General features: G+C 38.5%; 57 protein-coding genes, 5 tRNA genes, 1 other RNA gene and 1 riboswitch (2 of these 64 cut by a window edge). Of the genes, 26 read left to right on the plus strand and 37 right to left on the minus strand.

Annotated elements, in window-relative coordinates:
- The 8 genes from FHR28_RS18625 to sdsA all read right to left on the minus strand — a co-directional run.
- On the minus strand, positions 1-30 hold the beginning of the coding sequence (locus FHR28_RS18625; protein WP_166783260.1) for a YbjQ family protein. The gene continues 399 nt to the left of window position 1, outside the view; 30 of the gene's 429 nt are visible here — the first part of the coding sequence; it begins with the start codon at positions 28-30; its stop codon lies beyond the left edge, outside the window.
- Between the two features lie 9 nt (positions 31-39).
- Positions 40-390, minus strand: a complete 351-nt coding sequence (locus tag FHR28_RS18630; protein WP_004722575.1) for a YbjQ family protein — start codon at positions 388-390, stop codon at positions 40-42.
- 103 nt (positions 391-493) lie between these two features.
- Complete coding sequence (adeK, locus tag FHR28_RS18635) at positions 494-1,954, minus strand: multidrug efflux RND transporter AdeIJK outer membrane channel subunit AdeK (RefSeq protein ID WP_004722574.1); 1,461 nt, start codon at positions 1,952-1,954, stop codon at positions 494-496.
- Positions 1,954-5,133, minus strand: a complete 3,180-nt coding sequence (locus FHR28_RS18640; protein ID WP_004722571.1) for an efflux RND transporter permease subunit — start codon at positions 5,131-5,133, stop codon at positions 1,954-1,956. The genes adeK and FHR28_RS18640 overlap by 1 nt, the downstream gene beginning before the upstream one ends.
- A 13-nt stretch (positions 5,134-5,146) precedes the next feature.
- On the minus strand, positions 5,147-6,403 hold the full coding sequence (locus tag FHR28_RS18645; RefSeq protein WP_035371662.1) for an efflux RND transporter periplasmic adaptor subunit: 1,257 nt from the start codon (positions 6,401-6,403) through the stop codon (positions 5,147-5,149).
- Entirely contained in the window at positions 6,403-7,041 is a 639-nt protein-coding gene (locus tag FHR28_RS18650) for a phosphatase PAP2 family protein (RefSeq protein WP_004722566.1), read from the minus strand. The genes FHR28_RS18645 and FHR28_RS18650 overlap by 1 nt, the downstream gene beginning before the upstream one ends.
- 159 nt (positions 7,042-7,200) lie before the next feature.
- The gene (locus FHR28_RS18655) at positions 7,201-9,255 is read right to left on the minus strand and encodes a site-specific recombinase (RefSeq protein ID WP_216076342.1); all 2,055 of its coding nucleotides are present in this window, start codon (positions 9,253-9,255) and stop codon (positions 7,201-7,203) included.
- Between the two features lie 15 nt (positions 9,256-9,270).
- A complete protein-coding gene (sdsA, locus tag FHR28_RS18660; protein WP_166783261.1) occupies positions 9,271-10,254 on the minus strand; it encodes an All-trans-nonaprenyl-diphosphate synthase in 984 nt (327 codons plus the stop codon).
- A 430-nt stretch (positions 10,255-10,684) separates the two neighbouring features.
- Here sdsA and rplU point away from each other — a divergent pair, with 430 nt between their 5' ends.
- The 8 genes from rplU (at position 10,685) to FHR28_RS18700 (ending at position 17,258) form a co-directional block, all read left to right on the plus strand.
- Positions 10,685-10,996 carry a 50S ribosomal protein L21 gene (rplU, locus tag FHR28_RS18665; protein WP_004722561.1) on the plus strand — a complete coding sequence of 104 codons (312 nt, stop codon included), beginning with the start codon at positions 10,685-10,687 and terminating at the stop codon, positions 10,994-10,996.
- A gap of 19 nt (positions 10,997-11,015) precedes the next feature.
- On the plus strand, positions 11,016-11,270 hold the full coding sequence (gene rpmA / locus FHR28_RS18670) for a 50S ribosomal protein L27 (protein WP_004722560.1): 255 nt from the start codon (positions 11,016-11,018) through the stop codon (positions 11,268-11,270).
- A gap of 252 nt (positions 11,271-11,522) precedes the next feature.
- Entirely contained in the window at positions 11,523-12,218 is a 696-nt protein-coding gene (lolA, locus tag FHR28_RS18675; protein ID WP_004722558.1) for an outer membrane lipoprotein chaperone LolA, read from the plus strand.
- A 280-nt stretch (positions 12,219-12,498) separates the two neighbouring features.
- Positions 12,499-12,870 carry a carotenoid oxygenase family protein gene (locus tag FHR28_RS18680; protein ID WP_228722105.1) on the plus strand — a complete coding sequence of 124 codons (372 nt, stop codon included), beginning with the start codon at positions 12,499-12,501 and terminating at the stop codon, positions 12,868-12,870.
- A gap of 184 nt (positions 12,871-13,054) precedes the next feature.
- The gene (locus tag FHR28_RS18685) at positions 13,055-13,861 is read left to right on the plus strand and encodes an RsiV family protein (protein WP_166783262.1); all 807 of its coding nucleotides are present in this window, start codon (positions 13,055-13,057) and stop codon (positions 13,859-13,861) included.
- A 108-nt stretch (positions 13,862-13,969) separates the two neighbouring features.
- A complete protein-coding gene (gene serS / locus FHR28_RS18690) occupies positions 13,970-15,241 on the plus strand; it encodes a serine--tRNA ligase (protein ID WP_004722550.1) in 1,272 nt (423 codons plus the stop codon).
- 81 nt (positions 15,242-15,322) lie between these two features.
- Positions 15,323-16,696 (plus strand): siroheme synthase CysG, encoded by a 1,374-nt coding sequence (cysG, locus tag FHR28_RS18695; RefSeq protein ID WP_166783263.1) that lies wholly within the window; start codon positions 15,323-15,325, stop codon positions 16,694-16,696.
- Positions 16,697-16,778: 82 nt separating this feature from the next.
- Complete coding sequence (locus FHR28_RS18700) at positions 16,779-17,258, plus strand: tRNA (cytidine(34)-2'-O)-methyltransferase (protein WP_166783264.1); 480 nt, start codon at positions 16,779-16,781, stop codon at positions 17,256-17,258.
- 43 nt (positions 17,259-17,301) lie between these two features.
- Here the strand turns inward: FHR28_RS18700 and FHR28_RS18705 are convergent, their stop codons facing one another.
- The 3 genes from FHR28_RS18705 to FHR28_RS18715 form a co-directional block, all read right to left on the minus strand.
- On the minus strand, positions 17,302-17,706 hold the full coding sequence (locus FHR28_RS18705; protein ID WP_166783265.1) for a hypothetical protein: 405 nt from the start codon (positions 17,704-17,706) through the stop codon (positions 17,302-17,304).
- Between the two features lie 209 nt (positions 17,707-17,915).
- Positions 17,916-18,293, minus strand: coding sequence for a hypothetical protein (locus FHR28_RS18710; protein WP_166783266.1), 378 nt, complete (start codon positions 18,291-18,293; stop codon positions 17,916-17,918).
- Between the two features lie 101 nt (positions 18,294-18,394).
- Positions 18,395-18,796 (minus strand): winged helix-turn-helix transcriptional regulator, encoded by a 402-nt coding sequence (locus FHR28_RS18715; RefSeq protein ID WP_154129498.1) that lies wholly within the window; start codon positions 18,794-18,796, stop codon positions 18,395-18,397.
- 167 nt (positions 18,797-18,963) lie between these two features.
- Between FHR28_RS18715 and FHR28_RS18720 the strand changes: the two genes are divergently transcribed.
- Together FHR28_RS18720 and FHR28_RS18725 are read left to right on the plus strand one after the other, a co-directional pair.
- Positions 18,964-19,665: an SDR family NAD(P)-dependent oxidoreductase gene (locus FHR28_RS18720; protein ID WP_171527379.1), complete on the plus strand. Its 702-nt coding sequence runs from the start codon at positions 18,964-18,966 to the stop codon at positions 19,663-19,665.
- Positions 19,666-19,696: 31 nt separating this feature from the next.
- Positions 19,697-20,254, plus strand: a complete 558-nt coding sequence (locus FHR28_RS18725) for a flavodoxin family protein (RefSeq protein WP_034615631.1) — start codon at positions 19,697-19,699, stop codon at positions 20,252-20,254.
- A 74-nt stretch (positions 20,255-20,328) separates the two neighbouring features.
- On the opposite strand, the gene FHR28_RS18730 is transcribed toward FHR28_RS18725, so the two are convergent.
- From FHR28_RS18730 to rpoD, 6 genes are all read right to left on the minus strand, one after another.
- Complete coding sequence (locus FHR28_RS18730) at positions 20,329-21,741, minus strand: APC family permease (RefSeq protein ID WP_004722537.1); 1,413 nt, start codon at positions 21,739-21,741, stop codon at positions 20,329-20,331.
- Between the two features lie 333 nt (positions 21,742-22,074).
- Positions 22,075-23,259 (minus strand): iron-containing alcohol dehydrogenase, encoded by a 1,185-nt coding sequence (locus FHR28_RS18735; RefSeq protein ID WP_004722536.1) that lies wholly within the window; start codon positions 23,257-23,259, stop codon positions 22,075-22,077.
- A 3-nt stretch (positions 23,260-23,262) separates the two neighbouring features.
- Positions 23,263-23,796 (minus strand): hypothetical protein, encoded by a 534-nt coding sequence (locus FHR28_RS18740; RefSeq protein WP_004722534.1) that lies wholly within the window; start codon positions 23,794-23,796, stop codon positions 23,263-23,265.
- A 79-nt stretch (positions 23,797-23,875) separates the two neighbouring features.
- Complete coding sequence (gene lipB / locus FHR28_RS18745) at positions 23,876-24,565, minus strand: lipoyl(octanoyl) transferase LipB (RefSeq protein ID WP_166783268.1); 690 nt, start codon at positions 24,563-24,565, stop codon at positions 23,876-23,878.
- A gap of 171 nt (positions 24,566-24,736) precedes the next feature.
- Positions 24,737-25,024, minus strand: a complete 288-nt coding sequence (locus FHR28_RS18750) for a YbeD family protein (protein ID WP_004722529.1) — start codon at positions 25,022-25,024, stop codon at positions 24,737-24,739.
- Between the two features lie 127 nt (positions 25,025-25,151).
- Entirely contained in the window at positions 25,152-27,095 is a 1,944-nt protein-coding gene (rpoD, locus tag FHR28_RS18755; protein WP_259191535.1) for an RNA polymerase sigma factor RpoD, read from the minus strand.
- A 331-nt stretch (positions 27,096-27,426) separates the two neighbouring features.
- Between rpoD and FHR28_RS18760 the strand changes: the two genes are divergently transcribed.
- Together FHR28_RS18760 and FHR28_RS18765 are read left to right on the plus strand one after the other, a co-directional pair.
- On the plus strand, positions 27,427-27,633 hold the full coding sequence (locus FHR28_RS18760; protein ID WP_004722524.1) for a PA3496 family putative envelope integrity protein: 207 nt from the start codon (positions 27,427-27,429) through the stop codon (positions 27,631-27,633).
- Positions 27,634-27,699: 66 nt separating this feature from the next.
- On the plus strand, positions 27,700-28,224 hold the full coding sequence (locus FHR28_RS18765) for a YecA family protein (protein WP_004722523.1): 525 nt from the start codon (positions 27,700-27,702) through the stop codon (positions 28,222-28,224).
- Positions 28,225-28,296: 72 nt separating this feature from the next.
- Here FHR28_RS18765 and FHR28_RS18770 read toward each other — a convergent pair whose 3' ends face one another.
- From FHR28_RS18770 to FHR28_RS18780, 3 genes are all read right to left on the minus strand, one after another.
- The gene (locus tag FHR28_RS18770) at positions 28,297-28,905 is read right to left on the minus strand and encodes a LysE family translocator (RefSeq protein ID WP_259191534.1); all 609 of its coding nucleotides are present in this window, start codon (positions 28,903-28,905) and stop codon (positions 28,297-28,299) included.
- Positions 28,906-29,510: 605 nt separating this feature from the next.
- Positions 29,511-30,086 (minus strand): DedA family protein, encoded by a 576-nt coding sequence (locus tag FHR28_RS18775; RefSeq protein WP_004722518.1) that lies wholly within the window; start codon positions 30,084-30,086, stop codon positions 29,511-29,513.
- A gap of 494 nt (positions 30,087-30,580) precedes the next feature.
- Complete coding sequence (locus FHR28_RS18780; RefSeq protein WP_034618212.1) at positions 30,581-31,513, minus strand: rhodanese-related sulfurtransferase; 933 nt, start codon at positions 31,511-31,513, stop codon at positions 30,581-30,583.
- A 235-nt stretch (positions 31,514-31,748) separates the two neighbouring features.
- Between FHR28_RS18780 and FHR28_RS18785 the strand changes: the two genes are divergently transcribed.
- The gene (locus FHR28_RS18785) at positions 31,749-32,231 is read left to right on the plus strand and encodes a DUF1289 domain-containing protein (RefSeq protein ID WP_004722515.1); all 483 of its coding nucleotides are present in this window, start codon (positions 31,749-31,751) and stop codon (positions 32,229-32,231) included.
- Between the two features lie 210 nt (positions 32,232-32,441).
- Here the strand turns inward: FHR28_RS18785 and ribB are convergent, their stop codons facing one another.
- A complete protein-coding gene (gene ribB, locus FHR28_RS18790; RefSeq protein ID WP_056514369.1) occupies positions 32,442-33,101 on the minus strand; it encodes a 3,4-dihydroxy-2-butanone-4-phosphate synthase in 660 nt (219 codons plus the stop codon).
- A gap of 108 nt (positions 33,102-33,209) precedes the next feature.
- A riboswitch (FMN riboswitch) is annotated at positions 33,210-33,367 on the minus strand.
- 170 nt (positions 33,368-33,537) lie between these two features.
- On the opposite strand from ribB, the gene FHR28_RS18795 reads away from it, so the two are divergent.
- Together FHR28_RS18795 and FHR28_RS18800 are read left to right on the plus strand one after the other, a co-directional pair.
- Positions 33,538-35,367, plus strand: a complete 1,830-nt coding sequence (locus tag FHR28_RS18795; protein WP_166783269.1) for a DUF2157 domain-containing protein — start codon at positions 33,538-33,540, stop codon at positions 35,365-35,367.
- Positions 35,364-35,975, plus strand: a complete 612-nt coding sequence (locus FHR28_RS18800) for a GDYXXLXY domain-containing protein (RefSeq protein WP_004722508.1) — start codon at positions 35,364-35,366, stop codon at positions 35,973-35,975. Before FHR28_RS18795 ends, FHR28_RS18800 begins: the two co-directional genes overlap by 4 nt.
- A 685-nt stretch (positions 35,976-36,660) precedes the next feature.
- Here FHR28_RS18800 and panD read toward each other — a convergent pair.
- From panD to FHR28_RS18855, 11 genes are all read right to left on the minus strand, one after another.
- The gene (gene panD / locus FHR28_RS18805) at positions 36,661-37,041 is read right to left on the minus strand and encodes an aspartate 1-decarboxylase (protein ID WP_004722504.1); all 381 of its coding nucleotides are present in this window, start codon (positions 37,039-37,041) and stop codon (positions 36,661-36,663) included.
- 153 nt (positions 37,042-37,194) lie between these two features.
- Positions 37,195-37,773: an aminoacyl-tRNA hydrolase gene (gene pth, locus FHR28_RS18810; protein WP_004722502.1), complete on the minus strand. Its 579-nt coding sequence runs from the start codon at positions 37,771-37,773 to the stop codon at positions 37,195-37,197.
- A gap of 20 nt (positions 37,774-37,793) precedes the next feature.
- Positions 37,794-38,090: a 50S ribosomal protein L25 gene (gene rplY, locus FHR28_RS18815; protein ID WP_004722499.1), complete on the minus strand. Its 297-nt coding sequence runs from the start codon at positions 38,088-38,090 to the stop codon at positions 37,794-37,796.
- A 97-nt stretch (positions 38,091-38,187) separates the two neighbouring features.
- Positions 38,188-39,141: a ribose-phosphate pyrophosphokinase gene (locus FHR28_RS18820; protein ID WP_004722497.1), complete on the minus strand. Its 954-nt coding sequence runs from the start codon at positions 39,139-39,141 to the stop codon at positions 38,188-38,190.
- 35 nt (positions 39,142-39,176) lie between these two features.
- Positions 39,177-39,251: transfer RNA gene (locus FHR28_RS18825), tRNA-Gln, on the minus strand.
- A 91-nt stretch (positions 39,252-39,342) separates the two neighbouring features.
- Positions 39,343-39,417: transfer RNA gene (locus FHR28_RS18830), tRNA-Gln, on the minus strand.
- Positions 39,418-39,436: 19 nt separating this feature from the next.
- Positions 39,437-39,511 (minus strand) — tRNA-Gln (locus tag FHR28_RS18835).
- A 30-nt stretch (positions 39,512-39,541) separates the two neighbouring features.
- Positions 39,542-39,616: transfer RNA gene (locus tag FHR28_RS18840), tRNA-Gln, on the minus strand.
- Positions 39,617-39,620: 4 nt separating this feature from the next.
- A complete protein-coding gene (gene ispE / locus FHR28_RS18845; RefSeq protein ID WP_016539189.1) occupies positions 39,621-40,454 on the minus strand; it encodes a 4-(cytidine 5'-diphospho)-2-C-methyl-D-erythritol kinase in 834 nt (277 codons plus the stop codon).
- Between the two features lie 25 nt (positions 40,455-40,479).
- Entirely contained in the window at positions 40,480-41,088 is a 609-nt protein-coding gene (lolB, locus tag FHR28_RS18850; RefSeq protein WP_004722492.1) for a lipoprotein insertase outer membrane protein LolB, read from the minus strand.
- 8 nt (positions 41,089-41,096) lie between these two features.
- On the minus strand, positions 41,097-42,779 hold the full coding sequence (locus FHR28_RS18855; protein ID WP_004819617.1) for a tetratricopeptide repeat protein: 1,683 nt from the start codon (positions 42,777-42,779) through the stop codon (positions 41,097-41,099).
- A 107-nt stretch (positions 42,780-42,886) separates the two neighbouring features.
- On the opposite strand from FHR28_RS18855, the gene hemA reads away from it, so the two are divergent.
- Both hemA and FHR28_RS18865 read left to right on the plus strand, forming a co-directional pair.
- Positions 42,887-44,173 carry a glutamyl-tRNA reductase gene (gene hemA / locus FHR28_RS18860; RefSeq protein ID WP_056514355.1) on the plus strand — a complete coding sequence of 429 codons (1,287 nt, stop codon included), beginning with the start codon at positions 42,887-42,889 and terminating at the stop codon, positions 44,171-44,173.
- 104 nt (positions 44,174-44,277) lie between these two features.
- Positions 44,278-44,712 carry a hypothetical protein gene (locus FHR28_RS18865; RefSeq protein WP_166783270.1) on the plus strand — a complete coding sequence of 145 codons (435 nt, stop codon included), beginning with the start codon at positions 44,278-44,280 and terminating at the stop codon, positions 44,710-44,712.
- Here FHR28_RS18865 and FHR28_RS18870 read toward each other — a convergent pair.
- Together FHR28_RS18870 and FHR28_RS18875 are read right to left on the minus strand one after the other, a co-directional pair.
- Positions 44,709-46,616, minus strand: a complete 1,908-nt coding sequence (locus FHR28_RS18870) for a DNA primase (protein ID WP_166783271.1) — start codon at positions 46,614-46,616, stop codon at positions 44,709-44,711. The genes FHR28_RS18865 and FHR28_RS18870 overlap by 4 nt on opposite strands.
- Positions 46,617-46,734: 118 nt before the next feature.
- Positions 46,735-47,757, minus strand: coding sequence for an outer membrane protein assembly factor BamD (locus tag FHR28_RS18875; protein WP_166783272.1), 1,023 nt, complete (start codon positions 47,755-47,757; stop codon positions 46,735-46,737).
- A 71-nt stretch (positions 47,758-47,828) separates the two neighbouring features.
- On the opposite strand from FHR28_RS18875, the gene rluD reads away from it, so the two are divergent.
- Positions 47,829-48,881, plus strand: coding sequence for a 23S rRNA pseudouridine(1911/1915/1917) synthase RluD (rluD, locus tag FHR28_RS18880; RefSeq protein ID WP_004722483.1), 1,053 nt, complete (start codon positions 47,829-47,831; stop codon positions 48,879-48,881).
- Between the two features lie 49 nt (positions 48,882-48,930).
- On the opposite strand, the gene FHR28_RS18885 is transcribed toward rluD, so the two are convergent.
- Positions 48,931-49,710 carry a DUF4882 family protein gene (locus tag FHR28_RS18885; protein WP_105713100.1) on the minus strand — a complete coding sequence of 260 codons (780 nt, stop codon included), beginning with the start codon at positions 49,708-49,710 and terminating at the stop codon, positions 48,931-48,933.
- A 183-nt stretch (positions 49,711-49,893) separates the two neighbouring features.
- Between FHR28_RS18885 and pgeF the strand changes: the two genes are divergently transcribed.
- The 4 genes from pgeF (at position 49,894) to FHR28_RS18905 (ending at position 54,748) form a co-directional block, all read left to right on the plus strand.
- Positions 49,894-50,637 carry a peptidoglycan editing factor PgeF gene (gene pgeF / locus FHR28_RS18890; protein ID WP_166783273.1) on the plus strand — a complete coding sequence of 248 codons (744 nt, stop codon included), beginning with the start codon at positions 49,894-49,896 and terminating at the stop codon, positions 50,635-50,637.
- 126 nt (positions 50,638-50,763) lie between these two features.
- Complete coding sequence (locus tag FHR28_RS18895; protein WP_004722480.1) at positions 50,764-51,318, plus strand: flavodoxin family protein; 555 nt, start codon at positions 50,764-50,766, stop codon at positions 51,316-51,318.
- A 438-nt stretch (positions 51,319-51,756) separates the two neighbouring features.
- Positions 51,757-53,079 carry a hypothetical protein gene (locus FHR28_RS18900; RefSeq protein WP_166783274.1) on the plus strand — a complete coding sequence of 441 codons (1,323 nt, stop codon included), beginning with the start codon at positions 51,757-51,759 and terminating at the stop codon, positions 53,077-53,079.
- A gap of 337 nt (positions 53,080-53,416) precedes the next feature.
- Entirely contained in the window at positions 53,417-54,748 is a 1,332-nt protein-coding gene (locus tag FHR28_RS18905) for a hypothetical protein (protein WP_166783275.1), read from the plus strand.
- A 56-nt stretch (positions 54,749-54,804) separates the two neighbouring features.
- Here FHR28_RS18905 and smpB read toward each other — a convergent pair whose 3' ends face one another.
- Positions 54,805-55,281 carry an SsrA-binding protein SmpB gene (gene smpB / locus FHR28_RS18910; RefSeq protein WP_004722477.1) on the minus strand — a complete coding sequence of 159 codons (477 nt, stop codon included), beginning with the start codon at positions 55,279-55,281 and terminating at the stop codon, positions 54,805-54,807.
- Positions 55,282-55,440: 159 nt separating this feature from the next.
- On the opposite strand from smpB, the gene coaD reads away from it, so the two are divergent.
- From coaD to FHR28_RS18930, 4 genes are all read left to right on the plus strand, one after another.
- The gene (gene coaD, locus FHR28_RS18915) at positions 55,441-55,932 is read left to right on the plus strand and encodes a pantetheine-phosphate adenylyltransferase (protein ID WP_004722475.1); all 492 of its coding nucleotides are present in this window, start codon (positions 55,441-55,443) and stop codon (positions 55,930-55,932) included.
- Between the two features lies 1 nt (position 55,933).
- Positions 55,934-56,197, plus strand: coding sequence for a YfhL family 4Fe-4S dicluster ferredoxin (locus tag FHR28_RS18920; RefSeq protein ID WP_004722473.1), 264 nt, complete (start codon positions 55,934-55,936; stop codon positions 56,195-56,197).
- A 26-nt stretch (positions 56,198-56,223) separates the two neighbouring features.
- Positions 56,224-56,601, plus strand: an RNA gene (gene rnpB, locus FHR28_RS18925) — RNase P RNA component class A.
- 64 nt (positions 56,602-56,665) lie between these two features.
- Positions 56,666-56,742, plus strand: a tRNA-Met gene (locus FHR28_RS18930).
- 80 nt (positions 56,743-56,822) lie between these two features.
- On the opposite strand, the gene FHR28_RS18935 is transcribed toward FHR28_RS18930, so the two are convergent.
- Positions 56,823-57,671: the 3' portion of an RDD family protein gene (locus FHR28_RS18935; protein WP_166783276.1), read on the minus strand. 108 nt of this gene lie beyond the right edge of the window; the window shows 849 of its 957 coding nt (coding positions 109-957); the start codon falls outside the window, past its right edge; it ends in the stop codon at positions 56,823-56,825.

Genomic DNA, 57,671 nt, shown 5'->3' on the forward strand with positions numbered 1-57,671 from the left:
GAGCCCAATTTTAAAAATTAAACCATCCATCTGTTTCGCCTATTTTGAAAATGGGTCAGGAAGTTGTGTTGTGGTCGGTTCAACAATGACCGCAGTACCATAGACAAAAAGTTCTGAAGCACCTTGCGCAATATTAGACGTAGAAAAACGGATACCGACAATTGCATTGGCACCTAAAACACGTGCTTTTTCAATCATACGATTCATGGCTTCTTGACGTGATTCTTCTAATAATTCGGTATAGCCTTTGAGTTCACCACCGACAATATTTTTTAGACCAGCCATAAAGTCACGTCCGACATGTTTACTGCGGACCGTGCTTCCATAAACGACATCAAGCTGTTGCTTTATGACATGTGCTGGAACAGTTTCTAAATTACTGAGTTTCATTTTAAATATTCATTGATGATGTCTTGCTTTAAACATAGGAAATTATCCATCAAAAAGCAATAAAAAAAGCCCACCGAAGTGAGCTTTGATTATCAAACTGAGATTAACTGACTTTTTTATCTTTTGAATGATATTTCAATTCAGATGAAGAGGCCGGTTGTGCAATTTGATCCGCAGTGTTGGCTTTTAGACCACCACCAAGGGTTTTATAAACTTCTACCTGATTGTTTAAGTTTGCTTGCTCTAATAGCAATAAACCTTGTTCAGCAGAGTAAGAAGTACGTTGAGCATCTAAAACAGTTAAGTAACTATCAATACCAGCACGGAAGCGGGCATTTGAAAGTTTATAGGTTGTATTGGTTGCATCAACTAAACGTTTTTGAGCAGAAAGACGATCACCAATATTTTGGCGAGTCGCTAATGCATCATTGACTTCACGGAAAGCAGATTGAATTGATTTTTCATAGTCAGATAACGCAATTTGTTGATCTGTTTCTGAAATCTTAATGTTCGCTTTACGTGTACCCCAATCCCATAACGGAATATCAAGACTAGGACCTAAAGACCAAACGAAAGCACCTGATTTAAATAAATCACTTAAATCAGTAGATGCATAACCTGCAGTACCCGTCAAACTGATGGTTGGGAATAAGCGTGCTTTCGCAGCACCGATATTCGCACCAGCAGCAGAAAGTTGGTATTCAGCCGCTTTGACGTCTGGACGGTTGTTCAGCAAGTCACTTGGTAAACCAGAAGCGAACGCAGCATTTGAGGTAATACGCGTTACACGTTGTGTTGGCAATAAGTTGTCTGGAACTGATTGTCCAACAAGCAGATTTAGCAAGTTCTGAGCTTGTGCAATTTGAGTCTTATAATTGGCAACATCATTACGTGCGGTTTCAACAGAAATCTGAGCCTGACGAACAGGCACTTCACTGTCGATACCGACATCAAAACGTTTTTTGTTGAGGTTATAAGAGTCAAGCTGCGCTTTTAATGTTTGGTCAGCGAGCTTAAGTTGTGCGCTGGCAAAAGAGTAATTTAACCAAGCTTGTGCAACTTGACTAATTAAGCTGATTTGCGTTGCATCACGCGCACTTGCAGTCGATAAATAAGTATCAAGCGCATTGTCTTTTAAACTTTTTACCCGACCCCAGAAGTCTAACTCATAAGCAGTTACACCAAGACCCACATTATAACGTGTTTGAGCACCTACACCTTGATCCTGACGTAACAGACCACCACTTGCACCAATCGTTGGTAACTGATTGTTTTCAGTGATTTGATAGGCTTGTTGAGCACGTTGAATGTTCAATGTTGCTGTACGTAAATCACGGTTATTGGCTAAAGCAAGATCAAGCACTTGAAGTAAGCGTTGATCTGCAAAAAACTCTTTATAACCTTGTTCAGCAATAGATGTACCACCGTTATTTTGAATATAACCTGTTGGTATGTTCGCTTGAGCTACGGGTTCTGGGCCACGCATGCTTTGACAAGCTGTCAAAGCAAGCGCAAGTGCAGATACCGCAATGCTACGACCTGAAATAGACCATACTTTTTGCATCACGATTTATGCTCCTGAATATTTTGATTTTTAGGTTTGTACTTAAAGATACTACGAATCCATACGAAGAACACAGGAATAAAGAAGATACCTAAAAGTGTTGAGCTAATTACACCACCTAATACACCATAACCGACTGAGTGTTGGCTACCGGCACCAGCACCGCTTGATAAAGCAAGTGGTAATACACCGAAACCGAACGCTAAGGTTGTCATGATAATTGGACGTAAACGCATTTTTGCAGCATGCAATGTCGCTTCAAACAATTCTTCACCTTGTTCTTGCAACTCTTTTGCAAACTCTACAATCAAAATCGCATTTTTTGCAGACAAACCGATGACTGCAACGATCGCGACTTGGAAGTAGATGTTAAATGATAAGTTAGGATCACCTTTGATGACCATGCCCAACCAGGTTAAAGTAAATGCACCAATAACACCTAAAGGTACGACTAGCAATACTGAAACAGGGATAGACCAACTTTCATATAAAGCTGAAAGGCAAAGGAATACAATAAGTAAAGAAAGAATCAAAAGCGGAACAGTTTGACTACCAGATTCACGTTCTTCTAAAGACAGACCCGTCCATTCATAGTCGAAACCTGTTAAGCCCATAGACGGTAACTTACCAATAATTTCTTCCATGGCAAGCATCGCATCTCCCGAACTTACACCCGGTGCTGGAGTACCTTGAATGTTCGCAGAAGCTACACCGTTATAACGCTCAAGACGAGGTGAACCATAGGTCCATTGACCTGTTGCAAATGCAGAGAATGGAACCATGGTGCCGCTATTGTTACGTACATACCATTTGTTTAAGTCTTCAGGCATCATACGAGCGTTTGATTCGCCTTGAACATAAACTTTTTTCACACGACCACGGTCAACGAAGTCATTGATATAAGAACCACCCCACGCCATGCTCATGGTCGAATTAATATCCGCAATACTGACTCCCATTGCACCAGCTTGCGCTTGATCAATGTTGATTTGATATTGAGGGGTATCTTCTTGACCATTTGGACGAACACCTGCAAGACGTTTGTCTTGAGAAGCCATACCTAAAATAGCATTACGTGCAGCAATAAGTTTATCGTGACCTTGACCACTTGCATCTTTTAATTGGATGTCAAAACCTGATGAAACACCTAATTCAGGCATTGCAGGTAATTGCAATGGCATGATGTATGATGCATCTTTTACAATCATATTCAGTGCCATACCGCGTTGAATAATGGCGCCAATTTGTGATTCAGGTGTGGTACGTTCACTCCAGTCTTTCAATTTAATAAAAGCTAAACCAGCATTTTGCCCGACACCTGTAAATGAGAAACCAGAAACTGTAAAAATAGTATCTACATGTGCTTTTTCCTTATTTAAGAAGTAATCGGTCATGGTTGTGATGACTTTATCTGTTCGTTCAAGGCTGGCACTTGGTGGTAGCTGAACCAACGTCATAACTACGCCTTGGTCTTCTTCTGGTAAGAAAGAAGAGGGGAGCATTTTGTACAGTCCAACTAAGGCAACAATCACAGCAATATAGATCGCACCAGAGAATATCTTATGATGGGTCATACGATTGACACCACCTTGGTATTTCTCTGCTACTTTTTCAAAACTGCGGTTAAACCAACGGAAGAAACGCGCAAAAATGTTATTGCTTGGTTCTTGATTTGGATCATGCTGTTTTAACAATGTTGCACAAAGAGCTGGGGTAAAAGTTAAAGCAACGATTAAAGACAAAACCATTGCTGTAACGAGCGTGATCGAGAACTGACGGTAAATTACCCCCGTAGTACCACCAAAGAATGCCATTGGCACAAATACAGCAGTCAATACGCTGGTAATACCGACCAAAGCACCTGAAATTTGTTTCATCGATTTTTCAGTGGCTTCAACTGGACCGGCATGTTCTTCTTGCATTACCCGTTCGACGTTCTCAACCACAACGATGGCATCATCGACCAATAGACCAATCGCCAGTACCATGGCGAACATGGTTAAGGTATTGATCGAGAAGCCAAAAATATTAATAACTGCAAATGTCCCAAGTACAACCACAGGAACTGCCATTGTTGGAATAATCGTTGCACGCCAGTTTTGTAAGAACAAGAACATCACGAAGAATACAAGAACGATTGCTTCAATTAACGTATGTACCACACTTTCAATTGAAAGCTTAATAAACGGTGTGGTGTCATAAGCAATTTTATCTTTTAAGCCTTCAGGGTAGTTTTTACGCAATTCAGTTAAGCGTTTTTCTACAGCAGCGGCTGTATCAAGTGCATTTGCACCTGTTGCCAATTTAATTGCTACACCGCCCGCAGGGTTACCATTAAATTTAGAATCGAATTGATAACTGTCTGAACCTAATTCTACGCGTGCAACATCACCCAAACGAACTTGAGCACCAGAAGACGTGTTTTTTAGGAAGATGTTTTTAAATTGTTCAGGTGTTTGCAACATACTTTGCGCATTGACAGTCGCATTCAGGATTTGACCTTGTACAGCTGGAGCACCACCCAATTGACCTACAGCCACTTGTGAGTTTTGTGCACGAATGGCAGCAGCAATATCACTTGGTGTAACTTGCAAACTGGTCATTTTAGCTGGGTCTAGCCAGATACGCATTGCATATTGACCGCCAAAGACTTGAATTTCACCTACGCCTGCAACACGACTCAGTGGTTCAGAAATGTTTGAGTTTACATAGTCTTTAATGTCAGCGCCAGAAAGGCTGCCATCTGGCGAATAAAATGCAAGTACTTGCATAAAGCTCGCGCCAGATTTGGTCACTTTTACGCCTTGACGTTGTACATCTTCAGGTAAAAGTGCTGTCGCTGACTGTAATTTGTTCTGTACTTGAACCTGTGCAATGTCCGGATCAATACCTTGTTCAAAATTCAGGTTGATTGATGCCTGACCATTACCCGCACTGTTCGATGAGATATAACGTAAACCATCTAGACCATTCATTTGTTGTTCAATGATCTGAGTTACGGTGTTCTCAACAGTTTGTGCAGAAGCACCAGGATAAGTTGCAGCAATTGTCACTACAGGAGGAGCAATTGTTGGATACTGAGCAACAGGCATTTTTGTTAGCGTCAGAATACCCGCCAACATAATTACCAGTGCAATCACCCACGCAAAAATGGGGCGATGAATAAAAAATTGAGCCATATTCGTCTACCCCTTATGCATTTGAAGTAGCTTTTTGTTCACTGGATTTATTTTGTTGAACAGGTTGTGCTGCTGTACCTGGTTTAGCACCTGCTTGTGGTGCAGCCGCTTGAGGCTGATAAGGTTTAGCAACCACAGCTTGTTCTGGTTTTACTTTGGCAATACCATCAACAATCACTTTATCGCCAGTATTTAGGCCTTGAGTGACGATCCAATCTTTACCTTGAACACCTACAGTTGTTACAGGACGGCTTTCAACTACACCTTTTGCATTTACAAGCATTGCGATTGCTTGGCCAGTTGGTGTGCGTGTAATTGCTGCTTGTGGAACTAAGTAAGCATTTGGAATTACGCCTTGTACGATCTGCGCATTGGCAAACATACCCGGCAATAATAAATGATTAGGATTTGAGAAGACTGCACGTAAAGTCACAGAACCTGTGCTTGGATCTACACTAGCATCAGAAAATGCAAGGTTTCCTTCCACACCGTAGTAGCTACCATCTTCAAGTTTTAAACGAACTTTGGTGTTGTTGCTACGATCAATACTACCTTGGCTTAACTGTTGACGTAGACGTAATAACTCAGCACTTGATTGGCTGATGTCTACATAAATTGGGTCAAGTTGCTGAATCGTAACCAAAGCATTGGCTTGGTTTGCAGTCACCAAAGCACCAGCAGTGACTGAAGAACGACCAGATTGACCTGAAATAGGTGAACGAACAGTTGAATAACCTAGGTCAATTTGCGCATTTTTAACAGCAGCATTTGACGCTGCAATATCTGCTTCAGCAAGTTTGATTTGTGCAAGCAAATCATCAAACTCTTGCTTAGAAACAGCATTGATGCCGACAAGTTGACGATAACGATTTGCTTTAACCTGCAAGGCATTTAAGTTTGCTTGCTGACGTACTAAAGCTGCTTTTGCACTGTCTAAGTTTGCACGATTGATACTCGAGTCAATCTCATAAAGAGGTTGGCCTTCACGAACAAAACTACCTTCAGTAAACAAACGTTTTAAAATCACGCCATTTGTTTGTGGGCGAACATCAGAGATTTGATACGCTGAAGTACGACCAGAAAGTTCAACACTTTGTTCTACGCTTTGTGGCTGAGCAACAATGACACCAACTTCAGTCGGCGGCATTTTTTGGGCAGCACCACCAGCTTGTTGTGCTGATTTAGGATCTTTGCTGCAGCCTACAAGTGCAATACTTGTTGCGAGAGCACAAGCAGTAAGGGCAGGAGCCCAAAGCTTTGCCGACATCATTATTCCACCTCGTTTAGATTCTTATCTAAAAATAATTTGTTCTGTCTTAACGTTTCTCGTGACAGTATGAGCCATAAAATTGCAGCCCATATGACACCTATACCCCATCCAGTGAGTACATCAGTTGGGAAATGTGCCCCTAGATAAATTCTAGAGCCCCCCATGCTTAGAAACCATAAAAAGCCCCCCAAGCTAATCCATTTAACTTGGCGATGCTTTTGAAATATAAACATAATCGAACAGCATACAATCGCTGCATAAATACTGTGAGCACTAGGAAATGAAGCACCATAGGTTTGCACCATTTGGTAGATTTCATCGGGTCTAGGACGATTGACCAGATATTTGAGTATCCAACCAATTGCCGCAGCACCGAGCAGCCCAATACTGATCATCAGCACATTTGCATATTGTTTTAGACGTATGAAATATAAATTACATAGCCCTGCAATCACGATCATTGACGGTAAGCCGCCCAGATAGGATAGGGTGAGTGCTAGACCATTTAAGACCTCTAAACGGTGTGAACTCATCCATACAACGCTTGAAAAATCAAACTGTTGTATCTGGTTAATGTTTAAACCAACACTCCCAATAAGTAAACCTATACAGCCAATAAGGAGCAATACGTAAGGCATAAGTTAACCTAGAGTATATAAATTGCGTACGTTAAGTTTATTTAATCAACCGAAGTGTACTAGCCAGTACACTTTTTTTCAAGTGAGTAAATTTAGGTAATTTATACTAATTTCTTTTTGTGAAATATTTAACAATTTGCACAAAAAATAACAAAAATCCTAGTGATTTAGTTTGCTTTGTGAGTTTGCCTCATCTTCAAGTTGTAAGGGTTGTTTTGGCGGCCAGAAGAAATCTAGCGGACGGGTAGAAAAATGGGTAAATATAAGTTTTGCCAATGGTTTCCATTGTGAAAAACGAACTTGTCTTGCTCTGAGTGCCACAATAATGGTGAGCGTGAAGCTGACAAATAAATTGGTCAAACCAATACACAACACCCCAAGGAAAGACACTATGATGAGGCCAATATCAGGTGAACCATTGATGGTCATTAAGCCTTGAATAAAGTTAGCAGCAGCAAATGCAATATGGCGGATATCTAAAGGTAAACCTAAGATAAAACCAATGGTTCCCATACTTCCAAGCATGATCCCAAAGATAAAATTACCCGCTAAAGCGCCTAAGTTTCGCTCTATATAATCTGCAAATTTGTCCAGTCTGGCTTGTCCCATCATTTTTTTCAATTTTATGTGGGCTTTTAAGCGGGGACCGACTTTTCGATAGACTGACATATTGTCAAAATATCCAGCGATTAATCCTGATAAAAATAAACAAACACCGGCAATTGCTGCATGAGGAATTGCCAATGAAGTAAATGGATTTAGACTGGCGAGTAAGGTTGTGGCTTTAGCATGCGTCAAAAGTGGTTCATGCATTGACAGCTGCCATAGATAGGTAATTAATGCGGCAGTAGGAATCGCAATCGAAATATTTCCCAGAATTGCAATAAACTGGGTCCGAATAATATTAATAATCAGTCCGGCAAGTTCAGCAATTTGCGCTGTTTTTGAACCTTTTTGGTGCTGAACTGTTGATGCAAGTGCGGCCGCCGTCATCGCAGGCTGTTTGGTTGCTACAGTAAAGTGTAAAACATGGATCAGGATAAAACCCAATGAATAATTCATACTGTAGAGAAAGGCATGCAAAAATGGCGCAAGGACTAAACGTGCAGTCAGTATTTTCAGGGTTGCCATGGTTGCAATAATCGCACCTGCACCTGCAGCTGCTTTATACATGCCAAAGAAACCTTTCTTATCGGTACTTACATAATGTTCGCCTGTCTTACTGGCATTTTCAGTGACTTGTAGTGCGATTAACTCACTGTTGGTTTTAAGTAAATCACGCACACTGGTTTCACTATAGTGTGCATTGACTAAGTCCGTGAGCAATTCACCGCAGAGCTGATAACGAATCTGATCATCTTCGACCAGAAGATTGAGTAAGAGTTCAATTCGATCAATACATTGTTCTAGTAGCGAGAGTAAATAAGTCAGGCTTAAGCTCACCCCAATCCGTTTAATTGCTCGACGGATTTTCTGTACCACATCACGACATTGTTCAATCATGACCAACGCTTGGTCTGCATCGGGAGGAATACCCACAGCAAATTCATCTTCATCGCGATGTTGCTTTTTATACGCTTCTATAAACTCAACAATTTCACGGTTTTGAACTAAAAAAGGTGATTCATATTCTTGAAGTTCGGGGTAGGCATTGATAAATTCAGGATATAAGCCAATACCACTGATTCGATAGGAAAGCACAGTGATGGCTTTGACAATATCGCGTTTAATTCCCAATTTATCGTTTTTATAACGATGACCTTGATTGAGTAATCGGAACAATTGTTCCCATTTCTTTTCACTGATATTTTCCAGCCAATATTTATCACTACGCTGGTGAAACACTTTGCCAACCAAATCTTTGAGATCTGATTCGTCTGTTAATAAAGGTAGAAAATGTGCACCAATCCGTTGCCCAAGCTGATTCCAAAAGCCGTCTAAAGATAAAATCCCACTATCCGCATACAAGCCTGCTTGTTTATAGTGGTTTACCAGCTTGAGTAAGTAGCCTTGAAATGCAGAAGATGCATTGGGTGTAGTGAGCAGTGCTTGAATTAAAGCATCAAATTTATTTTGACTTTCTTCTAAATTGTGGCTGTCGCTGGGTCTGATACGATTGATTAACTCAATTAATATATCAGGATTGGGAACAACTTTTATGCTATCAAGTTGTTCCTGCATAAGGAGGAAAAGATCATTAAATTGTATATGCATAAGCCTTGTTAAATTTTATTGAATTCGATGTAAGGCAAGTTGCGCTAAATTATACAATGCCTGGCGATACTCAGATTCAGGCAAATGATTCAAAGCCTGAATCGCAGCTTGAGTTTCTTCTGTGGCACGGCGACTACAATAATCTAAAGCACCTGAGCTCTGAACAATTTCAATCACACGATCTAAATCGCCTGTTCCACCAGTTGCGATACTTTTACGGATAATTTCGTGCTCTTCACCCTGGGTATTTGCTAAGGCAGAGATTAAAGGTAAAGTGGGTTTACCTTCCATCAAATCATCACCAATATTTTTACCTAATGTTTCAGCATCAGAGGTATAGTCTAAAATATCATCAATAATTTGAAAGGCATTGCCAAAATGACCTGCAAATAAACGTAATGGTTCACGATACTCAGGTTTCCCTGCAATGATGGCAGCACCTTCAGTTGCAAGTTCAAATAAACGAGAAGTTTTACCGTGAATAATATCTAAATAAGTTTGTTCAGTCGTTTCGGGTTGATGCTGTGCTTGAAGCTGTAACACTTCACCTTCGGCAATTTCACAAGTGCCAGTCGAAAAGTCTTTGAGCAAGATCATATTGTCGAGATCAACCAGAAGATCAAAAGCTCGAGAAATCAGAAAATCACCCACCAACACAGCAGTTTGGTTGTTCCAAGTTGCGTTTGCAGTTGGACGGCCACGACGTAAACCAGATTCATCTACAACATCATCATGTACCAATGTTGCGGTATGCAGCATTTCAATGATTGCTGCCAGTTTGCGATAAGGGTCCATCTGTAGATCTGTTGCACCACATGCTTTTGCTGCAAGTAGGCACATGATTGGACGCATGCGTTTACCGCCAGCTTCAACAACATGTTTACTGACGGCCATCACTAAAGCAACTTTTGAGGTAATCCCTTCATTAATAAACTTGTCCATTGCAGCAAAGTCGGTTGCAACTGGAGCGAGAATATCTTGCTTAAAGTCGATGGTCATCGGGTGGGAGCCTCATGCAAATGCGTTATAAGTTGCTAGTGTAACAATTAACATGTCTGAATGTTGCTTTTGCAAGCAGACATCGTGCCTGAATCTTAATGATTTGTTCTTTCTTTGTCCAAAGATGAATAAAGCATTGAACATTCAATCGATCATTCTTTTGAGCTACATAGTAGCGGATTTGTTTTAAAAATCTATTTCAATTTTAGCTGTATCTTAAAAAAAAATTCATATTATCAAAGGGGAAATCTTAAAAAAACCGTTTTATGTAGATTATTTTCTATACAATGATAATATTTGCTGGAAATGACTTGTTGTTTAATTCATTATCACTTAAAATCTTTGCCCTTGAATAACCCCCAGTGGCGTTCGTCTTAAGATCGATATATTCCTTTATCGGCACGACGACACGGGTAAGTTGGAGTACATTATGTACGCAGTAATCCAAAGCGGTGGTAAACAGCACCGTGTTGTTGAGGGTGAAACCCTTAAAGTAGAATTGTTGAAAGCTGAAACTGGCGCGACTATTACATTTGATGATGTATTAATGGTTGTGAATGGCGAAAGCATTCAAATCGGTGCTCCAGTTGTAGCTGGCGCAAAAGTAACTGCAGAAGTGGTTGGTCACGGTCGTCATGACAAAATTCGTATTGTTAAAATGCGTCGTCGTAAGCACTACCGTAAACAACAAGGTCACCGTCAATGGTTTACCGAGTTGAAAATTACTACGATCGCAGGTTAATCACTAGGAGTATATAGACATGGCAACTAAAAAAGCCGGTGGTTCGACCAAAAACGGTCGTGATTCGAATCCTAAAATGTTAGGTGTTAAAATGTACGGTGGTCAAGCTGTGACTGCTGGTAACATTATCGTTCGTCAACGTGGTACGGAATTCCACGCTGGTACAAATGTTGGTATGGGTCGTGACCATACTTTATTTGCTACTGCTGACGGCGTAATCAAATTTGAAGTGAAAGGTCAATTTGGCCGTCGCTATGTATCTGTTGAAGCGTAAGCTTTAATAGTGCAAAAAAGCCCGCTTTATTGCGGGTTTTTTTATCACTTTTTTTTATTATTAAAGAAAAACCCATCTTCATCATGATGAATAATTTTCAACATATTGCACCAATAACAATACAAAACTTCTTATTTTCTCAATTATTACTGACTCAATTTGGTTTAAGATAAGCAATCTAATAAATTACATTCTGTGCCAAATATTATTTGAATATTTTAATTGAGGTACAGACATAGAAAAGGTGAACATATGAATATGCTTCGTAAAACGATGGGTGCAGTGGCTATAAGTGCAGCGCTGTTTGCACCTGTAATGAGCACAACAGTTTTTGCAGCAACTGCTGCTTCGGAGCAACAAGCAACTGCCAATCTGGTTAAACAACTCAGTGGTGTAAAAAGCTTTACTGCAAATTTCGAGCAAACCACAAAAGCGACTCAAACAGGTAAAGTTGCACAGAAAAAGGGTTTAACCGCTCAGCATATGAATCAAACCTTTAAAGGTACAATGAAGGTTGAACGTCCTGGTAAATTCTATTGGGAAACCACCACGCCCGCAAAACAGACTATTGTGACTGCAGGTCGTACAGTGTGGATTTATGATCCTGACTTACAGCAGGCTGTACGCCAAAGTTTAGATGAGCAGGTTGCCAATACACCAGCATTACTCCTCAGTGGTAATACAGAACAAATTCAAAAGGCTTATCGTATTACTCAGCCAAATGCAGGTAAAACTTACTATACCTTGTATCCAAAACAAAAAGATGGTGCTTTCCAAAGTTTGACGATCAGTTTTGGGGCGAAAAATGCACCGACTTTAATGATCTTGCAAGATTCTTTAGGTCAAACAACCACTGTGCGTTTTAACAATGTACAGGTCAATGCCGCTATCCCTGCGTCTACCTTTAATTTTGTGCCGCCTAAAGGCACAGACATTATTGATCAATAAACGACTTTGATTGAATAGAAGAGCAACCGTAAGGTTGCTTTTTTATGCCGATTAAACAGAACACAGCAATAGACTCAGTCATGTTGATCAGGCGAAGGATGGATGTCTTTCAAGGAATACGGTAGCTTTCAATACAAGATTATTCTATGCTCAAACAAGGGTTTGAATATAAAAACTGAGATGCTATATGTATCGCAAAACACAATTGAAACTCAAACATTACCCAAAGATGACTGCGCAAAAGTCATTTTTGAATGTTTTGAGACAAAAGTTAATCTGCATGATTGGGCGATTTTTAAGACAGCATCGTCGTGATAAAGAAGTCAATCTTTATCACAAAAAGCTTTACCAGCCAGTTGAAGAAATCATCACAACCACTTTAAAAATATCAGGAATTATCCCATATCATTTAAATGGCTTATTGTTAAGAATTGGCTCAAATCCGATTGGAGTAGAAAAGCCTACATTATTTGAGTGGTATCTTGGTCATGGAATGATTCACGCGCTTAAATTACAAGCGGGTAAAGCAATCTGCTTTAAAAGCAGTATGCTGGCCACAGATACGGTGCAGCAATATAAACAACAACCAGCAATAGGCGGCTTTCGCCGTGGTGCACATGATGTTGTAAATACCAATGGGGTTTCATTGTAATTGGGTTGAGACCCATACAAATGTAGATTCCAATCAAAATGACAATGTTGGCGCTAATTTGAATAAAAGAGTTAGCACATCGGCAGAAACAACAAAATTTCAATAATTAACAATTATGAATATTAATTTAAAGGTTCTGGTTTTATGATAGGGCTATTACTAAATATGCTTTAAAGATATAGAAATGAAAGTAAATTTTAAAAGTGGTCTGATTTTTTTATCTCTTTTATCCAGTATGCTCATGGTTAGCGCATGCCAAGAAAAGCCAGCACCTCAAGCAGATCAAGCTGCAAGTACGACTCAACACGCGCAAATACCGCTGATTCAAGCCAAGGTTGAACGCGTCAATGTGGTAAAAAAACAGTTTTGTGATGAAGATGGTTGTACGCAATATGATTTGCAAACTGTTAAAAGTAATGTGCATTGGCTAGATGAGTATTTTCTAAATCGTATTAAAAAAGATGTACCTGGCGCATTTGAGAAAGATCAAAATCATGCCCAAGCTGAAAGTGAAGCGCAATCTTCACCTAAAGGTTTAAATCAAAATTCAATTTATGTTCGTTTTATTTCACAACAAAATAATTTAGCCACTTTTGTGATCCAGACTTATACCTATGCAGCAGGTGCTGCTCATGGGATGTATCACAATGAATATGTGACATTCGATCTAAGCACGCAAAAGCGCCTCGCCCTAACTGATATTCTTAAACCAAACGTCGAAGCAAAAGTTGCTGAACAGCTTTATGATGCTAATGCGAATTGGTTGATTCAAAAAGATATTACGCGTGATAAATTGCAGTTAAGTGATAATTATTATTATGGTGTAAATGGTCTGGTTTTTGTTTATCCATTGTATGAACTTACCTCTTATGCAGAAGGTATGCCTGAGTTAAAACTGCCGTATCAAGTGGCAAAAGATTTGATTAAAGCTGAGTATTTACCAAGTCTACCTCAAGTCGAAGCGACTGTAGAAAAACCTGTTACACCTTAATTGTCTTCAAATCATACAATTCATGTATGTCTAATGCTCTGTCACTGTATTTTTTACAGTGAAGAGCTTACACTATAGTCAGTTTTTTTCTTACCCTTTAGATTGACTATGATCGACCCGAAATTAATCAGAAATAATATCGAGGCTGTAAACTTAGCCTTAGCCAAACGTGGTGTACAACTCAACGTTGAAGAATGGGCATCACTAGAAGCTCGCCGTAAAGAAATTCAGTCTAGAACTGAAAACTTACAGGCAGAGCGTAATTCGGGTGCGAAACAAGTTGGTCAAATCAAAAAATCTGGTGGCGATGCTTCAGAAATCATGGCACGTATGGGTGCGATTGGTGATGAAATTAAAGCTGCTGAAGTTGAATTGAATGAACTTCAAGCTGAATTAGAAGCAAAACTACTCTCAATCCCAAACATGCCACATGAGTCTGTGCCAGAAGGGAAAGATGAAAGTGATAATGTTGAAGTTTTAAAGTGGGGCACACCACGTCAATTTGATTTCGAAATCAAAGACCATACAGATCTTGGCGAAATGATGGGTGGTTTGGAGTTTGAAACGGCAACCAAATTAACGGGCACACGTTTCAGTGTATTGAAAGGTCCATTGGCGCGTTTACAACGTGCATTGACCCAGTTCATGCTGGATACCCATACCTTGAAAAATGGTTATACCGAAGCTTATGTACCTTATCTTGTCAATGCAGACTCATTGCGTGGTACAGGTCAACTGCCTAAATTTGAAGAAGATTTGTTTAAATTACAAGGCGAAAAAGAATACTATTTGATTCCAACTGCAGAAGTTCCAGTGACGAACTTTGTCCGTAATGAAATCATCGATGCTGACCGTTTACCGTTGAAATATGCTGCGCATACGCCATGTTTCCGTAGTGAGGCAGGTTCTTATGGTCGCGACACTCGTGGTTTAATCCGTCAACACCAATTCGACAAAGTTGAAATGGTTCAAATCGTAAAGCCTGAAGATTCAATGGACGCTTTGGAAGCATTGACAGGTCATGCAGAAGGGATCTTACAAGCTTTGGGTTTACCATATCGTAAAATCGTTTTATGTGGTGGCGATATGGGCTTTGGTGCGTGTAAAACTTATGATTTAGAAGTTTGGGTACCAAGCCAAGATACATATCGTGAGATTTCTTCTTGTTCAAATATGGGCGATTTCCAAGCACGCCGTATGATGGCGCGTTATCGTGCAGACCAAAAGAAAACTGAGCTGGTACATACCTTGAATGGTTCTGGCTTGGCTGTCGGTCGAACATTATTGGCTGTGATGGAAAACTACCAACGTGCCGATGGCTCTATTGAAGTGCCAGAAGTGTTACGCCCGTACATGGCTGGTGCAACATTTATCGACTAAATGTCGAAAACTCGATATTTGGTTCAGTTTTGTGCATAAATATTGCTTAGTACAATCAGATTTGAACTTTTGAGGAACACTGTGGAAATTTTCCCAATTTCATTAAAACTACAAGGGCAACCTTGTCTGATTGTGGGTGGTGGGCATATTGCTTATCGCAAAGCAGTATTACTTGCAAAAGCAGGTGCTGTAATTCATGTGGTTGCACCAGATATAGAGCAAAACCTTTTAGATATTGTCCATTCAACTCATGGGCAATATCATGCCGATAAATTTGATCCTCAAATGAGCTTAAGTAGCTATCGTTTGGTGATTGCTGCAACCAATGATAAAGCTGTCAATCAAGCTGTTTTTGAAGCTTGTGAAGATTTAAATGTGTTGGTCAACAGTGTTGATGATCCTCCACATTGTCGCTTTATGGTGCCGGCGATCATTGATCGTTCACCAATGGTGGTTTCAATTGCCACCAATGGTGCTTCTCCTGTTTTATCTCGCCAGATTCGTACCCAGCTTGAAGCGTCTATTCCACATGGAATGGGTAAACTTGCTGATTTTTCTGGGAAATGGCGTAAAGCAGTTAAAGAACAGATTACTAATCCTGATGAACGTCGAATATTTTGGGAAGATTTATATGCCAGCCCTTTAAAAGAGCAGGTGTTTAATGACAATCTCATAGAGGCGGATCGTCTAATTGAACAAGCTTTAACAAAATGGCAAAAACCAAAAGGTGAAGTTTATTTGGTAGGTGCAGGGCCAGGTGATCCTGAGCTATTAACCTTAAAAGCACTTAGATTGATGCAGCAAGCGGATGTGGTGATTTATGATCGCTTAGTGTCCCCCGCGATTTTAGAATTGTGTCGTCGTGATGCTGAAAAAATCTATGTGGGTAAAGCACGTTCAAATCATTCTGTGCCACAAGATGGGATTAATGCATTACTGGTCAAATATGCCACTGAAGGCAAACGTGTCTGCCGTCTAAAAGGTGGTGATCCATTTATTTTTGGTCGCGGTGGTGAAGAAATTCAAGAGCTTTTTGCAGCCAATATTACGTTCCAAGTTGTTCCGGGCATTACCGCTGCATCAGGGTGTTCAGCTTATGCTGGGATTCCGCTTACACATCGTGATTATGCACAAAGCGTTCGTTTTTTGACGGGACATTTAAAAGAAGGTTCACCTGAGTTACCTTGGAATGAGTTGGTTTATGAAAATCAGACATTGGTTTTATATATGGGCTTGGTGGGACTAGAAAAAATTTGTGAAAACCTAATATCACATGGTCAACGTCCAAATATGCCAGTGGCTTTGATCTCCAAAGGGACAACCCCGGATCAAAAGGTGGTGGTTGGAACTTTGGCAGATATTGCATCAAAAGTTGAAGAAAACCATATTCAAGCACCTACTTTGACCATTATTGGTGAAGTGGTGAGTTTACGCGAACAGTTACAGTGGCAATAATATCTGCCTAAATTTTTCTTTAAAAACAGACATGGTCTTTTTTAAAGGACTTAGGTTGTATTCTGATAAGTAGAGATCTCCCGTGATTCATGTTGTTTTATACGAGCCTGAAATTCCTGCAAATACAGGGAATATCATTCGTTTATGTGCCAATACAGGTGCACAATTACATTTAGTCAAGCCTTTAGGTTTTGAACTGGATGATAAGAAGTTGCGTCGTGCAGGATTGGATTATCATGAATGGGCACATATGAAAGTTTGGGAAAACTTTGCTGAGTGTTTGGATCATTTAAAAGGGCAGGGAATTGATCTTGATGCGATTTATCCTTTAACCACCAAAGGTACTGAAACACCACATACCTCAGATTTAAACCGACCTGTGGCTTTATTGATGGGGCCAGAAACACGTGGTTTACCAGAAGATGTTCGTATGATGTTCCCTCAGGCGCATTGGATTCGTTTACCTATGGCACCGAATTCACGTAGTCTGAACTTATCGAATGCCACCGCAGTAATTCTATATGAAGCATGGCGTCAGCAAGGGTTTAAAGAATTAAAATAAAAATCACAACCCATCGTATAGATGGGTTTTTATTCATATTCATTTATGATTGCCTTTTTGGGCGGATCAAGGAAATTTGACTTGAATAAACGATTTCATCCGATTGGGATTTGCCTTTGAAATCCCTAATCCGAATATTTATTTTAATTTTTTGTCCTTTCTTCGCTGTGTAGCGAATGTCTGAGATGATCTTATCTTCTAACACCGTTCCTAAATAGTGTTGACAGCCTGTATCAGCTCGATGAGAAACCTGTGCTTTTTTTACAAGGCCTTTAAAAGAGATAAGATGGATATGACCCCTGTGTGAGAGTGCATCACTTCTAGCAACAGCTAAGGTCTCTATAGTCGTATTCTCTAAAAGCTTCACCACCAAATCACAAGAGTTTTCATAAGAAGCAAACGCACGATGGCTGCATAGGGTTAGGATAAAGAGGAATAGTATTTTCATTATTTTTTCCATTTAACATGTTTTATTTATAAGATGTTAAGTGTATTGCACTAGGTAAAATTTTTAGTTGAGTGCACATTGTACTTATAGCATTGGAATTGATGATTCATGCAAAAGTAATGACTCTTTGCTGCTTAAATTGTATCAAAGTGTCTTTGTGCAAAGGATCACAGCATGTATTGGATTGATTTCATAGCAGAGCTGATTAATTATTTATCTGGTCCTAAATAGGTCACCGTTTCAGATTTCGGTATACCTTTATAATCTGTGATTAAGATATTCAATTTAATTTTTTGTCCTTTTTTAAATTCTGAGCGATTCGGGAAATCGCTTAAATTTTCTTCTAAGACTTTGCCGATATAGTGTTGACAACCACTATCTGCTCGGCCAGCGGCTTGCGCTTTTTTTACAACACCTTTTATGTTGAGTGTTGTTTCCTCAATTTCACCTAAGCCATCTTTGTTGATATATAGCGTACGTGTAGACGTATTTTCTAAAAGTTTAACCTCTAAATCACAAGAATTTTCATAGGACGCAAACGCACTATGGCTGGATATTGTCAGCATAAAGAGCAGTGGAATTTTCATTATTTTTTCCCCTTTGATATGTTTTATTAAAATGATGCTGAGTTTATATCATGCTTACAACATATCGAGCTGAGTATAAGTCATGTTTAGAGTGTTGAGATTTATGCTTCCTGCAACAGTGCTGGCTCATTTTTTGCTTGAATTGCATCAAATTGTTTTTGAGCACGAATGATATGTTGCACATTGCCTTCAGCCCAGAGCTTAAATGATAAAGCGGTTTGTGCAAACTCAAAGCCTAGAGAGGTTAATGCATATTCAACACGAATCACATTGTTTTCATGAATTGTACGGGTGATAAATCCATCTCTTTCCAGAATTTTTAATTTCTGAGAAAGCACTTTAGGTGAGATCCCTGTTAAGTTTTTTTTCAGTTCATTGAAGTGCTGAGAATCTTGATGAAGTCGATAAATAATCATCAAAACCCACTTATCTGCAAATTTTTCAAAAAAAGATCGTGCCGGGCAATTTGGATGAAAAATATTAAAATTGAATGTATTAGTCATCAATCTTTACCTCAATTTGGAAAGTTATAACCAAGAAATGACCAGTTACCATGTAGTAACTAATTGATACTAGATTTCAAAAGTATATCATAAATTAATCAGGTCAATACAACTTCTGCTGATTGATAGCGTTGATCGACCGTTTTATATTTATGAGCGTGGTTTTAATGAAAATAACAGATGCGGTCGTTTTTATTACGGGTGCAAATCGTGGTCTAGGTTTAGCGCTTGCCCAGCAAGCGATACAACGTGGCGCCAAGAAAGTTTATGCAGGAATGCGTAATCTTCAAGATTTTAATCAACAGGGTATTATTCCGATTGTTGTAGATGTTACAGATCCCGTATCTATTCAAAAAGCTGTTGCAGAATGTGGTGATGTCAATCTATTAATCAACAATGCAGGTATTGCACGCTTAAATGAAAGTCCTGTAGACGCAAATATTGCAGCAGTGACACGGACGGTTTTAGACACCAATCTTTATGGTGTGATCAATACGACTCAGCAATTCTCTCCAATTTTAGCAAGCCATGCTGAAAGTTATATCGTCAATATTTTATCGGATGTGTCTTGGGAACCCAGTACGATGCTAGCCAGTTATGCGATTTCTAAAGCGGCAGCATGGTCATTTACCAATTCAACTCGGCAATGGTTAGCTAAAGCCAATGTTCATGTGATGGGGGTACATGTCGGTTTTATCGACACAGATTTAACCCAGTCACTCGATATTGCCAAAATTTCACCACATACAGTGGCGCAACACGTATTTGATGGAATTCAACAAAATGCCTTTGAAGTGTTGGTTGGGGAATCGACCCAACAACTCAAACAAGGTCTAACTGCAACCCCTCCAAGTTATATCAAACATTAATATACCTATCATCTAGATCAGAGGACTTATCATGTCAAAAATCGCTGTTGTTTATCATTCAGGTTATGGCCATACCAAAGTCATTGCAGAAACTTTTGCCAATGAAATTCAGGCAACGCTCATCGAAGTGGATCAAGAGGGCAATATTCAAGATCAGGATTGGGACACTTTAGATGCCGCAGATGCAATCGTATTTGGTGCGCCAACTTACATGGGCGGTGTACCTTGGCAATTTAAAAAATTTGCAGATGCATCTTCTAAGCGTTGGTTTACTCGTGCATGGGCAGACAAGGTTTTCGGTGGTTTTACCAACAGCGCAAGTTTAAATGGCGATAAGCAAGTGACATTAATTTCTTTACACACCTTGGCTTCACAACATGGTGGTATTTGGGTCAGTCTTGGTTTGGCACCTTCAAACACTAAAAGCGCTACACGTCAGGATGTAAACAGCTTAGGCGGTTCTGTAGGCTTATTGGTTCAATCACCTGCTGATGCCAGTACAGATGAGATTCCAAGCGGTGATTTAGAGACTGCAAAACAATATGCAAAACGAATCAAAGCGATTACGGAAAAATTTATTGCAGCATAATTGCAGTTGATATGACTAAAATAAGAAAGGCGCATAAAGCGCCTTTCTTATTTGATTACATATGCAATAATCAATTATTCATGTTCATTGTGTTGTGGTGCAGGGTAGCGGAAACCACGAGTTTTATAGGCTAAATAGGCAACACCTAATACAGCCCATGCAAGCCCGAGTTTTAATGCCATTTCATCAATTTCTAACCACATCAAGAACACGCTGGCAAAACCAAGAGATGGAATCACCACATAATTGATGATTTCTTTCAGTGATTTTGTTCTGCCGTCACGTAAGGCGTAACGTGAAATCACAGAGAAATTCACAAAACTAAATGCAGTTAAAGCACCAAAGCTAATTAAGTTGACAATATGTTCAAGGTCAAGAAAACCCGCTGATAACGCAACAACACCAACAATCAAAATATTATAAGTCGGGGTATGTAATTTTGGACTAATATGACCAAAAATCTTTTTGTTAATGACGCCATCACGACCCATTACATACATCAAACGGGATACCCCAGCGTGTGCAGAAATACCAGAAGCCAGTACAGCAATGACCGCAAAATACAACACTAACTTTTTAAATGCGATGCCTGTAATTGCCGTTAGAATGGTTGCATTGCCAAGTGCTTCAAGCATCACAGGTTGAGATTCATCCAGCGGATTAAAGTAAAGATTGGCATTACTTGGGAAAAATAGCTGAATAAAATAGGTACTAAAAATAAAGATAATACCCGCGATCAACGCTGTAGAGAAAATTGCTTTTGGTAAGGTTTTTTCAGCATCTTTGGTTTCTTCTGCAAGGGATGATAACGCATCAAAACCTGTGAAAGAGAAACAAAGAATCGTTGCACCACCGATTAACGCACCAATTGCAGTCATTTCACTCCAGAATGGAGCAAGTGACCATAATTCAGCTTTATCTGGGTTTAAGGTGCCATCTGCGTAAATACCCTGAGTTAACAGTAAATAAACTTCATAAACAAAATAGAAGATGATCGCAAGTTGCACCACAACAATGGTACTGTTAAATCGAGCAACAAAACGTGAACCAAATAAGTTGATCACAGTCATAATTGCCGTCAGTGCAATGACCCAGATCCAGTTATTCACATCTGGGAATAAGGCTCTTAAGTAAATATCAGCCAAAATGATGTTGACGAGTGGAGATAATAAATAATCTAACCAAGAAGACCAGCCAACCATAAAGCCGACATTCGGGTGAATCGATTTTTGCGCATAGGTATAAGCAGACCCTGACGAAGGGTAGCGCTTGATCATATGACCATAACTGATAGAGGTCAGAAGAATGGCAACGAGCGCAAAAATATAAGAAGTTGGAACATGTCCATGGCTTCCGTCGGACACTAAACCAAAGGTATCAAATAAGGTAAGTGGCTGAATATACGCTAGACCAATAATGATAATATGCCACAGCACAAGATTTTTTTTCAGTTTTGCTGTGGATTGAGTCCCAGAGATATCTGTCAACGGCGTTATCCTCTTAATCGTTGATCAAGGATCAGTCATATTTATAAGGATCGTTTGAGACGAACGATCCCCCCTAAGAATAAAACAAAAGTGCGCCAATCTACTCTAAAAGGTCACATTTGTCAGTAACTTTGTTGGCTTTTTTAGCAGAAAACGTGCCATCTTGATCAAAAAATAAGTGACTGCCCATTCTGCAAGATAAAAGCCCGATGTTTAGATAAACATCAGGCTATTTACTATCGGGGGCTGTCAACATTTCATCTGTAGACTACATCACTGCAAACATAGACTTAGTGCCAATAGCTCCCTCTATATTGTCGCAATTTTAGACAATTACCAAGCTTTTTCTAAGATTGACTTTAAATCTTTAAAGGTTGCTTCTTTCGGATTGAAAATAATTGAGCCGTCATTGAGTGCTTTTTCGGCAACTTCATCCAGCTGTGCTTGAGTAACTTTACCTGTTTCACTCAAGGTACGTGGAAGCTTAGTCAAATGATAGACACGATCACGCATGGTATTTAACGTCTCTATGGCCTTATCTGCACGCTGGTTTGCAGGGGTCTGTGCGTAAATATCAGCACCAGCAAGTGGCAATAATAGATCGGCAATCTTGTCACCATTCACTTCCTTGTTGTATTCCAAAACATAAGGAAGAAAGAGATTCATACATAAGCCATGAGGCAAATGCGCTACTGCACCTAAAGCATGACCAAGAGAATGCACAATACCAACCATAGAGTTAGAAAATGCAATGCCTGCCATTGTTGAGGCTTGAGCAAGTTCTAAGCGACCTGTTGCATCACTAGGATGATCCAGTACATCAAATAAACTTGTACTGATCTTTTTGATAGCAGCAGTTGCATACGCATCGGAAATTGGATTGGCTGCAATACAGGTATAGGCTTCTACAGCATGTGTCATGGCATCCATCGCTGTCATTGCTGTCAGATGTGGTGGCAATGTTTGGGTCATACGCGGATCGAGAATCGCCGCATGCGGCATTAAGTAATTTGAGGCAAATGCCATTTTTACATTTTTTTGATTGTCAGATACGACCGCAGCCAAGGTCACTTCTGAGCCTGTACCTGATGTCGTAGGAATCACAAAAAAAGGTTTAAGTGGGCGAGGGAGGTTGTGTGCACCTGAATACTTAAGTAAATCATCGCCACCCTCAGAGACTAAAATATTGGCTGTTTTAGAGGTATCAATAACCGAGCCACCACCCACAGCAATAATCGCATCACAGTTATTTTCACGATACGCTTGTGCTGCAGCACGAACTGTTTCAAGGCTTGAATCAGGTGGAACATCATCGAAAATAATGCCAATTTCAATATCAGTAGATTCAAATGCAGCTTCAATAGGTGCTAAAAGGTGATTGGCACGCACACCTTTATCGGTGATGATCATTGGGCGTTTAGCGCCTAATGATGCAAGTTCGAAAGGAATATGTTCGAGTGCAGCATGACCAGCGATCACTTTTACAGGACAGAAAAATTCGTAATATGGTTTAGCCATGTGTTAAGCACTCCCTTTTAAATATGATTGGGCAACTTTAAGATAGATATTTGCAGCGCCCGCTAATTTTTCTTTTAAACTTAATTCTGATGGATATTCTTTTACCGCGAGTTCAGCAACCAGTTTAGGTAAAATTAATGCTTCCATTTTATTCAGACAACGCACTAAACGGATGGCGTGTGCCACATCTCCATCTGCGATCATACGGTCATTTGCAAAAGCTTGAGCTGTACTTTCCTGAAATGAAAAGACTAAAAAAGCATGATGAACATGTTTGAAAATAATCGATAGATCCGGCTTAGCGTCTAAAGATTTAACCAGTTCAAGTTGCTTGTTTTGATTGACTCTGGCAATAAATGAAGCGCCGTTTGGAAAAACTTTCATTGATAATGTAAAACCAACAGGGAGTACAGATACTTCATGTTTAATTTCATCATCAACTTGACTCGCCATGACCAAACCTCTGCCAATCACATCCATCATGAGTTTGACATAGGCTTGTTCTAAAGCGGGTTTGATAGATTTACTTGAAATCACTCGTTAGTCCCTTATATAAAATTGTACTTTTGTTTTAGAGTAATTACTCTAATTTGTTTTCAGATAAAAATAAAGCGATTTATTTGTGAATGACTTCATGGTCATTTGATTTTTTGTCGATGACTTCAATATCATTAAAGTAACCACTCTGTTGAAAATACTCAATCACATCTTTTGATAGTTGCTCGTAATCAGGGTAGTTTTTAATCAAATCGCTGACACGGACCATTTCTAAACCTGCATAACCACATGGGTTAATGGTATGGAAGCCATCTAAGTTACAATCAATATTTAATGCTAACCCGTGATAACTACGTCCTCTGCGGATTTTAAAGCCCAGTGAACCAATTTTACGTTCGTTGACATAAACACCTGGTGCATCAGCTTTGGCATAGGCATCGACATCATATTTCTTGAGCAGATTGATCATTAAGTTCTCTGCATAAGTGACCAATGTACGCACATTCCATTTCAAGCGATTTAAATCAAACATGAAATAAATCACCATTTGACCAGGACCATGCCAGGTAACTTGTCCACCACGATCTGATTGAACAACAGGGATATCACTGTGCATTAAAATATGTTCAGGTTTGCCGGCTTGCCCCTGAGTCAGTACGTCAGGATGTTGCAAGATCCAAAGTTGATCTGGAGAGTTTTCATCACGTTGTTCAGAAAAAGATTTCATTTCCTGAAAACGCTCGGCATAAGGCGTTAAGTCTTGATATTGACGAATAATCAGATGTGGTTTTAGAACAGCATCGTTCACAGACAAGTGCCCTTAAAATATAGAAATCGCTTTAATTATAAAGAAATTTAGTTTGGAAAAGTGAAAGCAATTGCTGATCATTTGCAAATAAGCCAGCAGGGCATATTCCCCGATAAAATCAGGGTGCAAAAAAACACGCCATTGTGGCGTGTTTTTTAATTCATTTCAGCATTACAAGGCAGTACGAATATGTTCGCAAGCAGCAAGGTCAGCATACAAGGCATGCACTTGCTCAAGCTCTTCAAAACGTAATTGAGCCGTAATCGAATGATATTTACCAGTACGTGATGGTTGTACAACAAGTGTCGCTTCATTAAATTCAGGGAAATGTTTTACCAAAATTTCAACTACAGCACCACGTAATTCTTCACCCGCATTACCAATCAATTTAATTGGGTAATCCATTGGAAAAACCCAAAGATCTTCTTGTAATTCGCGAGATGGAGTGCGGTCTAACATTTTTTCACCTCTAATTTATCAACAATGCCTGCATAAGTGCAGGCATTGTGTTTCTCTTAAATACTTAATGGGGTTACTCGATTGATTTTCAAGTCCCGAAAGTATTCATAGATTGAACAAATTCAACTTAGTCATTTTCAAGGAACGAACGTAAATGTTCTGAACGAGAAGGATGACGAAGTTTACGTAAAGCTTTGGCTTCAATCTGACGAATACGTTCACGTGTTACATCAAACTGTTTACCTACTTCTTCCAAAGTGTGGTCAGTCGGCATGTCGATACCAAAACGCATTTTTAAGACTTTCGCTTCACGTTCAGTTAAGTTTTCAAGTACTTCACGTGTTGCTTCTTTTAAGCCTTCTGAAGTCGCAGCATCTACTGGAGAAGTGATGTTGCTATCTTCAATGAAATCACCAAGATGAGAATCTTCATCATCACCGATTGGCGTTTCCATAGAAATTGGCTCTTTAGCAATCTTAAGCACCTTACGCACTTTAACTTCGTCCATTTCTAGACGTTCACCTAATTCTTCAGGAGTCGGTTCACGACCCATTTCTTGAAGTAATTGGCGAGATACACGGTTGATCTTGTTAATCGTTTCGATCATATGTACAGGGATACGAATCGTACGTGCTTGGTCCGCGATTGAACGGGTAATCGCCTGACGAATCCACCATGTTGCATAGGTCGAGAACTTGTAACCACGACGGTATTCAAACTTGTCTACCGCTTTCATCAAACCAATGTTACCTTCTTGAATCAAATCCAAGAATTGTAAACCACGGTTTGTGTATTTTTTCGCAATTGAAATTACCAAACGTAAGTTGGCTTCAACCATTTCTTTCTTGGCACGACGAGCTTTGGCTTCACCAATCGCCATACGTTTAGAAATGTCTTTAATTTCTTTAACGTTTAGATCAAGGTCTTTTTCAATATCAGCAATCTTTTGTTGGAATGCCAATACATCTGGACGAACTTTTTCTAAATAGCCTTTTAGTTCAGCAGGTGCTTTTGCAATTTGTTCATCTAACCAGGCAGGATTTGATTCCTGACCTGGGAATGATGTACGGAATTGTGTACGATCCATACGACCACGACGAACTGCATAACGCATCACTTCACGTTCAGAGGTACGAATTTGTTCGTGCGTGCCACGAATCATTTCTGAAATGATGTCAAATAAACGCGGTGTAAATTTAAACATCATAAACACAGTTGCCAGTGCTTCCATTGCCTCAGTACCTTGAGTACTGTTACGGCCATGTTGCGCAATTGCGACTTTTGCACTGTTCCAAACTGCTTCTAGCTCTTCAAAACGCGCTTTCGCAATTTCAGGATCTGGACCAGATTCACCTTCAGAATCGTCATCACTTTCAGACTCTTCTTCTTCGTCTTCATCATCCAACTTCACTTCTTTAGTCGGTTTTGCAGAAGTATCTTCTTCTTCAACGATAACTTCAGCTTCGTCTTCTAAAACTTCTGGAATCACTTCGTCAGATTCAGGATCTAAATAGCCTGATAAAATATCGGCAAGGCGACGTTCGCCAGTTTCATAATCTTTATATTCTTGTAAAACAACTTCTACAGCATTTGGCCAGTAAGCAATTGAATGTAAAACGTCACGAATACCTTCTTCAATACGTTTGGCAATACTAATTTCGCCTTCACGTGTTAAAAGTTCAACGGTACCCATTTCACGCATATACATACGTACTGGGTCAGTGGTACGACCTGGCTCATTTTCTACAGAGGCAAGTACTGCAGCAGCTTCTTCTTCTGCAACTTCATCGCCAGCTTCGCTATTCCCTTCGAACATTGCATCGTCAGTTTCAGGTGCACGTTCATGAACTGGAATACCAACGTCTTGAAGCATTTGGATAATGTCTTCAATCTGTTCGCTTTCGGTGATCGAGTCTGGGAGATGATCGTTAACCTCAGCGTAGGTTAAGTAACCTTGTTCTTTGCCTCGGCTAATAAGAGCCGCTACTTGGGAAGTAGGGGAATGCATTTCGCTCATCTTTACTCTCTTCTCGTTGAATCTGTGGCAATGAAAAACCGTGCGTAATCGCACAATCTGTTAAAATACATCTTTGAATAGCTCGCATATTCCATCGGAAGAAATCAGCATAAAACTGTCCGATAAAATATTCAGAATTTAAATTCAATCAAATAGGTGGGGGTGAAATTGTTATTTTCAAGATCATCCCGTGCGATTTCTATTCAGAAAATGTCATAAAATAGTAAGACGCAGGGTGGATTATATCATTACATAAAATAGGGCTCGAAAAAAGCCCAAATTCGCATTTAAATGTAAAAAAAACGGAAAAAACTTGACAAGTTTTCTGAAGACAGATAAATAGCGCCTAGACCCATTCACTTTTTTTCATTATGAGGTAGTTTTAGTGTCTTCTACAGATTTTGAACTAGATGATAACTACGGTGATGATGATGTTAGTTTCGATGAGTCATCAAGCAAAATTAGCGCCAAAGAATCTTTAGAAAAGCGACGTTTGATCGATGATTTACTTGCTCAACGTCGTTTAGAAAAAGATTTAAAAGATTTTGATTATGACATTGATGATGACGATGATTTTGATGACGAAGATTAAAAATTCATTGGGCATGGCGTGGGAAAATGCTATGCTTAAATCTGATACAAATTTACTGGAAACAAAATGAGTGCTTTAGATTTAGACCTACTGAGTGATTATCTAGATGGTGACCAAAATGAATTTGGTCTAGATTTCGCAGCGACTCATGGTTTCTTATGCGCAATTGCGGTTGGTCCTACTTTTGATAAATGGCTTGATGAGCTATTTGATAATAATCAAAAGAAAGTTCCAGCAGAAATCATTGTACAAATCAAAGCATGGCTTGAAGCGATTCGTCAAAACTTAGCCAATGAAGAAGGAATTACATTTCCTTTTGAAATTGAAGAAGCTGATGTTGAATCAAGCTTAGGCGACTGGAGTGTTGGCTTTGTCGATGCAATGTTCCTGAATGAAGAAGCTTGGTTTGCACCAGAATATGAAGATCAAGTTGTTGATCTCACACTACCAATGATGGTGTTCAGTGGTATTGATGATGAAGATCCTCAAATGGAATCTTTCCGCCGCAATGGCCAGTTAATGGACGAGATTGCTGAAGAAATTCCTGAAAATCTAAATGAAATTTATTTGATGTACCACACACCAAATTAATTTGCGCGTATAAAAAAAGCATGCTCACTGAAAAGTGGCATGCTTTTTTTTGTTGGTGATTTACGCCAATAGTTAAAACCGTGCAAATAATAGGCTACAACCTAAAATAAACAGTAAAAGGCCAATCACACGATTGATCACCACTTGGCGATCTAAAATTTTATTTCGTATGCGGGGATGTGCACAAAATAAGGCAATCAAGCCAAACCAAACAAAATGACTCAACGAAATAAACGCACCATAAGCAAAAAGCTGAATGGTCGAATTTCCTGTAGAAGTCATCAGCTGAGCAAATAAACTGATTACAAATAAAGTTGTTTTGGGATTTAGGCTATTGGTTAACAAACCATGTTTAAACGCTTGCCAGCTACTGATACCAACACCAATTTCATCCAGTTTTATTTTTGCCTGCGTGAATGTTTTATAGCCAAGATAAATTAAATAAGCAGCGCCAATATATTGAATTGTTTGTAAAAGATAGGGCATATGATTTTTTAAAAAACCCAGGCCAAGTAGGCTATAACCCACATGTATCCAAACACCGCAAGCAATACCTAAAGCAGTGCTTAATCCAATATTTCGACCATATAAATAACTGTTTCGTGTCACGATAGCAAAATCAGCGCCAGGACTTATTACTGCCAAGCAGGTGATTAAGATAACAGCAATCATTTCATTCACTCATGTATCCTTTTTTACACAGTTTTAATTATTTTTATATTTTTCATATATTTGTATTGGGTTAAAGCGATAATATTTTGATGAAATGCATGATTTTTTGGAATGTATAGTGCTTGCCGTTGAATTCACTCAAATTTCTCAATCGCTCGGAAGTTTTGGTCACATCGAATGTGTGGTGAATTTTTACGATCGCTGTGGTGTATTGATTACGATTGGATGATTTTTATACAGCGATGCTATTTATATATGGTGATCGTGTTTCAATTGGTCGGCATTGGTGAAACGGGGAGTATAAGAAAATATAAACAATAGGCTTCTTTTATAAATCCTGTTAAAACCCATAAATCAACAGATGGTGCCTCTTATCCTAGCTTTTCCTCAGCGAGAAGGAACTATCAAGCTTCATTCCGCATGATTATTTTGATTTATGAAAGCTCTAATGTCTTTGTGGTTATTTTTAGAGTTCGCTGATTATTTGTCAGACAGCTAATGTTAAGGGCTAATGTTAAGAACACAGAGCTCGGCCAAGCAAACACAAATTTGTCTGCTCGACTCAATGCACACAAATAGTGTGTTTTAACTGAATACTGGGTGCACAATAATTTTTAGCGTGCTTTTGATTTTTTATAGAAAAAATAAGCAACTAAAATTAATACAATGACAATGATCACATAGCCCACACGACTAAAAATTTGTTGCATGAGTTCTATATTGTTTCCAAAATAATAACCGACACATGCAAGAAAAGTGGTCCAGATGATTGTCCCTACGCTGCTATAGAGCATAAATTTCCAAAAGGGCATATGACTCATGCCTGCAGGGATACTAATCAAAGAACGAACTGCGGGAACCATTCGCCCAAAGAAAACCACGCGATGTCCATATTTTTCAAACCAATCTAAAGCTTTTTTGACATCTTCAGATTTGATAAAAAGGTATTTACCGTAGCGGTCAACCCAATTAAAAATGCTTTGATTTGGGATTTTTCGACCCACCCAATACAACAACGCGGCAGCAAGCAGTGAACCGAAGCTTCCTGCGATAATTACACCCGATAATAATAATTGACCTTTAGATGCAGCAAACCCAGCTGATGGCATAATCACTTCTGAGGGAATCGGCGGGAAAACATTGTCTAAAAACATCAAAAGAGCAATACCGAAGTAACCAAGTTGCTCCATGATCGAAATAATCCAATCAGTCATTTTATATATAAAAATAGGGCGTTATGAACATGGTATGGTTTTCATTTATCAAAATATAGTGAGAATTTGTTGTGTTGTTAAAATATCTAAATAAAAATCGCAGCCAATGAGCTGCGGTTGAGTGAAGCATTTTAAAATTGATAAAGGTTAGGGTCTGTTGACAATTCGTCTATGTTTGCGACTACGCGTGTTTTTTAGGCGATACTAGGCACGAAATATGAAATTTAGTCATTCTAAATGAGTAGTTCGTAACGACGAAGCGACAAAGAACACGCTAGTCCCCCGCTGCACCTTGCGCTGCAAACAAAGCAGTGCCTTGTTCTTGCTCAGGGTTGTGGTTAAAATTATCTCAGCCTTCGTTATGAAACTCGAAAATAGTCTCGCTATTCTCCATTCATGCTTTACGACGTATACGTCTCATGCTCAATTTTAACCTACAACGTAAGCCATTTATGAAATGCTAACAGCCCCTAAAGACGTTTGCGTTTTGCAGCAGTAATTTGTGATTGACGCATACGGAAACCTTCTTTTTGTTTCTCAGATGTTTTATCAATACAATATTTGCAAGAAACACCATGTTCATAACTTGGTAAATCAGCTTCTTCGGGAACAAGTGGCCAACCACATGCATGACATTTAATATTTTCGCCTTCTTCCATACCATGCGTCACCGCAGTACGACCATCAAATACGAAACATTCACCTTCCCACATACTTTCATCAGCAGGGGTTTCTTCAAGGTATTTTAAAATACCGCCTTTAAGGTGATACACCTCGTTAAAACCTTCTTGAAGCAGTAGCGATGTTGATTTTTCACAACGAATACCGCCTGTACAGAACATCGCAATTTTCTTATCTTTATGCTGTTCAAGTTCTTTTTTTACGTATTCTGGAAATTCACGAAAGGTTTCTGTTTTAGGATCAATCGCGCCTTTGAAGGTACCCGCTTTATATTCATAATCATTACGTGTATCAATCAAAATCACGTCATCACGCGCAATCAGTTCGTTCCATTGTTTTGGATCAAGATAATGTCCAACAAGATCACGAGGTTTCACCTCTACACCTAAAGTTACGATTTCGTTCTTTAGCTTAATCTTCATTTTACGGAATGGCTTTTCATCACTATGTGATTCTTTATATTCCATGCTATTAAAGCCTTCATTCAATAAGAATTGATGAATGACATCAATTGCTTGACGATCGCCAGCAACAGTTCCGTTAATTCCTTCACCTGCAATAATGAGAGTACCGCAAAGGTTGATGGTTTTTACCAAGTCTAAAAGACGTTGTTGAAGATCAGCAGGATCTTGAACTTCTTTGAATTGATAAAGTGCTGCAACAACCCAACCAGAGGTCGCTTGCTGTTCTACAGGTGCAAGCTGTTCTACAGTAGCGTTCATGGAGTACTCCAAATATTTAAGATAGAATAAAATTTAAGGCGCATATTTTAGCGTGATTTACATGAATATGCGAGAAAACCCTAGTCTTTGTAGTGTTTTTTTATTCCCTGAAAAAAATATGGGTTTTTATACTAAATATAGTGCTTTAAAATATTTTATATACCATATATAGTATTGCGAAATGATTATTTCGTGCCAAAAAAGTGTGTCACATCGTTGATGTAAGGAGTAAATTTTGAGTAACGAACGTCGGATACCCACCTTAACGCCATGCGCTGGTCGTTGTTCAACGGTATTTGGTGATTCTGTTTGTCGTGGTTGCCGTCGTTTTAATCATGAAGTGATCCAATGGAATACATATGATTCAGCGCAACGTTTAGCCGTTTGGAAGAGGCTGGATGCACAGCTCGATCAAATTTTAATTCCGATGCTACCTTTTGCCGATTTAAGACATATTGAAGGTTTTATTTTGGGTAAACGTATACGAGTGATGGATTCTGCTTCTAAAGGGCGCAAGTTGTATCATGCATTAAAAATTTGTGAAAAAAATAAACATCTCGCAGAAGAGAGTGGTTTGGGAATTCAAGCGAAACAGGTAAAACCGCTTTGGGATGAGTTTGAACGTCGTGTATTGGCATTGGCCAATGCAAGTTATGATTTTGCATGGTTACGTGCAGACGGTATTCGTCAAAGTATTTTACATTTGGAAGATGTTTAAACTTATTTCTTCAATGATTTATTATTCATCAGCTTGATATTTTGGCTATTTAATTTTAATCAGTGCCACTTATAAAAAATTAAAACAAAAACTGGCGCTGTTATTTCATCGCACTTTAACCAAGAATACCTAATCAATATTAAAAAGCCAGTCCAAAGATTTGAACTGGCTTTTTTACTCTGTCTAAATGTGATGACTTAAAATATTTTCTTAGACATTGTGTTTTAAACGATACTGAACCAATTCTTCAATAGTAATAAGCGTTAAATGATGCGTTTGTGCATATGCTAAAACTTGAATGCCTGAAGCCATTGTTCCATCAGGATTGGTCACTTCGCATAATACACCAGCGGGTTTTAAACCAGCTAAACGTGCCAAATCAATAGAACCTTCTGTATGTCCACGACGGGTTAATACACCACCATTACGACCACGCAATGGAAAGACATGACCGGGGCGATTCAGATCGCTTGCGACAGCACCTGTTTTAATTGCAGCATGAATAGTAGTGGTACGGTCTTTTGCAGAAACGCCTGTTGTTACACCTTGTGCTGCTTCAATGGTGATGGTAAAAGCCGTTTTAAATTGACTTGAATTGTCCTGAACCATCGGTGGGAGTTCAAGGTGATCTGCTAAATCATCGGTAATGGTTAAGCAGACTATACCAGAACCATCACGAATCATACGTGCCATGGTTTCAATATTGAGGGTTTCTGCTGCAACAATTAAATCTGCTTCATTTTCACGATCAAAATCGTCCATGACCAAAACAGGTTTGCCTTGGCGCATATCTTCGATTGCTTGTTCGATACGTTGGTCTGCAGGGGATAGTGCAGAAAAGAAAATTTCGGGTTGAATTAAACTAGACATTGAAACGCTCTCGTAAAGTTAAAATACGGTTGAACATTTCAGGACATTTGAAATAGTGGCGTTACAAAACCTTTTCCAATAGCGAATATTGAAATTTTTAAGCTGTGACGTCGTCTTCTTTCATCCGGACTATACCGTCGGCTTTGGCATTTCACCAAATCTGCGAATCACGATTAAGCGTGATAAGCTCGTGGGCTGTTGGCTCAGGATTGAAAATCCGTCCAATTTACCACCGGTGGGGAATTACACCCCGCCCTGAAGCGATGTGCATTTATTATAGACACTTTTTTACTAAATGGATGCTTTTTTTTAGAATGATCAGTACTATAGATAGAACAATAGTTGCTATAGAAAATAATTAAACTTATACATTTAAAAGAATATTTGTGGTCATAGTGATCAACAAATAGCAAAGCATAAAATAAGGAGACTCAGCTTGATCACGATTCAGCAAGATGTCTATTCATGGCGTAATGATGACTTTGTTAAACACTTACAGGTTTTGGGATTTGCTCTAATTGCAGTCAGTATTTTATATCTGACCGCTGCAAATTGGTTTATGTTGCCTCAGTTTTTTCAATTAGCAATTCCACAACTCTTCTTGTTACTCAGTACTGTAACAAGTATTTTTTTAGTTCAGCATGATTATTTAGTACAGTGTTTGCATACAATAAGTGGCTTGATGATTGGTTTAAGTTTGGCTGTCATTGGTCAAATTTATCAAACAGGGGCAGATAGTTATTTACTATTTTTAATCTGGTCTATTTTATTACTGCCGTGGTTGTATCGTCCAAATATTGGTGTTTTTACATTGCTCTGTATTGTCAGCCAACTCACCTTATTTTTGTTTTTTAAACAAACATTTTGGGCTGATGAATATCCTGTCACATTTTTATTTAGCTTAAATCTCCTTTCACTATTTCAGTTTTATTTTTGTCTTCGTTGTTATCAAAAGCTGCGTTATCTCTTTGTCTTATGGTTTGGCATTCTTTCAATTTGGCATATGGGGCTATTTTTATATGGTGACAGTAATTTAGCATTCGCCACAGCCATGGTTTTTACATGGATAAACCTTAAGATCGCTTATTTAATTTCTTCATTTTTTCTACTTTCGATTGCGCTACTTTATTTTTATCGAAAAAGAGATCAATTATGCAGTGTGCTTTCAGCAGTAGGTTTAGGGATTACATTTACGCTGGTGATTTTCAAATGGATGAATAGTCTGTTTCGTGAATCCGAAGTGCTCGGATTATTTTCAATTGCACTGGTGGTTTTCGCTTGGTTTGCATTGATTACTTTTTTATTGATTAAGTTTATCCCACAAAACAAATTTAATAATATTCCTATCGCAGTGGGGGCATGGATTGCAGGTGTTTTATTGGCATCATTGATGCTGACATTTTGGGGCAATTTTTCCTTGATCATGGGGGCCATTTTTGTGGTATTGGCTGCCTTTATTTTAAGAAGCAAACAAGCTTTATTTTTAAGACAGTTTGCTTATTGTATATGGGTCGCAGGGCAAAATGCTGTGATTTTCCACACGTTTGAATTAACTGACCAATTCTTTCCAATTTTCTTTATTCAATTTGCCATGCTGTGTCTCAGTTATTTTATTCGCAGCCATTGGTTCTTTATTTTTATCCAACTATTTGCCTTATATTTATCAGGTATTGCGTTGATTTGGGATTTAAACGTTCTGCTTGGATTTAATCGTTTTGTTGAAAACTTTTCATTTCTGCTCTTGCTAAGTTATGGGTTTTATCTGGTAATGATTTGGGTGCATCGTATTCAACCCAGTCAATATCAACGCAGTTTAGCATTGACGAATTTATTGATTATTCTTTCATCTTTGGGTTTTTATACACTATTTGGACAATATGAATTAGAGAAAATTAGATACCTTCCTATTCTCAGCTTGGGGCTGCCTATTTTATGGTTGGCTTTGTTTATGGTGTTGAGGATTCACAATCAATTTAGCTTGATTGCTCAATTGATTTTATTGGCTTTTGCAGCAGTCCTGATATTTTATGGCTATTTTGAAATTTTTATTTGTATCGCCATACTTTCATGGGCATTGCCACAGCACGATAAGATTGTCTATGGTTTTGCTTTAGTGACTTTGGCGTTAACCTTATGGTTTATTTACTACGCGTTGAATGTCAGCTTCCTTGTTAAAAGTCTAAGTATTTTTAGCTCAGGATTAATTTTATTGGTACTGACTTGGGTGCTGCATAAATTCCAATCAAAAGAGGGAGTAAATACATGAAAAAAATCATTCCTCTTTGTCTTGCTTTAAGCTGTATTGTTCTTTTTCTAGGCATCATTTTTAAGAATGAACAGCATCTGAAGAATAGTCAGAGTATATATGTCCACTTACAACCTGTTGATCCACGTTCGTTAATACAAGGTGATTATATGGTGCTGAGTTATCAACTTTACTTTGCACCGCAAAAGCTAAATCAGGGTGATCAGAACAATGTAGATCCAAGTGATAATGATGAAAATCATATCTTTTCAGGGCATTATTTTGATCAAGTGATTGAAAATAAGCCTTCGGTTACGGCTTATGTTGAATTGGATCAACATAAAAAGGTGGCACATACTTATTTTGAAAAGCCTAAAGATGCGCAAACTGTTAAATTGATTTTGAAAAACCCTGATAATCGGCATAGATCACTTTATCCTGCATCCAATAGCTTTTTATTTGCAGAAGGCTTAGCTGAATGTTATCAGCAAGCAACGTATGCTGAGTTTAAGGTGGATCAGCAGGGCAATGCGATTCTTGCATCTTTACGAGGAGAGCATTTACAAGATTTGGGCTGTGAAGCAAAGCGGAGTTGGTTGGACGGTTTTAGTTCTGAAAGAACTGAATAATTGAAGTCTAAATTATTCACTATAACGGATACTTGCTAAGGCAACATCGAATAATATGCATGAAATAAGTGTTTTGAATAAATGGTGGATTAAGTCAGTTTGAATTTAGTCTTATTGGTTTTCATAGCCATAATATGTATGGATAGTCGTTGTGAAAGATAACCAGATCAAATTTTCCCATATGATTATTTTTCTAATATTATTTATTTTTGTTTTATCTACATTTTATTCAGGTCGCTTGAATAAGTCATATTCAAATAGTCCAGAAATAATCAATTTTAGAGGAATTAAAAATAAGTATTTTATCCAATATTCTCCAGAATTTATTCCATCATTGATTAGGCCTGGCAACGCGTCTGCTTCAATACGGATACATCGAGATAATTTGTCTAGTGAAGAAATGACACGGATACAACAACAACTTGTTTCTGATGGCTGGAGAAGAATAAAGGATGAAGGTAGATATTTTTAATATTGTTTAAATAAGACACAAATATTAAATATTGGATCACCTGTCACTTTGAAAAAGAGAAGTGGTGAAATTATTCAGAATGATAAGGTTAACTCATGGATTATTAGTCTGTATTATAATGATAATGGTGTAAATAGCTGTTATTGAAAATAATTAAATGAAATAGACATAAAAAACCCGCAACATTGCGGGTCTTGAATCATCTGCGTGCAATTATGCAACTTGAACAGGGATACAGTTTGCTGTGTGATTTACTGTATTGTCTGGATTTGCATATACAAGACGTGGTTTATGCGCATCTGCTTCAGCATTGGTAAAATCACCAAATGTGGCAATAATCATTAAATCACCAACATCAGCTTGAAGTGCAGCGCCACCATTGACTGAAATGATGCCTGAACCTTCTTCACCACGAATCGCATAGGTTGTAAAGCGCTTACCATTAGTCACGTTCCACATATGAATTTCTTCATATTCACGGATACCAGCTAAATCCAAAAGAATACCGTCGATTGCACAAGAACCTTCATAATGTAATTCTGCTTGTGTAACAACACAACGATGGATTTTTGCTTTTAATAAACGAGATAGCATGATTTGCGTCTCCAGAGTAGCCCTTACAATTGTTATCTTGTGTTGAATCAACAATTTTCAATGGGGGGATGCATTTGAAAGCGCATTTTGCTCTTAAAAATGAATCATGGCAAGAAAAATTGTTGAACAAAGAACATAAAATTTAGGTTTAAATTATGCTTTATAAGCATTGATTTGATTCATTGCTTGCTGAATCTCACCATTAACCAATAATTTTGTTTTGCCTAAAGCATGGTGTATTGCATCATCCATTAAAGTCTGTTCACTGCTTGGTGCTTTACCAAGTACATGTCCTGAAACTTTTTCTTTAGCGCCGGGATGACCAATGCCAATACGTAAGCGATGAAAATTAGAACCAATATGAGGAACAATGTCACGTAGACCATTGTGACCACCATGTCCACCGCCAGTTTTTAAACGAATGACGCCCGGATTCATATCCAGTTCATCATGAGCGATGAGAATTTCTTCTGGTTTAATTTGGTAGAATTTTGCAAAGGGAACAACACTTTGACCAGAAAGGTTCATAAATGTTGTGGGCAATAGTAGACGAACATCTTGTCCTTCAATATTACCACGACCACTGATTCCTTTATATTTTGAATCAGTTTTTAATGTAATACCATATTGTTCTGCAAGGCGTTCGACGAACCAAAAGCCTGCATTATGGCGGGTTTGGGCATATTCAGAACCTGGATTACCCAAACCAATAATCAGTGAAAGTTTACTCACTCATTTACACCATTTAACACTTATGCGCGTTTAAAGTCAGCGTGCATTGGTGTGTTTTTAGCTGGGTGACGTTGTAAAGCTTGGATTTTAACGCTTTCAACTTTACCTTCGATGTTAAGATCAATAACTTCTTCAAAGAAAGAGTTATTTTCTAAAGCTTTAACAAGCTCGCGAAGTTCTAAAGTAACCGCTACAGGTTCAGCAGAACCACCATAGATGATTGCTGGAACTTTATTTTGAAGACGAAGGCGGCGGCTCGAACCTTTCCCTTGAACTGCTTCTTCACGTGCTACTGCATTTAATACGAAGTTTGCCATGATGACATTTCCTCATTGAGTGTAATTGACTGAACTTTCGACCAGCCCAGTGATATAAAGCCCTACCAAAGAGTAGGGCTTTGAAAATTTGGCGCTATTATAGATAAGAATCGAACATTGCGCTAATAGATTCTTCGTTGTTAATACGACGAATTGTTTCAGCAACCATACTTGCTACTGAAACTTGGCGAATCTTACCAAGTTTTAATGCTTCATCTGAAAGTGGAATTGTGTCGGTAACAACCAATTCATCAATTACAGATTTGCTTAAATTTTCGAGTGCTTTACCTGAAAGTACAGGGTGCGTTGCATAAGCAACCACTTTACGAGCACCAAAAGTTTTTAGTGCATCGGCAGCTTTACACAAAGTACCAGCTGTATCAACCATGTCATCAACAATCACACAGTCACGATCACGTACATCACCAATCAAATGCATCACTTGTGATTCATTGGCTTTTTGACGACGTTTATCAATGATTGCAAGGTCGATATCACCCATTTGTTTTGCAACAGCACGTGCACGAACTACACCACCAACGTCAGGTGAAACCACCATCAAGTTATGATGTTGTTGTTGACGTAAGTCAGCAAGCAAAGCAGGTGTACCGTAGATGTTATCTACAGGAATATCAAAGAAACCTTGGATTTGGTCAGCATGCAAGTCGATCATTACAACACGGTCAATACCCACAGTGGTGAGCATGTCTGCTACAACTTTTGCAGTAATTGGAACACGAGTTGAACGAGGACGACGGTCTTGGCGTGCATAACCGAAGTATGGAATTACAGCAGTAATACGACCAGCACTTGCACGACGCAAAGCATCTGCCATTACTAAGATTTCCATAAGGTTATCATTCGTAGGGGCACAAGTGGGCTGTACGATAAACACGTCTTTACCACGCACATTTTCAGTAATTTCGACAGTGATTTCACCATCAGAAAATTTACCTACAGCAGCAGCTCCCAGAGGGATGTGCAAATGGCTAACGACTTTTTGGGCGAATTGTGGATGCGCAGTTCCACTAAAAACGACAAGATTGGGCATGAAGCACCCTTGGCGGTTGGCAGATTTGAATTAGATGGCAGGGGCGGCTGGATTCGAACCAACGGATGCCGAGATCAAAACCCGGTGCCTTACCACTTGGCGACGCCCCTAATGCGGCAGAATTTTAGTGTTTTTGCATGTCTCTGTCAAGGTAAATCAACATTAAATACAAATTACTACGTTCTGTCTTTTTTGAGAAAATGGCAGGGGCGGCTGGATTCGAACCAACGGATGCCGAGATCAAAACCCGGTGCCTTACCACTTGGCGACGCCCCTAATTTGATGTTGTATTTAATGGCAGGGGCGGCTGGATTCGAACCAACGGATGCCGAGATCAAAACCCGGTGCCTTACCACTTGGCGACGCCCCTAAAATACAACGATCTACAGATGAAAAATGATGGCAGGGGCGGCTGGATTCGAACCAACGGATGCCGAGATCAAAACCCGGTGCCTTACCACTTGGCGACGCCCCTATCATTACACTGTAAAATGAGTGAGTGGTGATTCATTCAAACTGTTGACCAAATAGGCTTTGCAGGGTGAATGATTTAAAACATCATCAATCTTCATTTGTTCAGTGACTTCAACAAAAACACAAGCACCTGTACCTGTAAGCTTTGCTGTACCGAACTGATCTAAATACTGCATTGCTTCATCAACTTCAGGATATAAATTTCTTGCCAGTGGCTCAAAATCATTTCTAAAATTGGATGGCTTTAGCTGATAGGCGCAAAATTTAGTAGGCTTCGTATCTCTTGTCAATGTTTTTTGCGAAAAAAGTCGTTGAGTGCTGATAAAACAATCAGGTTTTAACACAATGTATTGTTTTTGATCTAAGTCTATGAATGTTAAGTGTTCACCTATACCTTCTGCCCAAGCATTACGACCATGAACAAAGATTGGAACATCTGCACCCAATTTAACCCCAAGCTCAGCCAGTTGTTCAGTATTTAAACCGCACTGCCAAAGTTGATTGACCACAATCAATGTGGTGGCAGCATTGGAAGAACCACCACCTAGACCTGCACCCATTGGAATATTCTTTTCGATACGAATTTTTAAACCAGTCGGCTGTGTAGCATAAGGTTTTAAAATTTGAATCGCTTTATAGATCAGATTATGTTCCAAATCGACGTTACTCAAACCTTCAAGACTGATTTCTGCTTGAGAATGTTCTGTTTGGATGAATTCTAACCAGTCATACAAATCAATCAGCTGAAAAATACTTTGCAACTCGTGATAGCCATTTTCACGACGACCTGTGATATGCAAAAACAAATTTAATTTTGCTGGAGAGGGAACACGAATCATAGATTTCATTGTCTAAGGTGTAGATTTAGCGGTTTTGAATCACCATTGTAATACGATTTTCCTGACCAGATTCAAGTTGTTGTTTTAAAATCAGCTTATTGGGCAAGCTCGCTTGATTGTTATAACTAAAATCTACAGTCCAGCCATCTTCAATGATTTGAGCAATACGTTGAGTATTATCTCGGGTGATTTGTGCATTTTCAGTGGCAGGGTAAGCTTGAACCCAATCGACAATATGCGTAATAGGTGCAGTCCAGCCTGTGGCTTTTTCAAGCAGCTCTTCTGGTGTTTCAGCCGAAATCGAACCTGTTTTAGCGCTGTTTAGGGTAACTTCTCCAGATTTTCCTTCAATAATAGTTTTGCCAATACCTAAGATCCCATTCAACTGGATGTTAAAATCTTGTTGGTCTTGTGTCCATGTGTAGAACGCACTGCCAGACTGTTTTGGTGTTTTCACCCCAATTTTCCCTTCAAGATTAAATTGATTTGACGGTTTTTGCAGGGGCGTTGTGGCATCTGTCGGTGCTGTAAGCGTTGGTGTGGTTTGTGCTGGCTTGACGACTTGTTGACAACCTGTGAGTGTAAAAGCGGTTACAGCAGTTAGGGTGCAAAAGATCTGTGGAATGTGACGCATACAAGTCATTAACTCTTTTTAATATGTTGCGGTAATATTAATGAATCTAATTGATTTAATTGAGGATCATTTGGATGATTTTGTTTGAGTTGTTGTAACACTTCATTAAATTGAGCTAAGGCACCTTGCATATACAAAGATTTTGCATATCGAATACCAATGTTTACACTATGACTCAAATTATAAGCTTTCGATAAAATGTTCGAGGCGGCATCAAAATCATTTTGCAAGAATGTAATATATCCCAGCGTATCTAAAATCGAGGCCTGATCTGGTGCAGAATCTAAGGCATGTTCAGCATACTTTCGTGCTTCATCTAAACGTCTATTTTGTAGTGCAAGCGTATAGGCATAAGCATTTAAATAAGCAGGATTATTTGGCTCTAAAGTTAAGAGTTGTTTCAATGCTTTATCAAGTAAATCACGATCTTCAAATGGATCAAGAAGCAGTATTTCTGAATAGAGAATTTCAGGATCATCAGGCAAGTTCTTCACTGCTTCAGTGAGTAATCTCAGCGCTGCTTTTTTATTGCCCATGCGTTTTAAAATTTCGGCTTGAGCCTGATATAAGAAACTTGCATGTTGTGGATAATTGACACGTTCTTGGGTTAAAAACCGCAAAGCATCATTCATCTTGTCTTGTCTTTCAAAAATCGAGACCAGATTACGGCGTGAAACCGTATATAAGTTCCCATCAACCAAACGATAATAGGCTTTTGCTGTTTCATCATTTTGCTTTCGTTCAGCATTTACTGCCAAATAAAAATATGCTTCGTTTTGATAACGTGACGAGTAGCGTAACTCCACTAAATACTGTTCAGCTTGATCCAGCTTTTTTAAATCAATCGCAGTTAAACCTGCAATAAATAGGGCTTCTTCAGCATCTGGCCAAGCTTGAATAATCGATTCTAATTTGCTTAAGGCCAATTCAGATTGATGAATCTTGATCAGATATTTGACTTCTGCCAGACGGATATCATAGTTGTACTTGTTTTTACGACTGCTTCGATCATACCAATTTAAAGTCGCTTCTTGGTCACCCAAAGCCTCTAATAAGTTGGCTTTCATCAGAATAAAGCCAGTCACTTTTGAACGTTTTTTTAACGCTTTATTGACGGTTTTTAAGGCTTGTTCGATCTCATCGTTTTGCGCTTCCAAACCGGCAATTAGAATTAAAACAGAAGGGTTGTTTTTTTCTTTACTTGCTCTCAGCGTATTGAGCAGATTTTGACGATCTACTTCTGATTCTGGTGCAATTCCTTCTAAAATCTTTTCTAAATCAGCGTTGGGGTCAATATTGAGAATACTGTCCAGAGTCTCTGCTGCAAGTTCATATTCATGTGATTTGAGCGCGATATGCGCCAAATAAAATTTTGCAGGAACGTCCTCAGGTTCTTGTACAACCCAGTGGGTGGCAATGTCTAAAGCTGCTTTTAAATCGTTTTGTTCAATTGCAACATTCAAGGCACGTTGCTTAATGGTGGTTGAATTACTACGAATTGCGAGCACAGTATAATTGTGTAAAGCAGTTGCAGTATCATTATAAGCCAATGAAAATTCAGCAATAATACTTTGTTTTAATGCATTAGTATTATATTTAGCATGATAAAATTCTCCAGATGCTCTAATATGAGCACTAGAAGCCATGCTACCAACCAGTAAGAATGTGGTAGAATATTGCTTAATTGTCATGCCGCTTAAGCGGTTGTTTATTTGACGCAATTTTTCCGAATCCAAGTATGCTTTTTATGACACCGTTATTGCACAATAGCACAAATTTAGCGAAATGATGATCTGATATGTCTTTCTTTGCATTGGGTGTCAACCATCAAACTGCTTCTGTTGAGCTACGTGAGCAAATCGCTTTTAATCCAGAACGATTAAAAGATTTATTTGCCGTAGAAAGCCTTCGCCAAAATTTGAATGATATGGTGGTGGTGTCAACATGTAACCGCACTGAAGTCTATGCCATGGCTGAAAATGCCGATATGGTATTAAATTGGCTCGCCCAAACCAATGGTATTGATGTAAAGCAATTGTCAAATCATGTATATCGTTATGAAAATACTGATGCAGTTTCGCACTTAATGCGGGTTGCCAGTGGTTTAGATTCGTTGATGCTGGGTGAACCGCAAATTCTTGGGCAGGTTAAAACAGCACTATCAATCGCAAAAGATGCTGAAATCGTCTCGCAAAACCTGAATCAAATATTTGAATATGCTTTTTATGCAGCCAAACGTGTACGTTCTGAAACGGCAGTCGGCAGTCATGCTGTCTCGATGGGATATGCTGTTGCTCAACTCGCATTGCAAGTGTTTAGTAAGCCTGAACAGCTTACAGTCATGGTGGTTGCTGCAGGTGAAATGAACAGCTTGGTGGCAAAACACTTGGCTGAAATGGGCGTTGCAAAAATCCTGATTTGTAATCGAAGCCGTGAACGGGCAGAGAAATTAGCACAAGAAATAGCACATCGTGTTGAAGTAGAAATTATTCCGTTTGATGAACTCACTACTCAGCTTTATCGTGCGGATGTAATTTCCAGTTGTACAGGCAGTTTGCATCAAGTGATTGCTTATGCAGATGTGAAGTTCGCTTTAAAAAAACGTCGTTATCAACAAATGCTTATGGTCGATTTAGCTGTACCTCGTGATATAGATCCAAAAGTTGAAAGTTTGGATGGTGTGTATTTATACGGTGTGGATGATCTACAAAGTGTAATTGATGAAAATTTAGCACAACGACGTCAAGCTGCGGTCGAAGCAGAGGTTATGGTCAATCAACTGGTGACTCAGTTGGTGACACAGCAAAAAGTAAAAGAAGCAGGTGGGACGATTCAACAGTTTCGTGAACACGGTGAAGAACAACGCCAGATGGAGTTGTCGCATGCCTTAGAGCGTATTCAGGCAGGTGAGGATACGCAACATGTACTTGAGGATTTTGCACATCGTTTGACGCAAAAGTTATTGCACCCATCTTCAATTTTGCTACGCCAAGCAGCACAGGATGAAGATCCTTCACATTTTGAATGGATGAAAGAAAATATTCAGGATATTTTTGAACAAGAAAGAAAACCAAAAGCGAAGTGATTATTTTTTAAAACGAATGTGATTTAATGTTTTTGCTTCACCAGCTATTATTGATGTATATACTAGTGCGATCAAATTAGAATAATGAAATTAAGGCAATTAAAATGCTTAAAACTTTATATATATTCATATCATTGTGTTTGTCAGTAGAATGCTTTGCAAAGCCTGTAAAAGACAGTGATGTATTATTGAACCAAGCAATCAAGGATCTACATAGCCTCTCTACTCAGGGTGGAATTATGGGGGTAATTGATTCAGTTGATCGATGCTATAAGAATCCCAAAAAACCTAAACTATATTGCTTTTATCTAGATTACTCAGGGCGGATATTTGATGCACTTATGGTCGAGAGTATAAATGCACACTCAGATTCTAATTACCCTACCAACGCGTTTTTTAGTGATGAAAAATTTCAAAAACGTATATTTATAAACCTATATAAGCCTTATGGCTCCTCAATGGAAGAGGCCAATAGCCATATGAATTTTTTGTATTACAAAATACTTGATAAGCTCAATGAAGCGGTTATAGAAAATTAATGATGTACCAACTTTAAACTAATTTGTTTAGTCAGTTCATTGAGTTGTTTACGTAAATTACGTGATTCACTCAATGAGGTTGGTGCTTTAAGCTTTAATTTTAAATATTTCTCTTGTAAGGCCAAAGAGTAATCTGAAGCCAATTTATCTGCCATTTCAGGCGCCTCAGCCAAAGCCTGAATATTGGTGCGTTGTATGATTTCAGAGAGTTCCAAATGATAAGCACCACATGCACCTAAAATATAATAGGTTGCAAGTTCCTGATCATCTGGTAGATCGTCAAAGACACGATCAAATACTGCTAAGATTTGCGCCAATAATTCATCTGGATGAATCAATGCACGTAATACTTCAAAGTGAATATATAAAAACGGATGTTGCATCAAAATCGCCACAGCAAAGTCTTCATCTTTGGTGCGAATATTAAAAGACAATGAGGCATCTAAGCTGACTTGAGGTTGCCATTTTCGATTAAAACCTAACTTTTCTTTGAAAAACTGTCTTAATAAATAGCGGTAAGAACCTTGTTTAGGCAATAATTCAGTCAGTTGATTGAGTTCAGCCATCACCTGACTTTTACCTTCAGGTGTAGCAACATCATAGTTTTGACTCAATAAAGCAAAGACAAAATCCGATAATAAAGGGGATTGTTGCCATATCCGTTGAAACGTTTCAAAACCTTCCTTGCGAATCAACGAATCTGGGTCATGTTCTTTGGGTAGAACAAAGAATTTAAGTTCACGACCATCATTCAATAAAGGTAGGGCAATTTCTAAGGTTCGACGTGCTGCTTTTTGTCCAGCGGCATCACCATCAAATGCAATCGTAATTTGATTGTTCTGCTTAAATAAAATATTTAAATGATCTGCATTACTGGCCGTACCTAATGTTGCTGTCGCACCAGAAATCCCGTTTTGTTGTAAGGCGATCACATCCATATAACCTTCAACCATGAGCCAATTTTGCGCTCGGTCTTTCCGACCTTCATACAAGCCGTAAAGCAACTGGTTTTTATGAAAGACTTCAGAATCAGGTGAGTTAATATATTTCGGTTTGATTTCGTCATTCAATGCGCGACCACCGAAACCTACAACACGACCTTTGTTGTCTCGAATCGGGAAAATCACCCGATCACGCAACAAATCGAAGTCACGTCCACTATCACTGGTACGAATCAGACCTAGCAGTTTTAAACCTTCAATATCTTGGGGGAAGGCTTTTTCTAAATGTTGCCAATCTTCTGGTGCATAGCCTAAACGCCAATATTGGATTGTTTCGGCGCTTAAACCACGATGTTTAAAATAATTTTGCGCCACTTTACTGTTTGGTAATTGCCGTTCATAAAATTGTGCAATATTTTCTAACAGATCATAAAGGTTGCCATCTTGAGGGATCTGATCAAAACCCACTGAGTCAAACTGGGTTGGATCGAAATGCTCAGGATCTGGATATTGGCTAAAGGCTTCAAAAGGATCAATTTCAAGTGGCTGAACAGAATCTGTTTTTTGCTCAGCAGGTTTAGAATCTAATACTTTATCTTCTACAGTCTTCACCGCTGGTTTAGGTTTGGATACTTCGCGTTTATAAGACAGTTTTTTATTGTCATGATTGTCTTTGGGAAGTTCGACACCTGCATGGCTGGAGAGTTCTTTCATGACATCGACAAAATTTCGATTATCAATATCCATTAAGAAGCGAATGGCATTGCCATTTGCCTGACAGCCAAAGCAGTGATAATACTGTTTATCACGGTAGACATGAAAAGAGGGTGACTTTTCCTGATGAAAAGGGCAACAACCTGAATAGGTGCGACCAGTTTTTTTCAATTTCACACGTTGACCAATCAGATCGACAATATCTGTGCGATCCAAAATTTGATCTATCGTGTGTTGAGGAATAGCCATAAATTTAATGTCATGTATCGTTTAAACCAATTTAAAGTTTAACGTAGTTTTGAGTCTAAAAATATCTATGAATAAAAAAGACGGGTAAAAACCCGTCTTGATTTGTCGCAATCAATATTTATTTACGTTGTCCATCATACAAACTTTCATCTGCACGTGCTGGCTCTTTAGACACTTCACGATTTGGATGATCAAGTAAGCCAAAACTCACTTTATTTAACAAGCTTGATTTTTGTTCTGCTTGATCAGACGTTTCAGAACCCGCATCTTTTGATACTTCTGCTTTATCACCACGACCTAAAATACCTAATGTTGCACGGTTCCACCAGCTCGCTTCTTTACGTGCTGCGCGTATATTCACTTCGCCATTGGATTTAACGAGGTTCGGGTAGTTTTGCTTAAGCACGCCAATGTACTGTTGTGAGGTTTCTTTATCGCCCAACTTGTCATAACCATACGCCATTGTTGCTAAGGCTTCAGGAACTTGAGGTGTTTGAGGATAGTGTTCAATCACCCATTGTGAACGTTCAATCGCAGCCAAATACGCTTTACGTTTAATATTGAAACGTGCAGTATTCATTTCACTTTCAGCCAATTCTTGGCCAATGTATTTCATTCGTTGTGCAGCATCAACTGAATATTGGCTTGAAGGATAGCGACGAATTAAGTCGACAAAATTTTGATAGGCAATTTTTAAATAACCTACATCACGATGTGCTTGTTTTAATGAGGTATAGCGAAGCAAGCTGTCATAATTTTGCTCCATATTGGCTACACCACGGACATAGTAGGCATAATCTAAATTCGGATGTTGAGGATTTAAACGAATAAAACGATCTGCCAGTGCAATTGTGCCTTCATAATCTTTTTGCTTAAATTTTGTGTAAAGCAATTCAAGCTGAGCTTGTTGTGCATATTGCCCAGTCGGGAAATAGGTATCCATTGCTTCTAACGCTTTTGCAGCATCGCCATATTGCCCACGGTCTAATGATTTTATCGCATTATTGTAATAAGTCTGCTCATTTGATTTCGGGCCTGTATCAACAACATCCTTCTTCGGATTGCTGCTACAGCCGACAAATGCAGTTGCTAAGCCTACAGTTAAAGCAAGCATTGTGACTTTATAACGTGGTAGCGACATAAAAATTCCTCTGTTTATACGGGCAATAGGCTACAATTGCGCTATTAAACCACTTTTGTCCGAATGAGCAAATGACTTCAGCACACTCTTCTAATTCTAATTTCCCAGAAAATGATTTCAATTTACTTGAAGATTCTGAGGATGCAGATAATCATAATTCTGCGCCGACTGCAACACGTTTATCGTTGCAATTTCAACTGGATGAAAGCTATTTAGGGCAACGTATTGACCAAGTCGCAGCACTGGTTTGGAACGAGTTTTCTCGTGAAAAACTCAAGCAGTGGATGAAAGAAGGTCATTTGTTGGTAAATGGTAACATTGTCAAGCCTAAGTATAAATGCGAAGGCAATGAACTTCTATGTTTAGATGTTGAATTGGAAGCACAAACGTCGGCACAACCTGAAAATATCCCTTTAAACATTGTTTATGAAGATGACGATATTATGGTCATCAATAAACCTGTTGGTATGGTTGTTCATCCTGGTGCGGGTAATCCAAATGGTACTTTGGTGAACGCCTTGCTTTATCATTACCCAAAATCTGCTGAATTAACTCGTGCAGGTTTAGTACATCGTATTGATAAAGACACCAGCGGTTTATTGGTTGTTGCTAAAAATTTGGAAGCGCAATTTTCTTTAAGTAAACAATTGGCTAAAAAAACAGTTTACCGTGTATATGACTTGATTTGTTATGGTCATATTATTGCAGGTGGAACGATTGATGAACCGATTAAACGTCATCCTGTAGATCGTGTAAAAATGGCTATTTTACCAGGTGGTCGTGATGCGGTGACGCATTATAATGTTAAAGAACGTTTTCAACATTTCACCCGTGTACAAGCGCAACTTGAAACAGGGCGCACTCATCAAATCCGTATTCATTTCACCTATATTGGTTATCCATTGGTGGGTGATCCAGTCTATGTTAGCCGAGTTAAAGTTCCAGCAGGTGCTTCTGAAAAGTTGAGCAGTGCATTGCGTAACTTTAAACGCCAAGCTTTACATGCCTCTAAATTAGGCCTAGTTCACCCACGTACACAAGAAGAAATGATGTTTGAAGCACCATGGTCAGATGATTTCGTTGAGTTGGTTGAAGTTTTACGCTCTGAAAACAAAGCCTATTAATTGATTTACATGATAAAACTGCTCAATGAGAGCAGTTTTATACAATGATTTAGTTACCACAAGGATCTTTTGTTCCTGTAGGAAAAGTATTGGTAAATTTTGATTTATCCGTGACTAATTCTAATGACATGGTTTTATTTAGGTATGGAGAGTTGGCTTCAAAACCCTCAAAATTGACTTGTGGGGCTACTGTGAAATCTTTAGGTTTCGACAGTAAAGTTGCGACATAACCTAAGTTGTTTTTATTTACAATCAGTCCAATTTGATTGGTATTTTGATTAAAGTAAATACCAATATTTTGTTGTGGCATGCCCTCAATCGGTATTCCATAACCATAAAGAGTTTCTGTTTGTTTAGTGTCTGGATGAGTTGAAGCTATTAGTATAAATACTACATTCTTTTTATTATCTTGAGAGCTTAATGCTGTGTTATTGGCATAGGTGATGAATATTGAATGCATATTCTTATCTTTGTCTTGGACAAATATTCCATAATTTTTAGTTTCTTTTCTATCGTTTGTTAATTCAGTTGGAATAATTTCTGTATTGAATTCAAGTCCAATAACGCCTGATTGAGGTAATGTTAATCCTCCTTCAGTAATCGTATTATTCGTCATTTCCAATGTACTATGATTCGCAGAATACGTGATTGGACTTGTTGTATTTAGAATTTTATATGAAACTTTTTGACCTGATACCGTAGGAAATTTTTGTGCTACAGGATTGTATTGATCAGATAAAAAACCGTCTAAATCATAACGACAGAGTGCAAATCCTTGCGTGCTGATAACACTCAAACTCAATAAAACAGCAAGCTTTAATTTTTTCATGGTTTGTCCTTATTTTTAAGTTTTAATTAATATTAATGAATTTGATTAAAAAAACAACACTATATTAAGTTGAAATGTTTAGTTTTGTTAATCAACAAAATGGACTAGAAGATTGGTTTTGGATTGAGTAAATTTGCTATAGTTATTGAGTCGTGAAAATGATTTGAAGAGGAAATGAGTCATATGCTATTTGTTCAAGGATTACCTCAAGGTGTATATGCAGGTCAGACTCATATATATCATCCAAAGGCTTTGCCATCTGTACAGCCTGAGCTTGAAGGTTTTAATTTGGCTTTGCATGTAAATGACGATCCTCAACGGGTACAACAACACCGTATGATTTTATTGGATGAATTTGCCGAATTGGGTGTTAGTAAAATTACATGGATGACGCAAACCCACAGCACAATATGTCATACCATCAATGAAGAAATGACTTTTAGCGCATTGGAGGGTGATGGTTTGGTCACACAGACTCAGGGGCATGCCTTGATGATGATGACCGCTGATTGCCTACCCGTTGTTTTAGGTAATGCCGCAGGTACTGAGGTTGCCAACCTACATGCAGGTTGGCGCGGTTTAGCAGGGGGAATAATTGAAAGTACCATTGCCAATATGAAATCCCCACCTACTTGGGCTTGGTTGGGTGCAGCAATTAGCCAGCCTTGTTTTGAAATTGGCGCGGAAGTGAAAGCTGCTTTTTGTTCTAAATATGCTGAACTAGACACTGCATTTATAGAGAGTGAGCAAGCAGGTAAGCACTATGCGGATTTGTATGCGATTGCACGTTATATTCTTAAACAACATGGAGTGAATACGATTACAGGAGGAGATCAGTGTTCTTATCGTCAAGATCAGGATTTCTATTCTTATCGTCGTCATGCAAAAACAGGGCGTATGGCTACTTTTGTATTTATTTGGAACTAAATCTTTATTTTTAAATAGATTTATCGTTTTTTTAAGCGTTATGTCATAGGTTTTCTAAACATTACAAGAATTGTTTAAAAATGAATTGGTGTTAAACTTGACCAAATTTGTTTGTTTTCAATTGATATGTCTTTATCTGCTAAATCTATCGCGATCGTTTACCACAGTCCATTTGGTCATACTGCAAAAGTTGCGAATTATATTGCACAAGGTGCAGAGAAGATCGGTGTAACTGTTCATCAAATGGATATTGAGCATATTGATTGGGATATTTTAGATCAAGCGAATGCCATAATTTTTGGCTCACCGACCTATATGGGAAGTGTTACAGGTCCATTTAAAATGTTTATGGACTCTACATCTAAACGTTGGAAAAATCGTGATTGGCAGGGCAAACTAGCTGCCGCATTTACCAACTCAGGTGGTTTAAGTGGCGATAAGTTATCTGTACTGCAACAGATTAATATCTTTGCAATGCAGCATGGCATGTTATGGTCTGGACTCCCTTTAATGCCTACAGGTGTTAAACCCACAGATTTAAACCGTATGGCGGGTTATTTGGGATTAATGACACAATCAGATAATGCACCTGTTGAAATTACACCACCCTCTGGTGACTTGCAAACCGCAACATGGTTTGGAGAGTATATTGCGTTACTATTAAATAAAATTACCCCGTAGTTGTTCAGTGGTATTCTATAAAAGAATGAAAAATAGAATAAATAAAAACTTTTATAATAGGCTTCTTTGATAAGCCATTTTTAAACTATAGATCAATATTAAAGCCCCTTATCCTAGCCTTCTCCCAGCGGGAGAAGCAATTTTAAATACCAGTATGATTCAATCAATATGATCATTTTTTGCATTTATGAAAAGGTATTATGCACTGGTGGCTTATGATCTGCTTTGGACGGATTATTGTGGTATTGTTAAGTAAAAATATACAATTGTTAAAATTAGTTACATAAAGTAATATAAGCAAAAAATCCTTTAGAATCATTGTAAGAACGATATTAATTTTATAAAAATTATAAAATATAAATATTTACGACGAAGTGTTATTTTCTTTACTTAATACTTAGTATATTTTTTATCCATAATAAGATCTGAGAAGATGGTATGGATATCAAAAAAAATCGAGAGATTGATAAGAAAATCATTAAAATTGCAAAACTAGCTTTCATTTGTACTGGATTGTTTTCTTCAATCAATGGTTTTGCAAGCACTTTACATTCTGAGAGTTTAATTCAATTAAATGATTCTGAACTTTCGGATGTGAGTGGTCAGGCACTGATGAGCTTGAGTTATATTGCCCCAAATGACTCAATCAATAACATGCAAGGACAAGATGTTGGATTCTATAAACTTGGATTGGAAGCAGAACTTGACCTAAATGCTAACATTAAAAAATTACAGCTCGGTTGTGGTGGGGTAAACGGGGCAGGCGGTTGCGACATTGATATTGATAATTTAAGCCTTTCAGGTATAGCTGATACACGTGAAGGACGTGTGGGTTCAAGTGCAAAATTAACCAATCCCTTTGTAGAGTTTGCGATAAAAAATCCCAATTCTGTGTCAACACGAGAAGTGGTTGGTCTACGTTTAAGTGCTGAAAAAGTCCTAGGCTTGTTAACCACAGGAATAGAGAACTCTGATCTACCTAATGGAATAAATAGTTTAAGTGGGGCTATAAAAATTAAGGCGACTACAGGAACGGCATCCACTGCTCCAAGAGCAATGACATTTAATGATACAGATATGCCTATCCGAGGTAATATCAAAATGAGTTTTCTTCCAACAGTTAGTTTTGCAACAAACAACTATAATCTAGGACTACAATCTGCTGGTGCTACATTAGAGATCAATGCAAAAACGCTATATGGTAATCGTATGAATAGTGCACTTTTGACTGGGAAAGCTAAAATTGATGAACTATTTTTTAGGGGTACAATTAGACCAATTCTTGCAGGATTTGATTTATCATTTTTACAATTAAATGCGAGTGGGAGTATAACTGGATTAACTGCAGATTTAGATATTAACCAAAGCTTAGGATATATTCATAACTTAGAATTGAATAATCCATTTTCATTATCATTACAACAACAATCTGTGTGGTGGCCAAATGCTGAAATTGCGGCGCAAAGAGGATGGTGGTTAGCCATAGAAGATGAGATTGATATTGGTAAAGTCATACCTAAAAATCAGATTGAAGTGAACAATGACATATTGAAACAAGTTATACCAAGTTTAAATACCTATCTGGGTAAACGTGAAAACACTGTGATATGTCCAAGTATATTTGGTTGTGTTCTTAATGAAGTTGCGATTGGCAGAATTAATTTATCAGGAACAAATCCACTGTACTTCCCAATTAAGGATTTACCCTTAGCAACTCAAGGCTTTGCACCTAATTGCTATGGCAATCTAAAATTCTGTTAGACCTTTAAGACTAAAGGAAGCCTCCTGATGGAGGTTTTTTCTTATATAGGATTGAGCTTTATCACTGTGCCAATCATCACGACTTGCAATAACTCACTCAAGTGACTTGAAAAGCACACGAGGTACTGAAAAGTAGATTGTATGACTATTAAGTATAAATATATAATAATTAAAATTAGTTACATAAGAAAATATAAATAAAAAGTCTTTAGAATCATTGATAAAGTAATCTTATTTGCATAATTGTTATAGTATTGAGATATTTAATTCACTTTTCTATTTGCTTTATTTGTATTTTAGTATATTTTTTATTCATAATAAAATGAGATAAGCTGATATGGATATCAACTATAATAGGATGATTGATAAGAAAATCATTAAAGTCATAAAAAATGTCGTAATTTATGCTGGATTGTTTTCTTCAATGCAATGTTTTGCAAATTCTCTATACTTGGAGAGTTTGACTCTATTGAATGACTCTGAGCTTTCCGATGTTCATGGTCAGGCACTGATGAGCTTGGGTTATATTGCGCCAAATGACTCAGTCAATAAGATGCAGGGGCAAGGTGTTGGTTTTTATAAACTTGGACTAGAGGCCGAGCTTGAATTGAATGCCAACATTAAAAAGTTACAGCTCGGTTGTGGTGGGGTAAACGGGGCTGGCGGTTGCGACATTGATATTGATAATCTGAGTCTTTCAGGTTTGGCTGATACGCGTGAAGGGCGTGTGGGTTCAAGTGCAAAATTAACCAATCCATTTGTAGAATTTGCGATAAAAAATCCCAATTCTGCTTCAACAAGAGAGGTGGTTGGCCTACGTTTAAGTGCTGAAAAAGTTTTGGGAATGTTGACAGCAGGTACTGAAAACTCAGACACACCGAACGGTATTAACTCTCTCAGTGGCTTTTTAAAGACGAAAGCAACTACAGGAATGGGATATACAAATAGTCGTGGAATGAGTTATGCAGATACCCAAATGCCTGTGACTGGAAATGTGGATATATGTGTTTTTCTATTTTGTGGGCGATTACCGCTTTCTTCAAATGATTACAATTTAAATTTGGAGAGTACAACAGCGCCAATTCAAATTGATGCTACGACTATAAATGGTAAACGACAAACGAATGTCAATTTAACAGGTAAAGCTAATATTGATCGGTTGAATTTTGGAGGACGTCTAAAGGCTGGGGTGAGGGTTCCTCTACTCGGGACTTTAAACTTAGAAAAACAAGTAAACGGTAATATTACTGGGCTGATGGCCAATTTGTCCATTAGTCAAAATCTAGGTTATATCCATAAAATTCCATTAAATAATCCTTTTTCATTATCTCTACAAAGTCAAAATGTATGGTGGCCAAATGCAGAAGTAACTGCTCAAAGAGGCTGGTGGATGGCATTTGAAGATCCTGTCGACATTGGGAATGTTACACCATCAAAACGTATTGATATTACTAATGATGTATTAAGACAAGTGATCGGTCCATTAAGTACGGCTTTGTCAACGACCGCAGTACCATCTTGTCAAGCTTTGGATTGTCTATTTGGTAGTTCATTAGAAATTGGAAATATTAATTTACCTAATACATCAGTAAACTTCCCATTAAAAGATCTACAACTTAAAAATCAAGACTTTGCTCCAAACTGCTATGGCTCGTTAAAATTCTGTTAAAGGTTTGCTAAAAGAAAAAAACCTCCATTTCGGAGGTTTTTCGTATATCAAACAGATTATTTATGCATGATTCGTGATTTATCACGTTGCCAATCGCGATCTTTTTCAGTGGCACGTTTGTCATGTAACTGTTTACCTTTTACCAAAGCAATCTCAAGTTTAGCCAAATGACCTTTCCAGTAACACGCCAAAGGTACGCAGGTATAGCCTTTTTGATTGACAGCACCAAGTAACTTTTCAAGCTCACGGCGCGATAGCAACAGTTTACGGGTACGTGTCGCTTCAGGGACTACGTGAGTAGATGCTGAAAGTAAAGGTTGAATTTGAGCACCGAAGAGAAATGCTTCATTATTTTTAAAGGTGATATAGCTTTCAGTAATGGTCATTCGCCCAGCACGTAATGACTTGACTTCCCAACCTTGTAACGAAAGCCCAGCTTCAAATTTTTCTTCAATAAAATAATCGTGGCGTGCACGTTTATTTTGTGCAATCGTCCCACTATTATTTTTTTTAACGACAATGTTTTTCGACATAATACAAATATTCCAAGAATAGCCTTATTTTGCCTCAAACTTGGCTTCAGGTGAAGTCATTTCACAATTAAAGCCAAAGCTAAATCAAAAGAGGTTATTCGCTAATATTTAAGTTTTTGTTAAACTATAGCCCTACATAACAAACTAGAGTACAAATGGATGTCTAAAACTCGTGTCATCTATCCAGGAACTTTTGATCCAATTACCAATGGCCATGTTGATTTAGTCGCACGTGCTTCACGAATGTTTGATGAAGTTGTGGTCGCAATTGCAATTGGGCATCATAAAAATCCAGTCTTTAGTTTGGAAGAGCGTGTAGAGTTAGCAAAGATATCACTCAAACATTTACCCAATGTTGAGTTTGTCGGTTTTGATGGGTTATTGGTAAATTTTGCACGTGAACAACATGCTACAGCAGTGTTACGTGGCTTAAGAGCTGTTTCAGATTTTGAATATGAATTTCAGCTTGCGAATATGAATCGTCAGCTTGATCATGATTTTGAAACAGTATTTTTAACACCATCAGAGCAATTTTCATTTATTTCTTCGACGATGGTTCGAGAAATAGCACGATTGAAAGGCGATGTGGCAAAGTTTGTTCCTCAATGCGTTGTCGAAGCCTTCCATCGTAAACATCAACAAGGTTGGTAGCGTGTCTTTAATTATCACTGATGAATGTATCAATTGTGATGTATGCGAGCCTGTATGTCCAAATGATGCCATTTTTATGGGGGAGGAGATCTATGAAATCCATCCTAACCTATGTACAGAATGCGTCGGGCATTTTGATCAGCCACAGTGTGCGCTTTTCTGTCCAGTCGACTGTATTCCGCTCGATCCGAACCATGTAGAGAGCCAAGACGACTTGATGGAAAAGTATAAAAAACTAATTGCTCAAAAAAGCGCAAGCAATTAGCCGAGAAATTTGTTAGGATACGCCCCGAAGTGAGCCAGACGATCGCTGCTGTGGAGATCTCCGTGATTGAAGCAGGGGAGGAAAGTCCGGGCTTCATAGGGCAAGGTGCCAGGTAACGCCTGGGCGGTGTGAACCGACGGAAAGTGCAGCAGAGAGTAGACCGCCTTCAATATCGTTTCTTTTCGGAGAAATGGAAGGTAAGGGTGAAAGGGTGCGGTAAGAGCGCACCGCATGGCTGGTAACAGTTCATGGCATGGTAAACCCCACCGGAAGCAAGACCAAATAGGGATCCTATAGGCATGGCCCATGCTGGATCCGGGTAGGTCGCTTGAGCGTATGAGTGATCATGCGCCTAGAGGAATGATCGTTCTAGACAGAACCCGGCTTATCGGCTCACTTCGATGAATTTTATTTTAATTAGTGCTTGACGTAACATTGTTTACAGCAGATAATGCGCGCACAGTTTTAGGCTATGTAGCTCAGTTGGTTAGAGCACCGCACTCATAATGCGGGGGTCACAGGTTCAAGTCCCGTCATAGCCACCATTTTTATAGACCACGTTTCCAAAAACGTGGTCTTTTTTTATCTACAAGATTTAAACTTTAACAGCGAGACTTGGTCTTGTTTAAAAACCAAGGTTCATCCCTGTACTATCCCCAATATAACTTAAACTAATTTTAGGCGTCTTTTTATAATCATAAAGCGTTGTTTTTGATAATTTAGCCAAGCCAAATTGATAAGAAAAGTTAAATTGCACCTGATTGATGTTGTATTGCGTTAACACCTCAGCGTGTTGTTGATTAATCTTTTCTAGCAATGTTTCAGCACGATCAAGGTCATCGAGATAATCTGGCTGATTCACATTTAAAATTAAAACCTGATTTGTGGATTCAGCCTCTCCAATGAAGGTATGGCGACTTTCAACTTGAGCATTTTTAATGTCATCAGAGATCAAACTAAAATTATTGGCTGACATTGTTTTGCTTTGGGAATAATTCCATAAATTGACAGAAAAAATCACAATGGTTAACAGCGCAATGATGTAGTAATGAATGTTCCATACAGATTGGCGTGGAATATTGGATTGAGCGTTTCTGAGGATTTGAGTTTCACTGAGTAGATCGTGCAGAGATTGTTGGCTATTTCCATTAAAAATAGCCAAGTAGAAACAGGCAAAGACGATACTTTGAAAAAATGCCACAAGCAGACTGAGTAAAAAATGCTGAGTTGAATATGTTTGTAAATAACCTGCAAAGCAAAATGGAATAATAAAGATACTTGATCTAACCAGAGAATGCATAAATGGAATTGAAGCACCATTTAAGTCTTTTACTCTAATTTTACCCAGGATTTTCCCAATGGTTTTACCATTACCTATCTGGCTGTTAAAAGCAGCAAAATAAAATAGACAGAGGAGCGTGCCTATACATTGGAAAATAAAAGGAGAACTTTCAAAATATGGGTAGAGTATTTT

The sequence above is a fragment of the Acinetobacter sp. BIGb0196 genome (assembly GCF_011759595.1).
Classification (GTDB): Bacteria; Pseudomonadota; Gammaproteobacteria; order Pseudomonadales; family Moraxellaceae; genus Acinetobacter; species Acinetobacter guillouiae.

Coding starts and splice junctions, on each gene's coding strand:
- FHR28_RS18630 (WP_004722575.1), bottom strand. CDS start 390: ATGAAACTCAGTAATTTAGAAACTGTTCCAGCACATGTCATAAAGCAA.
- adeK (WP_004722574.1), bottom strand. CDS start 1,954: ATGCAAAAAGTATGGTCTATTTCAGGTCGTAGCATTGCGGTATCTGCA.
- FHR28_RS18640 (WP_004722571.1), bottom strand. CDS start 5,133: ATGGCTCAATTTTTTATTCATCGCCCCATTTTTGCGTGGGTGATTGCA.
- FHR28_RS18645 (WP_035371662.1), bottom strand. CDS start 6,403: ATGATGTCGGCAAAGCTTTGGGCTCCTGCCCTTACTGCTTGTGCTCTC.
- FHR28_RS18650 (WP_004722566.1), bottom strand. CDS start 7,041: ATGCCTTACGTATTGCTCCTTATTGGCTGTATAGGTTTACTTATTGGG.
- FHR28_RS18655 (WP_216076342.1), bottom strand. CDS start 9,255: ATGCATATACAATTTAATGATCTTTTCCTCCTTATGCAGGAACAACTT.
- sdsA (WP_166783261.1), bottom strand. CDS start 10,254: ATGACCATCGACTTTAAGCAAGATATTCTCGCTCCAGTTGCAACCGAC.
- rplU (WP_004722561.1), top strand. CDS start 10,685: ATGTACGCAGTAATCCAAAGCGGTGGTAAACAGCACCGTGTTGTTGAG.
- rpmA (WP_004722560.1), top strand. CDS start 11,016: ATGGCAACTAAAAAAGCCGGTGGTTCGACCAAAAACGGTCGTGATTCG.
- lolA (WP_004722558.1), top strand. CDS start 11,523: ATGAATATGCTTCGTAAAACGATGGGTGCAGTGGCTATAAGTGCAGCG.
- FHR28_RS18680 (WP_228722105.1), top strand. CDS start 12,499: ATGATTGGGCGATTTTTAAGACAGCATCGTCGTGATAAAGAAGTCAAT.
- FHR28_RS18685 (WP_166783262.1), top strand. CDS start 13,055: ATGAAAGTAAATTTTAAAAGTGGTCTGATTTTTTTATCTCTTTTATCC.
- serS (WP_004722550.1), top strand. CDS start 13,970: ATGATCGACCCGAAATTAATCAGAAATAATATCGAGGCTGTAAACTTA.
- FHR28_RS18705 (WP_166783265.1), bottom strand. CDS start 17,706: ATGAAAATACTATTCCTCTTTATCCTAACCCTATGCAGCCATCGTGCG.
- FHR28_RS18710 (WP_166783266.1), bottom strand. CDS start 18,293: ATGAAAATTCCACTGCTCTTTATGCTGACAATATCCAGCCATAGTGCG.
- FHR28_RS18715 (WP_154129498.1), bottom strand. CDS start 18,796: ATGACTAATACATTCAATTTTAATATTTTTCATCCAAATTGCCCGGCA.
- FHR28_RS18720 (WP_171527379.1), top strand. CDS start 18,964: ATGAAAATAACAGATGCGGTCGTTTTTATTACGGGTGCAAATCGTGGT.
- FHR28_RS18725 (WP_034615631.1), top strand. CDS start 19,697: ATGTCAAAAATCGCTGTTGTTTATCATTCAGGTTATGGCCATACCAAA.
- FHR28_RS18735 (WP_004722536.1), bottom strand. CDS start 23,259: ATGGCTAAACCATATTACGAATTTTTCTGTCCTGTAAAAGTGATCGCT.
- FHR28_RS18750 (WP_004722529.1), bottom strand. CDS start 25,024: ATGTTAGACCGCACTCCATCTCGCGAATTACAAGAAGATCTTTGGGTT.
- FHR28_RS18765 (WP_004722523.1), top strand. CDS start 27,700: ATGAGTGCTTTAGATTTAGACCTACTGAGTGATTATCTAGATGGTGAC.
- FHR28_RS18775 (WP_004722518.1), bottom strand. CDS start 30,086: ATGGAGCAACTTGGTTACTTCGGTATTGCTCTTTTGATGTTTTTAGAC.
- FHR28_RS18780 (WP_034618212.1), bottom strand. CDS start 31,513: ATGAACGCTACTGTAGAACAGCTTGCACCTGTAGAACAGCAAGCGACC.
- ribB (WP_056514369.1), bottom strand. CDS start 33,101: ATGTCTAGTTTAATTCAACCCGAAATTTTCTTTTCTGCACTATCCCCT.
- FHR28_RS18800 (WP_004722508.1), top strand. CDS start 35,364: ATGAAAAAAATCATTCCTCTTTGTCTTGCTTTAAGCTGTATTGTTCTT.
- panD (WP_004722504.1), bottom strand. CDS start 37,041: ATGCTATCTCGTTTATTAAAAGCAAAAATCCATCGTTGTGTTGTTACA.
- rplY (WP_004722499.1), bottom strand. CDS start 38,090: ATGGCAAACTTCGTATTAAATGCAGTAGCACGTGAAGAAGCAGTTCAA.
- FHR28_RS18820 (WP_004722497.1), bottom strand. CDS start 39,141: ATGCCCAATCTTGTCGTTTTTAGTGGAACTGCGCATCCACAATTCGCC.
- ispE (WP_016539189.1), bottom strand. CDS start 40,454: ATGATTCGTGTTCCCTCTCCAGCAAAATTAAATTTGTTTTTGCATATC.
- lolB (WP_004722492.1), bottom strand. CDS start 41,088: ATGCGTCACATTCCACAGATCTTTTGCACCCTAACTGCTGTAACCGCT.
- FHR28_RS18855 (WP_004819617.1), bottom strand. CDS start 42,779: ATGACAATTAAGCAATATTCTACCACATTCTTACTGGTTGGTAGCATG.
- hemA (WP_056514355.1), top strand. CDS start 42,887: ATGTCTTTCTTTGCATTGGGTGTCAACCATCAAACTGCTTCTGTTGAG.
- FHR28_RS18865 (WP_166783270.1), top strand. CDS start 44,278: ATGCTTAAAACTTTATATATATTCATATCATTGTGTTTGTCAGTAGAA.
- FHR28_RS18870 (WP_166783271.1), bottom strand. CDS start 46,616: ATGGCTATTCCTCAACACACGATAGATCAAATTTTGGATCGCACAGAT.
- FHR28_RS18875 (WP_166783272.1), bottom strand. CDS start 47,757: ATGTCGCTACCACGTTATAAAGTCACAATGCTTGCTTTAACTGTAGGC.
- rluD (WP_004722483.1), top strand. CDS start 47,829: ATGACTTCAGCACACTCTTCTAATTCTAATTTCCCAGAAAATGATTTC.
- FHR28_RS18885 (WP_105713100.1), bottom strand. CDS start 49,710: ATGAAAAAATTAAAGCTTGCTGTTTTATTGAGTTTGAGTGTTATCAGC.
- pgeF (WP_166783273.1), top strand. CDS start 49,894: ATGCTATTTGTTCAAGGATTACCTCAAGGTGTATATGCAGGTCAGACT.
- FHR28_RS18895 (WP_004722480.1), top strand. CDS start 50,764: ATGTCTTTATCTGCTAAATCTATCGCGATCGTTTACCACAGTCCATTT.
- FHR28_RS18900 (WP_166783274.1), top strand. CDS start 51,757: ATGGATATCAAAAAAAATCGAGAGATTGATAAGAAAATCATTAAAATT.
- FHR28_RS18905 (WP_166783275.1), top strand. CDS start 53,417: ATGGATATCAACTATAATAGGATGATTGATAAGAAAATCATTAAAGTC.
- smpB (WP_004722477.1), bottom strand. CDS start 55,281: ATGTCGAAAAACATTGTCGTTAAAAAAAATAATAGTGGGACGATTGCA.
- coaD (WP_004722475.1), top strand. CDS start 55,441: ATGTCTAAAACTCGTGTCATCTATCCAGGAACTTTTGATCCAATTACC.